The organism is Chitinophaga sp. RCC_12, from assembly GCF_041360695.1.
Lineage (GTDB): Bacteria > Bacteroidota > Bacteroidia > Chitinophagales > Chitinophagaceae > Chitinophaga.
In genome coordinates, this window is sequence record NZ_JBFUPS010000014.1 from 57,672 (window position 1) to 115,342 (window position 57,671).

Annotated in this window: 55 protein-coding genes (2 of these 55 cut by a window edge); 21 read left to right on the top strand and 34 right to left on the bottom strand. The window is 46.4% G+C overall.

The window, feature by feature from the left end; all coding sequences use genetic code 11:
* The 5 genes from AB6805_RS29845 to AB6805_RS29865 form a co-directional block, all read right to left on the bottom strand.
* On the bottom strand, positions 1–393 hold the beginning of the coding sequence (locus tag AB6805_RS29845) for a hypothetical protein (protein ID WP_370913098.1). It extends 1,230 nt beyond the left edge of the window; only the first 393 of its 1,623 coding nucleotides appear in the window; it begins with the start codon at positions 391–393; the stop codon falls past the left edge of the window.
* Positions 394–456: 63 nt separating this feature from the next.
* Positions 457–1,620 (bottom strand): efflux RND transporter periplasmic adaptor subunit, encoded by a 1,164-nt coding sequence (locus AB6805_RS29850; protein ID WP_370913099.1) that lies wholly within the window; start codon positions 1,618–1,620, stop codon positions 457–459.
* A 41-nt stretch (positions 1,621–1,661) separates the two neighbouring features.
* Entirely contained in the window at positions 1,662–2,894 is a 1,233-nt protein-coding gene (locus AB6805_RS29855) for a TolC family protein (RefSeq protein WP_370913100.1), read from the bottom strand.
* Positions 2,891–6,022 carry an efflux RND transporter permease subunit gene (locus tag AB6805_RS29860; protein WP_370913101.1) on the bottom strand — a complete coding sequence of 1,044 codons (3,132 nt, stop codon included), beginning with the start codon at positions 6,020–6,022 and terminating at the stop codon, positions 2,891–2,893. Before AB6805_RS29860 ends, AB6805_RS29855 begins: the two co-directional genes overlap by 4 nt.
* Before the next feature lie 93 nt (positions 6,023–6,115).
* Entirely contained in the window at positions 6,116–6,421 is a 306-nt protein-coding gene (locus AB6805_RS29865) for a DUF6660 family protein (protein ID WP_370913102.1), read from the bottom strand.
* Positions 6,422–6,524: 103 nt separating this feature from the next.
* Between AB6805_RS29865 and AB6805_RS29870 the strand changes: the two genes are divergently transcribed.
* The 4 genes from AB6805_RS29870 to AB6805_RS29885 all read left to right on the top strand — a co-directional run bounded on the left by AB6805_RS29870 (position 6,525) and on the right by AB6805_RS29885 (position 10,232).
* A complete protein-coding gene (locus AB6805_RS29870; RefSeq protein WP_370913103.1) occupies positions 6,525–7,220 on the top strand; it encodes a LytR/AlgR family response regulator transcription factor in 696 nt (231 codons plus the stop codon).
* A 127-nt stretch (positions 7,221–7,347) separates the two neighbouring features.
* Complete coding sequence (locus tag AB6805_RS29875; RefSeq protein ID WP_370913104.1) at positions 7,348–7,539, top strand: hypothetical protein; 192 nt, start codon at positions 7,348–7,350, stop codon at positions 7,537–7,539.
* A gap of 137 nt (positions 7,540–7,676) precedes the next feature.
* A complete protein-coding gene (locus tag AB6805_RS29880) occupies positions 7,677–9,875 on the top strand; it encodes an ATP-binding protein (protein ID WP_370913105.1) in 2,199 nt (732 codons plus the stop codon).
* A 156-nt stretch (positions 9,876–10,031) separates the two neighbouring features.
* On the top strand, positions 10,032–10,232 hold the full coding sequence (locus AB6805_RS29885; RefSeq protein ID WP_142687064.1) for a hypothetical protein: 201 nt from the start codon (positions 10,032–10,034) through the stop codon (positions 10,230–10,232).
* Positions 10,233–10,567: 335 nt separating this feature from the next.
* Here AB6805_RS29885 and AB6805_RS29890 read toward each other — a convergent pair whose 3' ends face one another.
* Positions 10,568–11,830 (bottom strand): hypothetical protein, encoded by a 1,263-nt coding sequence (locus AB6805_RS29890; RefSeq protein WP_370913106.1) that lies wholly within the window; start codon positions 11,828–11,830, stop codon positions 10,568–10,570.
* 159 nt (positions 11,831–11,989) lie between these two features.
* Entirely contained in the window at positions 11,990–14,596 is a 2,607-nt protein-coding gene (gene gyrA / locus AB6805_RS29895; RefSeq protein ID WP_370913107.1) for a DNA gyrase subunit A, read from the bottom strand.
* 423 nt (positions 14,597–15,019) lie between these two features.
* Here gyrA and AB6805_RS29900 point away from each other — a divergent pair, with 423 nt between their 5' ends.
* Positions 15,020–16,342 carry a saccharopine dehydrogenase C-terminal domain-containing protein gene (locus AB6805_RS29900; protein ID WP_370913108.1) on the top strand — a complete coding sequence of 441 codons (1,323 nt, stop codon included), beginning with the start codon at positions 15,020–15,022 and terminating at the stop codon, positions 16,340–16,342.
* Positions 16,343–16,429: 87 nt separating this feature from the next.
* Here AB6805_RS29900 and AB6805_RS29905 read toward each other — a convergent pair whose 3' ends face one another.
* The 7 genes from AB6805_RS29905 to pdhA form a co-directional block, all read right to left on the bottom strand.
* Entirely contained in the window at positions 16,430–17,107 is a 678-nt protein-coding gene (locus AB6805_RS29905) for an NAD-dependent deacylase (RefSeq protein ID WP_370913109.1), read from the bottom strand.
* Positions 17,108–17,117: 10 nt separating this feature from the next.
* Positions 17,118–17,984 carry a DUF4349 domain-containing protein gene (locus AB6805_RS29910; RefSeq protein ID WP_370913110.1) on the bottom strand — a complete coding sequence of 289 codons (867 nt, stop codon included), beginning with the start codon at positions 17,982–17,984 and terminating at the stop codon, positions 17,118–17,120.
* A gap of 107 nt (positions 17,985–18,091) precedes the next feature.
* Positions 18,092–18,505, bottom strand: a complete 414-nt coding sequence (locus AB6805_RS29915; RefSeq protein ID WP_370913111.1) for an EVE domain-containing protein — start codon at positions 18,503–18,505, stop codon at positions 18,092–18,094.
* Between the two features lie 34 nt (positions 18,506–18,539).
* Positions 18,540–19,259, bottom strand: coding sequence for a (Fe-S)-binding protein (locus AB6805_RS29920; RefSeq protein WP_370913112.1), 720 nt, complete (start codon positions 19,257–19,259; stop codon positions 18,540–18,542).
* Between the two features lie 25 nt (positions 19,260–19,284).
* Positions 19,285–19,785 (bottom strand): 6,7-dimethyl-8-ribityllumazine synthase, encoded by a 501-nt coding sequence (ribH, locus tag AB6805_RS29925; RefSeq protein WP_370913113.1) that lies wholly within the window; start codon positions 19,783–19,785, stop codon positions 19,285–19,287.
* Between the two features lie 65 nt (positions 19,786–19,850).
* Positions 19,851–20,549, bottom strand: a complete 699-nt coding sequence (locus AB6805_RS29930; protein WP_370913114.1) for a tol-pal system YbgF family protein — start codon at positions 20,547–20,549, stop codon at positions 19,851–19,853.
* 120 nt (positions 20,550–20,669) lie between these two features.
* A complete protein-coding gene (gene pdhA / locus AB6805_RS29935) occupies positions 20,670–21,662 on the bottom strand; it encodes a pyruvate dehydrogenase (acetyl-transferring) E1 component subunit alpha (RefSeq protein ID WP_370913115.1) in 993 nt (330 codons plus the stop codon).
* Between the two features lie 228 nt (positions 21,663–21,890).
* Between pdhA and AB6805_RS29940 the strand changes: the two genes are divergently transcribed.
* Complete coding sequence (locus AB6805_RS29940) at positions 21,891–22,970, top strand: DNA replication/repair protein RecF (protein WP_370913116.1); 1,080 nt, start codon at positions 21,891–21,893, stop codon at positions 22,968–22,970.
* Positions 22,971–23,051: 81 nt separating this feature from the next.
* Complete coding sequence (locus AB6805_RS29945; protein ID WP_370913117.1) at positions 23,052–23,339, top strand: DUF721 domain-containing protein; 288 nt, start codon at positions 23,052–23,054, stop codon at positions 23,337–23,339.
* A 3-nt stretch (positions 23,340–23,342) separates the two neighbouring features.
* Here the strand turns inward: AB6805_RS29945 and AB6805_RS29950 are convergent, their stop codons facing one another.
* From AB6805_RS29950 to AB6805_RS29975, 6 genes are all read right to left on the bottom strand, one after another.
* Positions 23,343–23,852, bottom strand: a complete 510-nt coding sequence (locus AB6805_RS29950; protein ID WP_370913118.1) for a DUF4252 domain-containing protein — start codon at positions 23,850–23,852, stop codon at positions 23,343–23,345.
* 18 nt (positions 23,853–23,870) lie between these two features.
* Entirely contained in the window at positions 23,871–24,392 is a 522-nt protein-coding gene (locus AB6805_RS29955) for a DUF4252 domain-containing protein (RefSeq protein WP_370913119.1), read from the bottom strand.
* A gap of 34 nt (positions 24,393–24,426) precedes the next feature.
* Positions 24,427–24,900, bottom strand: a complete 474-nt coding sequence (locus tag AB6805_RS29960) for a hypothetical protein (protein WP_370913120.1) — start codon at positions 24,898–24,900, stop codon at positions 24,427–24,429.
* On the bottom strand, positions 24,890–25,405 hold the full coding sequence (locus tag AB6805_RS29965) for an RNA polymerase sigma factor (protein WP_370913121.1): 516 nt from the start codon (positions 25,403–25,405) through the stop codon (positions 24,890–24,892). Before AB6805_RS29965 ends, AB6805_RS29960 begins: the two co-directional genes overlap by 11 nt.
* A gap of 253 nt (positions 25,406–25,658) precedes the next feature.
* On the bottom strand, positions 25,659–26,714 hold the full coding sequence (locus tag AB6805_RS29970; protein WP_370913122.1) for an ABC transporter permease: 1,056 nt from the start codon (positions 26,712–26,714) through the stop codon (positions 25,659–25,661).
* Between the two features lie 6 nt (positions 26,715–26,720).
* A complete protein-coding gene (locus AB6805_RS29975; protein WP_370913123.1) occupies positions 26,721–27,803 on the bottom strand; it encodes a BT_3928 family protein in 1,083 nt (360 codons plus the stop codon).
* 262 nt (positions 27,804–28,065) lie between these two features.
* Between AB6805_RS29975 and folP the strand changes: the two genes are divergently transcribed.
* Together folP and AB6805_RS29985 are read left to right on the top strand one after the other, a co-directional pair.
* Positions 28,066–28,932 (top strand): dihydropteroate synthase, encoded by an 867-nt coding sequence (gene folP / locus AB6805_RS29980; RefSeq protein WP_370913124.1) that lies wholly within the window; start codon positions 28,066–28,068, stop codon positions 28,930–28,932.
* Between the two features lie 24 nt (positions 28,933–28,956).
* Positions 28,957–29,769, top strand: a complete 813-nt coding sequence (locus AB6805_RS29985; protein WP_370913125.1) for a diadenylate cyclase — start codon at positions 28,957–28,959, stop codon at positions 29,767–29,769.
* 141 nt (positions 29,770–29,910) lie between these two features.
* Here AB6805_RS29985 and AB6805_RS29990 read toward each other — a convergent pair whose 3' ends face one another.
* Positions 29,911–30,786, bottom strand: a complete 876-nt coding sequence (locus tag AB6805_RS29990; RefSeq protein ID WP_370913126.1) for an FKBP-type peptidyl-prolyl cis-trans isomerase — start codon at positions 30,784–30,786, stop codon at positions 29,911–29,913.
* 38 nt (positions 30,787–30,824) lie between these two features.
* Positions 30,825–31,829, bottom strand: coding sequence for a bifunctional oligoribonuclease/PAP phosphatase NrnA (locus AB6805_RS29995; RefSeq protein WP_370913127.1), 1,005 nt, complete (start codon positions 31,827–31,829; stop codon positions 30,825–30,827).
* A gap of 165 nt (positions 31,830–31,994) precedes the next feature.
* Here AB6805_RS29995 and AB6805_RS30000 point away from each other — a divergent pair, with 165 nt between their 5' ends.
* Positions 31,995–32,411 (top strand): nucleoside-diphosphate kinase, encoded by a 417-nt coding sequence (locus tag AB6805_RS30000; RefSeq protein WP_079471943.1) that lies wholly within the window; start codon positions 31,995–31,997, stop codon positions 32,409–32,411.
* A gap of 433 nt (positions 32,412–32,844) precedes the next feature.
* Positions 32,845–33,744 carry a site-specific tyrosine recombinase XerD gene (gene xerD, locus AB6805_RS30005; protein ID WP_370913128.1) on the top strand — a complete coding sequence of 300 codons (900 nt, stop codon included), beginning with the start codon at positions 32,845–32,847 and terminating at the stop codon, positions 33,742–33,744.
* Positions 33,745–33,863: 119 nt separating this feature from the next.
* On the opposite strand, the gene AB6805_RS30010 is transcribed toward xerD, so the two are convergent.
* The gene (locus AB6805_RS30010) at positions 33,864–34,754 is read right to left on the bottom strand and encodes a hypothetical protein (RefSeq protein ID WP_370913129.1); all 891 of its coding nucleotides are present in this window, start codon (positions 34,752–34,754) and stop codon (positions 33,864–33,866) included.
* A 484-nt stretch (positions 34,755–35,238) separates the two neighbouring features.
* On the opposite strand from AB6805_RS30010, the gene AB6805_RS30015 reads away from it, so the two are divergent.
* The 5 genes from AB6805_RS30015 to AB6805_RS30035 all read left to right on the top strand — a co-directional run bounded on the left by AB6805_RS30015 (position 35,239) and on the right by AB6805_RS30035 (position 38,819).
* Positions 35,239–35,652, top strand: coding sequence for a hypothetical protein (locus AB6805_RS30015; RefSeq protein ID WP_370913130.1), 414 nt, complete (start codon positions 35,239–35,241; stop codon positions 35,650–35,652).
* A 218-nt stretch (positions 35,653–35,870) separates the two neighbouring features.
* Positions 35,871–36,377, top strand: a complete 507-nt coding sequence (locus AB6805_RS30020) for a hypothetical protein (RefSeq protein WP_370913131.1) — start codon at positions 35,871–35,873, stop codon at positions 36,375–36,377.
* Positions 36,364–37,173: a sensor histidine kinase gene (locus AB6805_RS30025; RefSeq protein ID WP_370913132.1), complete on the top strand. Its 810-nt coding sequence runs from the start codon at positions 36,364–36,366 to the stop codon at positions 37,171–37,173. The genes AB6805_RS30020 and AB6805_RS30025 overlap by 14 nt, the downstream gene beginning before the upstream one ends.
* A 118-nt stretch (positions 37,174–37,291) precedes the next feature.
* Positions 37,292–37,948: a response regulator gene (locus AB6805_RS30030; RefSeq protein ID WP_370913133.1), complete on the top strand. Its 657-nt coding sequence runs from the start codon at positions 37,292–37,294 to the stop codon at positions 37,946–37,948.
* A 19-nt stretch (positions 37,949–37,967) separates the two neighbouring features.
* Complete coding sequence (locus AB6805_RS30035) at positions 37,968–38,819, top strand: DUF2911 domain-containing protein (protein ID WP_370913134.1); 852 nt, start codon at positions 37,968–37,970, stop codon at positions 38,817–38,819.
* Positions 38,820–38,994: 175 nt separating this feature from the next.
* Here the strand turns inward: AB6805_RS30035 and AB6805_RS30040 are convergent, their stop codons facing one another.
* From AB6805_RS30040 to AB6805_RS30055, 4 genes are read right to left on the bottom strand one after another with little or no spacing between them, the layout of a single operon-like run.
* Positions 38,995–40,704, bottom strand: a complete 1,710-nt coding sequence (locus AB6805_RS30040) for a sodium:solute symporter (protein ID WP_370913135.1) — start codon at positions 40,702–40,704, stop codon at positions 38,995–38,997.
* On the bottom strand, positions 40,701–40,832 hold the full coding sequence (locus AB6805_RS30045; RefSeq protein ID WP_370913136.1) for a hypothetical protein: 132 nt from the start codon (positions 40,830–40,832) through the stop codon (positions 40,701–40,703). The genes AB6805_RS30040 and AB6805_RS30045 overlap by 4 nt, the downstream gene beginning before the upstream one ends.
* 3 nt (positions 40,833–40,835) lie before the next feature.
* Positions 40,836–41,012, bottom strand: a complete 177-nt coding sequence (locus AB6805_RS30050) for a hypothetical protein (protein WP_370913137.1) — start codon at positions 41,010–41,012, stop codon at positions 40,836–40,838.
* 12 nt (positions 41,013–41,024) lie between these two features.
* Positions 41,025–43,502, bottom strand: coding sequence for a PIG-L family deacetylase (locus tag AB6805_RS30055; protein WP_370913138.1), 2,478 nt, complete (start codon positions 43,500–43,502; stop codon positions 41,025–41,027).
* A 235-nt stretch (positions 43,503–43,737) separates the two neighbouring features.
* Between AB6805_RS30055 and AB6805_RS30060 the strand changes: the two genes are divergently transcribed.
* On the top strand, positions 43,738–46,107 hold the full coding sequence (locus AB6805_RS30060; protein ID WP_370913139.1) for an ABC transporter permease: 2,370 nt from the start codon (positions 43,738–43,740) through the stop codon (positions 46,105–46,107).
* A 103-nt stretch (positions 46,108–46,210) separates the two neighbouring features.
* On the opposite strand, the gene AB6805_RS30065 is transcribed toward AB6805_RS30060, so the two are convergent.
* The 6 genes from AB6805_RS30065 to AB6805_RS30090 all read right to left on the bottom strand — a co-directional run bounded on the left by AB6805_RS30065 (position 46,211) and on the right by AB6805_RS30090 (position 53,986).
* The gene (locus AB6805_RS30065) at positions 46,211–47,656 is read right to left on the bottom strand and encodes a RagB/SusD family nutrient uptake outer membrane protein (protein WP_370913140.1); all 1,446 of its coding nucleotides are present in this window, start codon (positions 47,654–47,656) and stop codon (positions 46,211–46,213) included.
* Between the two features lie 7 nt (positions 47,657–47,663).
* On the bottom strand, positions 47,664–50,870 hold the full coding sequence (locus AB6805_RS30070; protein WP_370913141.1) for a SusC/RagA family TonB-linked outer membrane protein: 3,207 nt from the start codon (positions 50,868–50,870) through the stop codon (positions 47,664–47,666).
* A gap of 257 nt (positions 50,871–51,127) precedes the next feature.
* Entirely contained in the window at positions 51,128–52,159 is a 1,032-nt protein-coding gene (locus AB6805_RS30075) for a FecR family protein (RefSeq protein WP_370913142.1), read from the bottom strand.
* Positions 52,160–52,267: 108 nt separating this feature from the next.
* Positions 52,268–52,834: an RNA polymerase sigma-70 factor gene (locus AB6805_RS30080; RefSeq protein ID WP_370913143.1), complete on the bottom strand. Its 567-nt coding sequence runs from the start codon at positions 52,832–52,834 to the stop codon at positions 52,268–52,270.
* Positions 52,835–52,968: 134 nt separating this feature from the next.
* Positions 52,969–53,298, bottom strand: a complete 330-nt coding sequence (locus AB6805_RS30085) for a DMT family protein (RefSeq protein ID WP_106531455.1) — start codon at positions 53,296–53,298, stop codon at positions 52,969–52,971.
* 472 nt (positions 53,299–53,770) lie between these two features.
* Positions 53,771–53,986, bottom strand: coding sequence for a helix-turn-helix transcriptional regulator (locus AB6805_RS30090; RefSeq protein ID WP_370913144.1), 216 nt, complete (start codon positions 53,984–53,986; stop codon positions 53,771–53,773).
* A gap of 146 nt (positions 53,987–54,132) precedes the next feature.
* On the opposite strand from AB6805_RS30090, the gene AB6805_RS30095 reads away from it, so the two are divergent.
* Positions 54,133–54,402 carry a hypothetical protein gene (locus AB6805_RS30095; protein WP_370913145.1) on the top strand — a complete coding sequence of 90 codons (270 nt, stop codon included), beginning with the start codon at positions 54,133–54,135 and terminating at the stop codon, positions 54,400–54,402.
* Positions 54,403–54,614: 212 nt separating this feature from the next.
* Here the strand turns inward: AB6805_RS30095 and AB6805_RS30100 are convergent, their stop codons facing one another.
* Positions 54,615–55,352, bottom strand: a complete 738-nt coding sequence (locus tag AB6805_RS30100; RefSeq protein WP_370913146.1) for a hypothetical protein — start codon at positions 55,350–55,352, stop codon at positions 54,615–54,617.
* A gap of 251 nt (positions 55,353–55,603) precedes the next feature.
* Here AB6805_RS30100 and AB6805_RS30105 point away from each other — a divergent pair, with 251 nt between their 5' ends.
* The 3 genes from AB6805_RS30105 to AB6805_RS30115 all read left to right on the top strand — a co-directional run.
* The gene (locus AB6805_RS30105) at positions 55,604–56,146 is read left to right on the top strand and encodes an RNA polymerase sigma-70 factor (protein WP_370913147.1); all 543 of its coding nucleotides are present in this window, start codon (positions 55,604–55,606) and stop codon (positions 56,144–56,146) included.
* Positions 56,147–56,218: 72 nt separating this feature from the next.
* Complete coding sequence (locus AB6805_RS30110; protein WP_370913148.1) at positions 56,219–57,205, top strand: FecR family protein; 987 nt, start codon at positions 56,219–56,221, stop codon at positions 57,203–57,205.
* Positions 57,206–57,226: 21 nt separating this feature from the next.
* Positions 57,227–57,671 carry the beginning of a SusC/RagA family TonB-linked outer membrane protein gene (locus AB6805_RS30115; RefSeq protein WP_370913149.1) on the top strand. Its footprint extends 2,942 nt past the window's final position, so 445 of the gene's 3,387 nt are visible here — the first part of the coding sequence; its start codon is at positions 57,227–57,229; its stop codon lies beyond the right edge, outside the window.

The window sequence follows — 57,671 nt, forward strand, 5'->3', positions numbered from 1 at the left end:
CCGCAGCAGTTTCCCCGTTTCACCATCCAGTATGAGACGGTACATCACGGGGTTGTATTTTATGAGTTGTTGTAAAAAAAGTACCGGCTGACCGTTTATTTCAAAGATGCCATCTATTTCAGTAGACTCCAGGTCTGCCGCATTCCATTGACTGGCATGTACGGTGTCCGCACTTTTCAGAGCCCGGGCGCTGTCGTAAATATTTACCAGCAGCCCGTCCTTTTTAGAGAAATGCAGGTACACCGTGTTACCGTTCCTTAACTGCAACAGTTTATCCCAGCCATCTCCCGGCTCGGCGAAGTCAGGTCCCAGTGCTACTACCGGTACCTGGGCTATGGCGAAACTGCTGATCAGTAAAGCCCCTAAAAGGACGGACCATCTCAAATAGTTCATTTTCTTATTAATTAATAATTTCAAATATATGAAATTATTTAAATTAATAAGATAGATCACTGCCTAATGCCCTTCGTGTTCTCCGCTGTTTTTCAACTTAGCCAGCAGATCATAGGCGCCTGTTATCACTACATCCCCGTCCGGCGCCTCTTCGTGGAAAGTTACTTCGGTATAACCCAGTTCACTGTTTCCCTTTTTAATCTCCAGCATATTGAAATGGAAGGAGCTGTCCGTTCCCGGTTTCTTTACGAACACGTACGCCTTGTTGTCGAAATTCACCACAGCAGCATCAGGCAGCGCCTTTACGGCGGCAGCGCCGGTTTCAATCATGGCTTGGAGATAAGTACCTGGCAACAACTGTGTATCTTCTTCCTCCAGGTGACAATGCACCCGTACCGTACGTTCGGGGCTGATTTCGCGGCCAATCAGGTGAACAGTGGCCGTACGCGGCTTACTTTCATTGGCCAGCGTGAAACGTACCAGCTGCCCGATCTTTAACCTGGGCACATCTTTTTCAAATACCGTCAGCTCCGCATGCAGATGTTCGGTATTCACAATGCGGAAGAGTATATCCGCCGGCGTCACAAACTGGCCCAGGTTCACGTTTACCTGTGTTACATAGCCACTGATAGGCGCATACACATTAACCGTACGCTGAATCGATCCTTTTTGCAAGGCAGGGAGGTTAATATTCAGCACGGACAGTTTTTGCCTGATTCCATTCTCTTTGGCTTGCAGGGTTTGCCAGCTGGCTTTGGCTTGCTGCAGCGTTTTCAGGGCGTTTACATTTTCTTTGGCTAACTCCTGCTGGCGGTCGTGTTCCTTTGTTGCATATTCCAGTTGGCTGCTTACTTCCAGGTAATCCTGTTGTAACTGGATGTAGTCGAGGTTTTCCAGTACCGCAATTACCTGCCCCTGCTTCACTGGCATTCCCTGTAATAAACTGGTTTGCTTTATAAATCCACCCATTGGTACCGAAATGCTTACCTGTTGCTGTGGCGGTACATCCAGCAGGCCATTTACTTTCACGGCGCCACTGATCTGCCGGTTCTCCGGTTTACCATAAGTAATACCTGCTGTTTTAAATTGTGCCGGAGTCAGCTCCACAACACCGGGTTCCTCTTCATGATCATGCGCATCTGCAGTAGCAGGCGTTTGTTTATTGCCGCAGGAAAGTAAAATGCTGGCGATAACGGTAAAGGCTATATGTTTTTTGAATAATTGCATAATGATATTTTTTTTGTTGATGACCGGCGGGATACTACAGCTTACTGCTGGCCGGCCAGATAAGCCATGTATAATTCTGCCTGTTTCACTTCATTGCGCGCCAGCAGGTATCCTTGCTGTGCAGTAAGCCCATGTTCCAGGTTAAGAAAATATTCAGCGTAGCCAATATCTCCGCTGCTGTAGGATTTTTCAGACTGCTTCAGCAGCAGCTCTGCATTTGGCAGTGAAGTGCTTTCATAAAACTCCAGGCTGTTCCTGTTTTTGATAAACTGCTGTACTGCCTGCTCATATTGGGATTGCAGTTGTATCAGGTTATTATCAAACTGTAAACTGGCCGCCTGCTGCTGCTTTTCCTCCGCCCGTACTTTTGCTTTGAGAGGCCCTATCCAAACGGGCAGCGCCAGTCCTACCTGGAACCCCTGGAAGCGGTTGCTGTTGGTAGCCAGTGGGGCGCCGGAAGCATTCAACGGAGTGCCGATAAACGACTGGTTAAAGTAACCCACCATGATATCCGGCAGTATCGCGGCTTTCAACAGCTTCTTTTGCTTTTCGGCAACGGTTACCTGCTGCCTCAGGTATTGCAGCTGCGGATTGGTCACTATGGCGGCGGAATCACTTACAAGGGAAAGTACGGCATCCGGCATAGCCGTTTCCGTTATTGTAACGGGCTTGTTGGTGCCCAATAATGCCTGCAACCTGGCGGTATAAATTTTAAGATCAGCCTCGTTCTGACGCAAGGCGTTCTTTACTTCGTTGAGCCGTCCTTCGGCAGCGATTTTCTCCAGCATCCGGCTTTCACCGGTACGGTACCGCAGGTCCGCGCTGCGGGCAAACCTGGTGAAGATACTATCCTGCCGGAGGATCAGGGCTTTCACCTCCTGGAGATACAGCAGCTGTATGTACACCTGTTTTACCTGATACACGAGTTCATTCTGCGTAACCGCTTTCTGCCAAACTGCTTTGTCCACCTGCGCATGATTCAGTTCCTTCCTGGCGCCGAATACGGTTGGGAAAGGAATGGTTTGCGTAACACTGTAGTTGTTATCATTGGAAACATAACTGTTTGTTTGCCCGTACTGCAGGTTCACATCTGTTTTCGGGATCTCCCCACTGGTGCCTGTCATTTTACGGTAGTAACCAATGGAAGCATCGGCAGATTTTAACCCTTTGTTTTGCTGCAAGGCCAGCTGTACAGCTGTTTCCAGCGTGAGTACCTGCGACTGTGCAGTAACTATTGCAGGCAACAGCAGGCCTGCTAATATCCAGATCTTCATAATGTATGTTTTGAAAAACCTTTCTCAAAATAGATGTATAAGCACGGTAACACCAGGAGGGTCAGCAAGGTAGAAGTAATCAACCCTCCTATTACCACGGTGGCCAGCGGGCGTTGCACTTCCGCTCCTGCGCTGGTGGCCAGGGCCATCGGCAAAAAGCCGAGAGATGCCACAAAGGCGGTCATCAGTACCGGCCGTAATCGTGTAGCCGTTCCATTTAGTACCACGCTGTTGAGGTCCTGCAAACCGGATTCCTTTAGCCGGTTGAACTCCCCTATCAGCACAATACCATTTAATACCGCCACACCAAAAAGCGCGATGAATCCTACGCCGGCGGAAATACTAAAAGGCAAACCACGCAACAGGAGCGCAAAAACGCCTCCTATGGCCGACATGGGGATAGCGGTAAATATGAGCAGCGATTGTTTTACAGAATGAAAAGTAAAATAGAGCAACCCAAAAATCAGCAACAATGCCACAGGTACGGCCACGGCTAAACGCCGGTTGGCTTCTTTCAGATTTTCAAACTGTCCCCCGTAACGGATAAAATAACCCGCGGGAAGCTTTACTTCTTTGCCAATGGCGGATTCAATATCGGCTACTACACTTGAAATATCGCGGCCCCGCACGTTAAAGCCTACGATGGTACGTCTTTTAGCATCTTCTCTCTGCACCTGGTTGGGTCCCGTCGTCATTTTTACTTCCGCCACTTCCTGCAATGGCACCTGGTTTCCGGATGGTGTGGTGATGTACAGGTTTTGCACATCCGCCAGCTGCTGCCGGCTTTGCTGGTCCAGCCGCAGTACCAGGTCGAAACGCTTCTCCCCCTCATATACCAGTCCGGCGCTCTGGCCGGCGAAAGCGGTGTTGATGGTTTGATTGATCGTGGCTATGTCAAGTCCATAGCGGGCTATTTTGTCCCTGTCGGCTGTTACCACTATCTGTGGCAGCCCGCCGGTTTGCTCTACGTACAGATCTTTGGCGCCGGGAGTGCGGCTTACAATACGGCCTATCTTGTCGGCCAGTGAAGCCAGCGTAGCGAGATCTTCTCCAAAGATCTTGATCCCTACATCCTGGCGCACACCTGAAATCAGTTCATTGAACCGTAACTGGATAGGCTGTGAAAAACCAAAACTCACTCCTGGTATCGCTTCCAGGGCTTCCTGCATTTTGTTGGCCAGTTCTTCCCGGCTGCGGGCGCTGGTCCATTCCTTTCTGGGCTTCAGTAAAATGGTGAGATCACATGCCTCCATCGGCATTGGGTCGGTAGGAATTTCAGCAGCGCCTATTTTGCCGATCACTTCTTTCACTTCAGGGAATTGTTTTATTAATATCCCAGAGGCCAGGCTAACCTTGTCGATGGTTTCCGACAAGGAACTACCGGTGAGCAGTCTTGTTTCCACGGCAAAATCCCCCTCTTCCAGGGTAGGAATAAATTCTCCTCCCATCTTACCAAATAAAAATAATGCGATCACGAAAAGTAGTATAGCCGCTCCCGTGACTACTGCCTTTGCGCGTAATGCACCGCGTATAACGGGATCGTATATACGCTGAAAGAAGCGCATAAGCCGGTCGGCTACTGTTACTTTATTATCGAAATTTTTACTCAGCATCAGTGCGGACATCATCGGCACATAGGTGAGCGACAGGATGAAAGCGCCGAGAATGGCAAAGGAAACGGTTTGCGCCATCGGCCGGAACATCTTGCCCTCAATGCCGGTTAAAGCGAGTATGGGCAGGTATACAATGAGAATAATGATTTCACCAAAAGCGGCCGTGCTGCGGATCTTACTGGCGGCATCAAATACTTCAGTATCCATTTCCTGCTGTGATAAACGTACCAGCTGACCGGTTTTATTCCTGCCGGCAAGGTGATGTAAGGTCGCCTCCACTATAATCACTGCACCATCTACAATCAGTCCGAAGTCGATAGCGCCGAGGCTCATCAGGTTGCCCGATACCCCGAACAGGTACATCAGGGAAATGGCAAACAACATCGACAAGGGGATCACGGAGGCTACAATCAGCCCTGCACGGAGGTTTCCGAGGAATAGTACCAGCACGAATATGACAATGAGCGCCCCTTCTACCAGGTTCTTTTGTACAGTGCCTACGGCCCTGCCTACAAATTCGCTGCGATCCAGGAACGGTTCTATTACCACGCCGGGCGGCAGCGTTTTCTGTATCTGCTCAATCCTTGCTTTCACTGTTTTCACTACCTCGCTGGAGTTTTTCCCCTTCAGCATCATCACAATGCCACCAACGGCCTCCCCATTTGCATTGCGGGTAAGCGCACCATAACGTACGGCATCTCCCAATTGCACGGTGGCGATATCCCTGATCAATATGGGCAATCCGTCGGGGGTATTCTTCACCACTATCTTTTCTATATCCGTCAAACTGCTGATCAGCCCTTCGCTGCGGATGAAATAAGCGTTGGGCTTCTTGTCGATATAAGCGCCGCCGGTGTTCTGATTGTTCCGTTCCATGGCGTTGAACACATCGGCGATGCTCAGGTGGTAGCTGCGAAGTTTGTCGGGGTTGAGCGTAACCTGGTATTGCTTCAGCAATCCACCAAAACTGTTTACTTCGGCCACGCCGGGTGTTCCCAGCAGTTGCCGCCTTACATACCAGTCCTGTATCGTACGCAGTTCTCGCGCATCAAACTTCTCCTCGTACCCTTTCCGGGGATGTAGTACATATTGGTAAACTTCCCCCAATCCACTGGAAATGGGCGACATTTCCGGGGTACCAATGCCCGGAGGGATACTGGTTCTCGCCTCGCCCAGCTTTTCACTGACCTGTTGACGGGCCCAGTAAATATCTACATTATCATGAAATACGATGGTTACAACCGACAGTCCAAACCTGGAAATAGAGCGTATTTCCGCCAGTTCCGGTATTACCGCCATCGTTTGTTCAACAGGAAAGGTAATAAGCCTTTCTACTTCCTGGGCTGCGAGGGAAGGCGACTGTGTGATCACCTGCACCTGGTTGTTGGTGATATCCGGTACGGCATCTACCGGTAAACGTAACAGGGAATACACGCCAAATGCCGCCAGGGCACACGTAAATATCCCTATCATTAACTTGTTCCTCACAGAGAAACGAATGATCTTATCCAGCATGATTGATTCAATAAGTAATAAAATGACGTACCATAGCCATATCTACGCCGGTAAAGGCATGGATATGCTCATAGCAAAAACATCTGTAACGGATTAAACCAGCTGTGGGGGCTGCCAGATATTATCTGATAAGGAAGGAAGCGGGTTAACGGGCAACACGGGGTAATCTATACTGATCCGTTGCGCCATAAAATAAACCGTGACGGCCACACCGGGAGTAGCCTGTATATTACAGCAACTGCATACGCACAATGGCGAGCAGTAGTCCGGTTGTGTTTCATGGTCGTGGGAAGTGGCGAGTTGTACAACTGCACTATGGTTTGCCGGCTGGTAGTCGTTGCAGGGAATGCACGACAGCAGCAGGATATAACAGCTTAGTATGTAAAGTAACCACTTCATCTTTACAAATGTAAAAATTAAACTCAAAACGCCGCCGGAAAAAACTGCATCGCAGTTGCGGCTGAGATGATTTTATATTACGATTTGTACTTAAATTAGCCGCATGAATTGCCTGATCGTAGACGATAATAAGCTGGCGCGTACCGCCATGAAGCAATTAGCCAGTCATGTGGAACAATTGCATGTGGCAGGTGAGTGCAGCAGTGCTATGGAAGCATATAATTTTTTACAGAAAGAAAAGATAGATCTGCTGTTGCTGGATATAGAAATGCCCGGTATGAGTGGACTGGAGCTTACCCGCAACCTGGGAAAGAAACGCCCGGTGATCATCTTTACCACGGTAAAAAAGGACTATGCAGTAGAAGCGTTTGAGCTGAATGTAGCCGACTACCTGATTAAGCCCGTACAGCCTGCCCGCTTTATCCAGGCCATTGAAAAGGCACGTGAAATCACCGACAGCGATCACCGCGAACTACAGGTATCCGATACCGAGTTTGTGTTTATACGTGATAATGGCATCCTGAAGAGAATAAAAACAGAAGATATTCTTTTCCTGGAAGCAATGGGCGACTATGTAAAGTTAAATACCCCGCAGAAATTCCACGCCATCCATACTACGCTGAAAGCACTGGAGGAAAAACTGCCGGCTGCTAAATTCATGCGTGTGCACCGCTCCTATATCGTGGCGCTCGACAAAATTGAGTCTATTGAAGATGGCACCATCATTATTAATAAAAACGCGATTCCTGTAGCAGATGCCTACCGTTCTGCATTGAATAATAAACTGAACCTCCTGTAACTCAACGACACTTTCCCCTTTTTGACCGACAGCTGCTGCCTGTTGGGCCATTAGTATTACTATCACTTTTCCGGCGGATGTACCTTTAGGTCGTCAAACAATTGATCACTAAATAAAATATACAGCCATGAAAAAGTTTGGTATTGTAATCGCCGCAGCTATGTTGTTTATGAGTGCATCATCTTTTGCACAGACCACTGCGCCTAAAAAAGAAACAAAAAAAGAATCGACTGCAAAGGCGCCTGCTCACAAAACACATGCGAAGCATCATCATACAGCAAAACCTGCTGCTGCTCCGGCTGCACCAAAAGCGAAATAGTCATAGTCCTTTGTCAACATAATTAGCCTCAGCGAATTATTACGCTGAGGCTAATTATCTGAAGGAAGGAGCAATAAAATTGCTACTTTTATTGAACCGGCTTTCCTATATCAGCGTTTTATATGTACTAAACTGTCATGCAGCCTAAAAGAATCAAATATTACCTCCTCGGCCTGTTCATTACCGGAATGATATTATTTGTTGTGCTGCAATTCAACTCCGCAAACAATATCCATAAGCTGATTAAAGGCAATGAGCAGCTGTTACAGGAGCTTAATGTAAAAAACGAACTCCAGAAGCTGCAAACCAATATGGCCAAAACCGACAGCAAGGTACGCGGCGCAGTGATTTCCCAGGACACCATTCATATTACCGGCATCGAAGCCGAAATAGCCATTATCAAGGCCGATCTCAAAGAGATCAATAAAATTATCAGAAACGACAGCACAGAAAAGTTACTCACCCAGCTCAACTACCTGGTAGATGAAAAGAATGCCTTTAACCTCATGGTACTGGATACTTTTTACAGTCAGGGTAAATGGGCGGCTGAAAAATTAATTAACAACCAGAAAGGAAGGCGGCTGGGCGAAGCCATCAACGGCATTCTGCGGCAACTGGACACCACCCGGCAATCGGAGGTGAACCGCACCACCCACCTGATAGACAGCAGCGGGCAAAAGGCGCAGCGCTGGGGTACCGTGCTGGTATTCTTTGCCTGTTTAATGAGCCTGCTGGCATTCCTATATATCACCAGCCGGATCCACCGGCAGGAACAACTTATTGAAGCGCTGGATGAATCCCAGCGACAGGAGAAAAAACTGGCCACCATAAAAGACCAGTTCCTGGCCAATATGAGCCATGAAATACGAACGCCCATGAATGCGGTGCTGGGCTTCACCAACCTGCTCAAAGCCCAGCCGCTCAACGATAAATCCAAAGAATATGTAGGCGCCATAGACAGCGCCGGCCAGAGTTTACTGGAAATCATCAACGACATCCTGGATATCTCCAAAATTGAATCTGGTATGATGCGCATAGAAGCCACCTCTTTTAGTCTGCGCAGCGTGCTCCATGGCGTAAATACCATGTTCAGACCCAAAGCCGAAGAAAAACAACTTCAGCTGGCTGTGACCATTGAGGAAGATGTACCGGATATTTTATATGGAGATGTAATGCGGCTGACACAGGTGTTGGTGAACCTCACCAGCAACGCGGTTAAATTTACCGGTGAGGGCGAAGTACGCATACATGTGGCGAAGGTATGGGCAGAAGAGAATGCAGTTCGTATATTATTTACCGTTAGTGATACCGGTATTGGCATCGACCCTTCCATGCAGCAGAGTATCTTCGACCGCTTTCACCAGGCGGAAGCCGCCACCACCCGAAAGTTTGGCGGAACAGGGTTAGGACTGGCCATCGTAAAACAACTGATAGAATTACAGAATGGCTTTATTTCAGTGGAGAGCAAACCCGGTGAAGGCGCTACATTTAAAGTAGAACTCCCTTATACATTGGGTGAATCATTATCAGAAGAAGGGCATCATTATTTTACAGAGAACGACCAACTGCCGCTTCATCCGGATGTACGGCTGCTGGTGGCAGAAGACAATAAGATGAACCAGAACCTGCTTCGTCATTTGCTGGGCAGCTGGCAGTTGCAGTATAAAATTGTAAACAATGGCAGGGAAGTGTTGCAGGCATTGGACCGGCAGCACTACGACCTGGTGCTGATGGATATACAAATGCCTGAAATGGATGGTTACACCGCCGTACAGGCCATCCGGCACGAGCTGCACTCCACTATTCCCGTAATAGCCATGACAGCCCACGCTATGACCGGAGAGCGCGAAAAATGCCTGCAGATGGGCATGAACGAGTATATCTCCAAGCCTATTATTGAAGAGGACCTCTACAGAATGATCCAGGTATACATTGGTAAGCTACCGCCCCGTGAACTGCCGGCTGTTTATCACTTATCGAATGAAAATGGCGTCCAGCATCTCATCAACCTGAATTATCTCCATGATCTTTCCAAGGGCAATACCGAGTTTGAAAAAACAATGCTGGAGCAATTCATTGCCCAACTGCCGGAAGAACTATCGTTGCTGAAACAGGCAGTGATAGCCGAGGACATTGCCGCTATACGCGCTACCGCGCATAACCTGAAAACAACCGTTTCCTTTATCGGTTTGCAGGATCACCTCTATCCTATCCTGGAACCACTGGAAAAACTACAGGAAAACAACTACCATCCCGGTACGGTTGCCAGCCAGTTCAATACCCTGAAACACCTGTGTATACAGGCTGTACAGGAGGCCATCCACATCCTGTTATAACTCCCTGCTGTATATTACCGTACATTTTCCCCTGTTCAACGACAGTAATTCCCTGTTCACCGAAACATCCCGTCAACACCGCCTTTGCTGATGTAATTTTACTACAGAAACTATAACAAAACATTCTTCATCTAATCATTTTAAAAAGACAATATCATGAAAAAAAGCCTGATCGCCGCTGTAGTAGTAATGAGCATTTCTGCTGCATCTTTCGCACAAGCACCAGCTGCTAAACCTGCAAAGAAAGCTGCTAAAACTGAAGCAAAAGCTGAAGCAAAACCAGCTGCTGACACTACTAAGAAAGCCGCTAAACACGAACATGCAAAGAAAGCTGCTCCTGCTGCTAAAAAAGCATAATGAGTACATACAGCGTTTGAGTTAATTGTCCCGCAAGTCTTTCCGGCTTGCGGGATTTTTGCGGAGGTTGTCTTTCTCGCTGATTACGCTGATTATACTGATTAGCTGGATTTTTACTTTTGGATTTTTTCTTTGATTTTTTAGATTTTCTTATAATAATAATTAAGGGAGATAAAAACGCAATACTCGCTTTTATCTCCCTTAATCCTTTATGAATCCAAAAGTAAAAATCCAGCTAATCAGTATAATCAGCGTAATCAGCGAGAAAGACAACCTCCGCAAAAAAAAAGAGTCCGCTGTCAGGCGGACTCTTTCCAATAATATCAATACGCGGTTTATTGTTTAGCACCTAAACCGTCCAGTTTCTTTTTCACTTCTTCTACTTTTGCAGTATTGTTTTTGATCGCATAGATCTTCTGCAGTGCATAGAGGCAGCTTTCGTAAGTTTGTTTGTCGCTTGCATCGAGGCTGCTGGCTTTAGCGGTGAAGCCTGCATCAGCTTTCTCGAAGAAAGGCAGTGCCTGACCCATCAGTCCTTCTACTTTTCCCTGTAATTCTTTTGCTTTAGGAGAAGTTTGTTGTTTGCTGTCCAGGCCATTCAGTTCTTTGTTGAAAACAACTGCGCGGTTAAAGTACAGAGCACCCAGCTGGAAGTTAGCGGTAGCATCGGCAGGATTCATTTCGATCGCTTTCTTATAGGCTGTTTCTGCTTTACCTATCAGTTCTTCGTAGTTAGCTGGTTTAGGAGCATCACCGCCTTTATCATCGCGGGGATTAGCCAGGTTATCTACACGGATAGCGTAATCCAGTACAGCTGCCTGGTCGGTTGGATTGTCGGCGATTTTCTTTTCCAGCATCGTCAGTAATTCGTTGGTTTTACCTGTTTTGCTGTAGAAAGCCATTTCCATATCGTTGAAGCGTTTATCTTTAGGGAATAAAGCTTTAGCCTGTTCGATTGTTTTCAGCCAGTTTGCCTGGTCGCCTTTTTCTTCATACAGCTGACCCAGGATTACATAGAGAGCAGGTTCGCCTTTGAACTGCAGATCGGCTGCTTTTTTCAGGTAGGTAAAAGCATCATCTTTTTTACCGGCCTGGTTGGCAGCGTAACCAACGTAGAAAGTGAGGGCAGTATCTGCAGGAATAGAGCCACCGAGGTTTTTGCTGTTGTAGAAGTCAGCTACTTCAAAAGCCTGTTTGAAGTTATACAGGGAGGAGTCCCATTTCTGCTCATTCAGGTTAGCATAACCGGCGTTGGCAATAGTAGCGTATACATTGAACAACGGCTGGTTCATTTCCAGCACGGCTTCTTTCATTTTAGGATCTATCTCCAATGCTTTTTTGAAGGCGGCAAAAGCTTCTGTTGCCAGTGCAGCGCTTTTCTGCTTGGTGCCCATAGCTTCCAGGATCTTACCATCTACCAGCCATGTTTTAGCGTCGTTCTTGGTCTTTTCATTCTGTAATGCTGCGTCAATATCCGCTTTGGCTTTTTCCAGATCTTGCTTCTTCAGGTTCTCATCCGCACTGCTAACTTTTGCCCGTTGTGCCATAACCGATACACCGGCCGTGCAAAAGAGAAGAGATACCAATAATTTTTTCATGCTTTTGTTTTTTTAGTTGCTGATTACAATAAGAGTATGGTGCTCCAATAAATAGTAATACAACCAGTAGTATAGTTACCACTAAAAGCTGGCTGTATTTTTTTTATCAGAAACCGGTAACAGACCGGGTTAAGGACCTGTTACCGGCTATAATTTTATTTATTCTTCTGTAGTGTCAGTAGCTTCACCGTCGGTTCCTTCCGGTGTATTGTCATTTTCACCTGCTTCAGGTGTTTCATCACTTGCTACAGCGGGCGTTTCGCTACCTTCTTCGCCTTCTTCCAGTAGTATAACTTCTTCTTCCTGTTCATCCAGTCGTGCTACAGCCGCAATTTCGTCGTTGTCATCCAGGCGGATCAGGCGTACACCCTGTGTGGCGCGGCCGGCTTCGCGGATATCTGCAACGGCCATGCGGATGGTGATACCGGACTTACAGGTGATCATCAGGTCATGTTTCTCCGTAACATCAAGAACAGCTATCAGGTTACCGGTTTTTTCTGTGATGTTAATGGTTTTCACACCTTTACCACCACGGTTGGTAATACGGTATTCCTCGATGTTGGTACGTTTACCGAATCCTTTCTCAGAAACCACCAGGATGGTTTTCTGTTCATCTTCCTTATTAACACAAACCATACCAACCACCTCGTCGTTGTCGCTGTCTACCTCAATACCTCTTACCCCGATGGCGCCACGACCGGTGTCGCGTACCGTAGCTTCTGGGAATCTGATAGCGCGGCCGCTCTGGATGGCCATCATGATCTGGCTGTCACCGGTAGTCAGTTTGGCTTCCAGCAGTTCATCGCCTTCATTGATGGTAATGGCATTCACACCGTTCTGACGCGGACGGGAGAACTCTTCCACCATCGTCTTCTTGATGATACCCTTCTTGGTACAAAGTACAATATAATGGTTATTGATAAAATCTTTATCACTCAGGTCTTTAATATCGATGATCGCGCGGATCTTATCATCAACCGGGAGCTGGATCATGTTCTGGATGGCACGGCCTTTACCGCTCTTTTCCCCGTCCGGAATTTCATAGACCTTCAGCCAGTAGCAGCGGCCTTTTTCCGTGAAAAACAGCATGGTATGGTGCGTAGAGGCCACGAACAGGTGCTCGATATAATCTTCATCACGGGTTTTACCGCCGATGGCGCCACGGCCTCCGCGTTTCTGCTGACGGTAATCGTAGGCAGAAGTACGCTTGATATATCCCAGGTGGGAAATGGTGATCACCACATCTTCTTCTGCGATGATATCTTCTATCCTCATTTCACTGGCGAGATACTGGATTTCTGTCTTACGTTCGTCACCAAATTTCTTCTTCACTTCTTCCAGTTCTTCGCGGATGATCTTCATACGTAAAGATTCATCAGCCAATACTTCTTTCAGGTAAGTGATCAGTTTCATGATGTCGTCGTATTCAGCGCGGATCTTATCGCGTTCCATACCGGTCAGACGTTGTAAACGCAGTTCCAGTATAGCTTTCGACTGTAATTCAGACAATCCGAATTCCGTCATCAGCCCTTCCCTCGCAATATCAGGTGTAGCGGCGGCGCGGATCAGTGCAATCACCTGGTCCAGGTGATCCAGTGCGATCAGGTAACCGGCGAGGATATGCGCTTTTTCTTCTGCTTTACGCAGGTCGAAGCGGGTTCTTCTCACCACTACTTCATGACGGAAGTCGATGAACTCCCCGATCATATCTTTCAGGTTCAGGATACGCGGACGGCCTTTTACCAGCGCCACGTTATTGATACCGTAAGATGTTTGCAGTTCGGAATATTTAAATAACTGGTTGATGATTACATTGGAGATCGCTTCTCTTTTCAGATCAATTACCAGGCGCATACCTTCACGGTCACTTTCGTCACGTACATCGGAGATGCCTTCAATAATCTTGTCATTTACCAGCTGTGCAATTTTCTGGTGCAGTACTGCCTTATTGATCTGGTAAGGCAGTTCGTAAATCACCAGCTTTTCACGGCCGTTTTTAGCGGTTTCGGAGGTAATTTTACCTCTTACCACTACTCTACCCCTGCCGGTTTCAAAACCCTGTTTAACGCCTTCAAAACCATAAATAACACCCCCTGTCGGGAAATCCGGTGCTTTAATGTGTTTGATCAGCTCTTCTATAGTGATCTCTCTGTTTTCAATGTAAGCGATAGCGCCATCCACTACTTCGCTGAGGTTGTGGGGCATAATGTTGGTGGCCATCCCTACCGCGATACCGGAAGCGCCATTCACCAGCAGGTTGGGAATGCGGGTAGGCAGTACCGTAGGTTCTTCGAGCGTGTCATCGAAGTTGTTGGTAAAGTCCACCGTTTCCTTTTCAATGTCTTCCAGCATGGCTTCTGCGATCTTCTGCAGGCGGATCTCCGTGTAACGCATAGCAGCCGGCATATCGCCATCTACCGAACCGAAGTTACCCTGTCCGTCCACCATGGGATAACGCATGCTCCAGGGTTGCGCCAGTCGTACAATGGTGTCGTAAATGGAAGCATCACCGTGCGGGTGATACTTACCCATTACCTCACCCACAATACGCGCTGATTTCTTGTAGGCCTTGTTACTGTGGTTGCCGAGTTCATTCATTCCGAATAAAACGCGCCGGTGCACAGGCTTCAGACCATCTCTCACATCGGGCAAGGCACGGCCCACGATCACGGACATAGAATAATCTATGTAGGCCGTTTTCATTTGCTCCTCGATATTTATCTGGACAATTCTCCCTTCCTGATGATTTTCCGTATGCTCTGTCATTTTGTGTGTTGATTTACAGTTTTTTCTGCGTAAAACAGATAAAGGCAAATATAGCCATTTCAGCCCTTATTCCGGCCTAAAAATCAAAGAATGTGAATAAAAAACGCCATAGGGATTAACGCTTATATTGCAATATCGATATATGATTGATTTACACAATGAATGACAACCATTTATATAGCATTTGTGTTATAGTAAAACAACCCTGATTTTGATTTAATTGCAATATGTTAAGACGCATTAATATATTAGAATATAAATATTGGCAAAGTATTTGTTTCTAAGAGGCTGATAATCAATTGTTCGAATCAACGGAAAACATATATATAATAAGAACAAATCCGAATTTGCTTAAAAATTCGAACATTAGTATAAAAAGTGCTGTTATTCCCCTGATTCTTAATCACTTTTCTAAAGAAGACTATGAAGAACATACTGTTGTTTGGAGCCGGTAAATCGGCCACCAGTTTGATCGACTATCTGTTGGCAAATGCACCGAGGCAAAAATGGCATATCACTGTAGCCGATCATGATCTTTCGCTCATCAAATCCAAAACAGGAAAATCATATTATGCTACCCCCGCTGCACTCGATATTAAAGACAGCGCGGCCAGACAACAACTCATCCGGGATACCGATCTTGTCATCTCCCTGTTACCCGCCACCCTGCACATTTTAGTGGCCAAAGATTGTCTTACTGAAAAAAAGAACCTCCTCACCGCTTCCTATATCGACGAAGAAGTACGGCAACTGCAACCCGAAATTGAAAAAGCAGGGTTGCTCTTCATGTATGAAATGGGACTGGACCCCGGTATCGATCACATGTCGGCCATGAAACTCATTCATTCCATCGAAAAGAAAGGCGGACAGATCTTCTCTTTTAAATCCTACTGCGGGGGCCTTATCTCCCCCGACAGCAACGATAATCCCTGGCAGTACAAGGTATCCTGGAATGCCCGGAACATTGTAATGGCAGGCGTTTCCGGCGCTACCTACAAAGAAAAAGGAAAGGTAAAGGAACTTAGCTACGAACAACTGTTTGATCATACCAAAACGATCCAGGTACCCGGCTTTGGTAAACTGGCCTTTTACCCCAACCGTGACTCACTGGGATATATGCAGGCGTATAAGCTGGAAGAACTGGCCACTTTTATGCGCGCCACCCTCCGGTATCCCGACTTCTGCGAAGGCTGGAACGCCCTGATGAAGCTGGGCCTGACAGACGACGGTCATAAGATTGCCACGGATAAACTTACGTATACTGAGTGGGCCACTACATCCGTTAAAGAAGGAACAGGTACCCCAGAAGAGAATATGGCCCAGTTCCTGGGCGTTAGCACCAAGTCCAAAGTGATCCGCCAGTTAAAATTCCTGGGATTATTAAATACAGAAGTCATAAATTTAGGGGAGCAAACCAACGCAGGCGTTCTCCAGTTCCTGGTGGAAAACAAACTTAAAATGGAGCCCGCCGATAAAGACATGATCGTAATGATGCACGAGATTGAGTTTGAACGCCGCAACATGGCCACCAGGATGCACAGTTACATGATTGTTCAGGGCGAAGACAGCATACATACCGCAATGGCTAAAACAGTGGGACTTCCGCTCGGCATCATGGCCAAAATGATTCTCCAGGATAAGGTAACATTAACAGGACTACAAATACCGGTAATGCCGGAAATATATAACCCCGTTCTAAAAGAATTAGAGGAGTATGATATCAGATTTGAAGAAAGCTTTGAATAAGCGCAAAGTTATTTTTTTCCTATGATGGACTCTAACCGGGCACAAGGACTTGTGATACCTCCCCTGAAGTGGGGAGGTTTTTTATTTTTACAGGATACTTAATAATTCCAGCACGCCTTCTGTAGCGGGCTTTTCAATCAGGTGCAGGTTATCCGCTTTTCCTACTTCGGGAATTTTCCGGTCGATGATATACACCGGCACGTCCGGTTTTACATACTGCAACAGGCTGGCGGCGGGATATACCTGCAGGGATGTTCCCACCACCACAAACACATCGGCCTCCCATACTTCCCGCGCAGCCTTTTCAATCATAGGCACCGCCTCGCCAAACCAAACGATGTGCGGGCGCAGCTGTCCGCCGTCTTCTGCGAGGTCGCCCATTTTAATATCCTCCCGGATATCATAGATCAGCGCTTCGTTATTCACGCTGCGCATCTTGAAAATTTCCCCGTGCAGGTGTAGTACCGTAGTAGAACCTCCTCTTTCATGGAGGTCGTCAATATTCTGGGTAATGATCCGCACATCATACTTTTCTTCCAGCTTTGCCAGGCCTGTGTGTGCAGCATTGGGAAGCGCCGCCTTCACATCCTGCCGGCGGCCATTGTAAAAGTCCTGTACCAGGGCGGGATTCTTCTCCCAGCCTTGCGGAGAAGCCACTTCATACACATCATAGCCCTCCCATAATCCATCCGTGTCTCTGAAAGTCCGGAGGCCACTTTCTGCGCTGATGCCGGCTCCGGTCAGCACCACCAATCTTGGTTTCATGTGAATTCGTTTATAGGTTTACGTTAGCCGGGGTTTTACGGGATTTCCATCTCCCTATTCCTCTTTTTATAAAAATAAAAATAAAAACAATACCAACAATCAAAGGCCATGCACTCAATATACCCAAAGCAAAAGATAAAAGCCCGTTCCAGCCATCTTTAAACGACAACCACGAGCGTTGCAGGAATCCCGGCGACTGCGGATCTGTATTGGCAAACGTCTGGTAATACTCCAGGCTGATATTGCTGTACGCCACATGATGGTCCATGTACTGCAACCGGCCCTTTGCGGATTCTATTTCTTCACGGATGCCTTTCAGCTGTGCCTCCACTTCCAGTATTTCTTTTACATTCTTCGCCTGCTGCAGGATCTGCACATAACGCTGTTCTACTGCCAGCCGTGCTTTCATGCGCGCGTCGAGGTCAACATATTCCTCCGTTACATCAGTGGAGGTAATACTTTTTTCATCTACCCGGGAGGCGCCGCCGGTGAGGCTTTCCACGCATTGTTCAAAAGCGGCCGCCGGCACTTTTATGGCTACCTCATTCCGCCATTGCATACTGGTATTTTCCTGTTTTTCACTGGCAATGTAGCCACCGTACTTTTTAACTGTATCGGCTATACGTTTTTTACAGGCTTCAAAGTCGGAAGTGGAAAATCGGAGCACCGCATTTTTTATTATTTTTTGAGAGATGGGTAAGGCAGGTGCCTGATCAGCTTCGCTTTCAGACAGGGGAAGCTCGTCGCTGGCTACTGCGGCGGCAGTCATGTTGGCTTCCGTTTGTTTGAATTCAGTTGCAACCGGCGCGCTATGGTTGCGGCAGGCCGGTAATAGGGCCACTGCTGCGCAAAGGGCTAATATGAAGGGATGTTTCATGAGCTGGAATTTTCTCTATGATGAACATCTTTCACGAATTCCATAAACGGCGAAGGTTATCTTCCATAAGAAAGATAACCTTCGCCGTTCATATCTCTGGTAAGTACCTACTTCTTCATACCACCCATTTCCATGATCGCCTCAAACTCTTCGGGCTTCACATCACACACGGATAAGCGGCCCTGGCGGATAAGCGACAGGTTGGCTAATCTTTTTTCAGTTTTCATTTGTGCCAGCGTCACGGCCTTTTTAAATGGCTTTAATGGTTTAAGATCTACCACCACCCAGTTTGGATCGGGTGTAGTGGGATCCTGGTAAGCTTCTTTGGCAACAGTGGCCAGGCCTACTATTTCCATCCCTTCATTGCTGTGATAGAACAGTACCTGGTCGCCTTTTTTCATGCCCCGGAGGTTGTTGCGCGCCTGGTAGTTGCGCACACCATCCCAAAAGGTGATCTTATCTTTTACAAACTGATCCCAGGAATATTTAAATGGCTCAGATTTCACCAACCAATAATTCATATAGCAATTAATTTTCGTAATCAGATAGTTGGAATTACCAGCCGCTGGCCAATACATCTGCAATGTGCATCACTTTGATGTTGGTACCGTGTTTACGGATATAACCATCCAGGTGCATGAGGCAGGAAAGGTCGGTGGAGATCAGGTAATCGGCTCCGCTGGCAACGGCGTTGTTTACTTTCTGTTCGCCCATTCCCATAGAAATGGGTTCAAACTTAACGGAGAAAGTACCGCCAAATCCGCAGCATACTTCGGCGTCGTTCATCTCTTTCAGCTCCAGTCCTTTTACTTTTTCCAGCAGTTTGCGGGGGCCTTCTTTGATATGGCATTCCCGCAGTGCGCCGCATGCATCGTGATAGGTGGCTACGCCGTTGAGGGTAGCTCCCAGGTCTGTTACATGCAATACGTCGGTAAGGAATTCGGTAAATTCGAAGAGGTTTTTCTTCAGCAGTTTCACATCATTATGTGCGGCTGAATTATCGAACAATTTGCCATAGTAGTTTCTTACAAAACCGGTACAGGAACCGCTGGGAGCAACGATGTAGTCGAAGGTTTTAAAGTCCTTTACAAACTTGGTAGCTACGGTACGGCATTCATCCTGGTACCCGGCATTGTAGGCCGGCTGACCACAACAGGTTTGTTCCGTGTTATACATTACATTACATCCCAGTTTCTCGAGTACCTTCACCATATTGAAGGCGGTTTCAGGAAACAGCTGATCTACAAAACACGGTATAAATAACTGTACATTCATCTCTATAGCTTTTAGCGATTAGCCCTTAGCTCTTAGCTAACTTTCTTTGCAATGCAATCATTTTCAGTGCAGTAATGGCAGCTTCTTCCCCTTTATGGCCATGGGCCCCGCCGAGTCTGTCCTGCGCCTGCTGTTCGTTATCTACCGTCAGAATTCCAAATATAACAGGAACGGGTAACTGAAGGTTCAGTTGAAGGACACCTTCTGTTACGGCTTTACACACATAATCGAAATGAGGTGTTTCGCCACGGATCACGCAACCGAAAGCAATAATAGCGCCAGGCTGCTTGCCGGTGCCTTTGGTGGTTTCCCAGTATTGCTTACAGGCGTAAGGTAGTTCGAAAGCGCCAGGTACAATTATTTTTTCTGATTTGGTGATGTTATACTGTTTGAGGGCCTTTTCGCAGCCGTTTACCAGTTCATTCACGATGGCATCATTCCATTCGGTATACACCATAACAACACTGGCATCCTCCAGGTTGAGAATGCCAGCGTCATTTAATAAGCTCTTATTGTGCTCGGACATATTCTATAGCTTTGGGCTGTTGGCAGTTAGCTGTCAGCTAAAAACTAACAGCTAACTGCTAATAGCTAGTTCTTTACATCTCCCAGTCTTGCCAGGTATTTATCCATTTCACGACCTTCGTTGGTGGTAGGAAAATTCTTTTTGATTTCCTGATAGATAGCGATTGCTTCCTGCGCCTTACCAGCTCTTTCCAGGGCCTGGCCCGCACGGAACAGGTATACGGGGGCAGTCAGTTCATTATCGTTATAGTGACCTGCTTTCTTGTAGGATTCAATACCTTCTTCAGCTTTATTCAGCTCCATGTAAGCGTCGCCGATCAAACCGTAGGCAGTGGGTTGCAGCAGCAGATCATTTGAACTAAAAGATTTCAGCATGTCGATACCTTTCTGGTATTCGCCCAAACGGATGTAGCAAACGCCCGCGCTGTATTTAGCGAGGTTGCCGGCTTTGGTGCTGCCGTATTTATCTGCTACCTGGATGAAACCGTAGTTATTACCGTCGCCGTTCAGTGCCAGTTTGAATGAATCTACCGCGAAGTAGTTTTGCGCATGAAAAATCATTTCCTGTGCTTTATTTTCATTAGGCTGTTTTACAAAACGGTTATAAGCGAAGAAACCGCCTACCACTACTACTACAGCCAATACGGCTATAGAAATAACATTTTTGTTTTTATAGAAGAAATCTTCCGCCTTGTGCATGGATTTCTCCAGGTCAAAATCTTTTGTAGGTTGAGGCACGGTGGCTTTATCTTTAGTTTCTGCCATTGTAAGGTGTAATTGTGATTGCTTGGTTATTAAATATAGGGTTTAGCTTTAGGCTTTAAGCCTTTAGCAGATGCAGCTTTGCTACATTTACTAAAGGCTTAAGGCAGATAGCTAAATACATTAGTCAACGATGAATGGATAATCTTCCTGAACGTAAACGTCTTTCAGCAATTCATCATCGGCTGGCCACGGAGATTCTTCTGCGAATGTTACACACTCTTCAACTTCCACTTTTACGCGTTCGTTGATTGCTTCAATTTCTGCTTCGGTAGCCCATTTATTTTTCTGAATAACTCTCAGTACTTCGTTGATCGGATCTTTCTCCTTGTATTCTTCGAGTTCTTCTTTTGTGCGGTATTTAGCGGGATCACTCATAGAGTGACCACGGTAACGGTATGTTTTGATTTCCAGGAGGGTTGGACCGCCGTTTTCACGACCGCGTTTCACCGCTCTTTCGATACCATCGTGTACTGCTTCGCAGCTCATACCATCGATAGAATCGGCCGGCATTTCGTAAGCATCCGCCAACTTATAGATATCCAATACGTTGGAGGTACGTTCTACAGAAGTACCCATGGCGTACATGTTATTTTCACAAATGAAAATCACAGGGAGCTTCCAGGTCATGGCCATGTTAAAGGTTTCATGGAGGATACCCTGACGGGCAGCGCCATCACCAAAGAAACACAACACGACGTTGTCTGTTCCTTTGTACTGCTCTGCAAGTGCCAGTCCGGCACCTGTACCTATCTGAGCTCCAACAATACCGTGGCCACCGAAGAAGCCATGTTCTTTGGAGAAAAAGTGCATGCTGCCTCCCTTTCCTTTCGAACAACCGGTTGCTTTACCATACAGTTCAGCCATACAAGCTTTAGCGGAAATTCCTTTTGCAATTGCCAGTGCATGATCGCGGTAGGCCGTGATGAATTTATCCTCCGGCTTGGTAGCTGTCATCGCACCAGCAGCAATTGCTTCCTGTCCTATGTACAAATGACAAAAGCCACGGATTTTTTGCATCCCGTACAATTGGCCTGTCTTTTCTTCAAAGCGGCGCAGCAAAAGCATCAATTCATACCAGTACAGATATGTCTCTTTGGTGAATTTCGTCTTCACGTCTGTTTTAGTTTGCACTCTTTCTAAATTTGTTCGCAAATATAACAGGAAAATCGTAAAATATAAATATCAATTCTAATTCCCATTAAATTATGCAATTTCATCAATTTCAAACAGTTTTGCATTTATTTGCACGGGAATCACAGGGAAGTTCCCATTAGAGCGGTTTTTTATCACTTATACAATTGATAATTTTCGCATATTATTATTTACGAATAATCTTTTTCTTTGCTTTATATAAATAAAATATTACTCGTCCAGTTCAAAAACTACAGCCAGGCGACCTTTTCCTTCGGGCACAGGATCGTGGGCATCACCGGCCGCAACGGTGCCGGCAAAACAAACCTGCTGGACGCCATCTACTACCTTTGCTTCACCCGCAGCTATTTTACCAGCAGCGAAAGTCAGAATACCCAGTACCTGACCAACGGCTTCCGGCTGGAGGGCTATCTTGAAAAAAATAACCAGGAAGAAAAAATCGTCTGTACCCTCAAAGATGGCCGGAAAGAGGTGAGTCTTAACGACGACCGGTACGACCGCTTTTCCCGGCACATCGGGCAGTTTCCAGCCGTCATGATCGCCCCGGACGACGCGGACATCATCCTGGGAGGCAGCGAGGAAAGGCGTAAATGGCTGGATAGTCTCCTCTCCCAGCTGTATCCCGAGTACCTCGACCACCTCATCATCTACCAGAAAATATTATTACAGCGGAACACGCTCCTGAAAAATATGGCCGCTACCGGGCAGAACCAGGACAGCCTGCTGGATGTATTCGATCTGCAGCTGGTAATGCATGGCGTACCGGTGTACGAAACCCGGAAAGCCTTTCTGCAAACCTTTATTCCGCAGGTACAGCGCCTGTACGATTATATTGCCGGCACCCACGAAGTGGTAAATATCCAGTACCAGTGCACCCTGCAGGAAGAAGATTACGCGGTGCAGCTGCACCAGTCCAGATACCGCGACATGCAGTTACAGCGCACTACTACAGGTATTCACCGCGACGACCTCCTTTTTTTGCTGAACGGCCACCTGATGAAAAACAGCGCTTCACAGGGGCAGCGCAAAAGCTTTTTGTTTGCCCTGAAGCTGGCGCAGTTTGAAGTGATCCGTCAGCATAAAAAATTTCCTCCGCTCCTGTTGCTGGATGATATATTCGAAAAGCTTGACCAGGAAAGGGTGAGCCGCCTCATTGCCCTGGTAGCCAGCGATAATTACGGCCAGGTGTTCATTACCGATACACACGCAGGGCGCCTGCAACAGGCATTTGCAGGCACCGGCGAAGCCATACAGCTGATAACAATATAGCTTTTAGCTTTCCTCCGTAAAGTTGATCACCAAAAGCTAAAAGCCCGTCACAGAGAACCAAAAAATCACTAGCTTCGCACCATGCGTCATGGAACCACCAGTATCGGAGATGCGCTCCGGGAATTTATGAATAAGAGCAGGATGAAACCCCGTCTCACGGAAGTACGCATCCAGGAAAACTGGGAGAAACTGATGGGTAAAACTATTGCCCGCTACACACAAAGCATCCAGCTGATCGATCATACACTGATCGTTACAACTACGGTGGCGCCGCTAAAACAGGAACTAACTTATTCGAAAGATAAGATCATCAAGCTGGTGAATGAAATGCTCGGGGAGAACATTGTAAAGGAAGTGATGATCCGGTAGGTATCAGTTGGAGGCAAACTGGTGAATCAGTTCGTTGATATCGCTCATTTTCAGGGTGGTTTGGAGGTTGACGATCAAAAAGTCATTTTCGTCCTGCACCAGCATCACCACATTACCCAGTTCATCGTCTTTCCCTTTGTTGAGTATATGGATCAGGCTTCCCTTTTCCCTCACTTCCATCAGCAAATCAAAATTTTCATTCCGCTGCAGGTTACTTTTCAGATCAGCGATATCGTCGTTGCTCACCGTGCCGCCTTTCACATTGGAAATGGTGTACATCTTTACTTTGCGCACATTTTTAAGCGCATGTTTCATTGTCTGGGCATCTGCATCTTCACTATCAAACGACAAGCATAGACTTCCAAGCCGCATAGCGAAATTGCCAAAGCTGATGGTATGTGTTTCCGCGCTTCCCCTGTACTTGTTACGGAACTCCCGCAGGCATTTATCCTGGGCCTTTACAGCAGTGGCAGACAACACGATACAACTGGCGGCAATGAGTAATGATTTCATGGGGGTGGTTTTTAAAAGTTATTTCTTCTTCACATTTTTTAGTTTATCCATTCCCTGGATATTCACGCCGTTGGCGATCTGTGATATTTCATTGAGGTCCATGGTGCCTACGAGGCTCATGGCCAGGAACTGATCGGAACTGCCTACGAGCATGACCAGTTCATTGATATTTCCTTTCGCATCTTCTTTGACGAGGAACTTCAGGTCGCTGTCTTTGTCGCGTACTGTCATCAGCTCTTCAAAGTCGCTGCCCAGGAAGGCCGCGGCCTCTTTGTATAACCGGGGACCATCTTTCGTGGTTTCCTTTGTAAGGATACGGAGTCCTTTCAGTTTCTGGATCACCTTCATCATGTTTTTGGCATCTGCATCGCCGGCATCTACTTTGGCGAACATGCTGAACATCTTGGGTGTGATAGTGATCACCGTGAAACTGCGATCGTTCTCGTACTTCTGGAAAAACCGTTCTATGACGCTTCCCTGCTGCGCGAAGAGGTGAAAACTGGCAAAGACTGCCAATAGTAATAACAAGAATCGTTTCATCTTTCTAAATTTATATCAGGTTTTAAAATGGCCGTTAGTCTTCCTTGCCTTCTACCACAGCAGTAGCTTCATTGAAATAAGACAGCTGCTGCATCTTTGAGGTGCCTTTGTGCAGGTTTTTAGCCAGCAGCTGTAAAGCCCTTTTGGTTTCGTCCAGCGCTTTCTGCGGATCGTTCAGTTCCTGCTGCTCCAGGGCTACCAATACCTGTTGTTCACGCTGCTGGTGCTGTTTGAGCGCATAACCGATGCCTACCGCCACCATGATCACGGCCGCATACTTCATCCAATGCCGCCAGGGCGACAGCTTCACCACTTTTACCGGCGGCGCTTCCCATACTTTTTCCGCCTCCCGGTGAAAATACCCGAACAAGGGCGCTGCTTCCTGCAATACTTCCGGCAGGGCTGAATGTGGCGTACTGAAAAAATCCCGCAACACCGCTTCCTCTTCGAGGGAAGTTTCTCCTTCCCAGTACTTTTCCACCAATACAGTGATTTCTTTATAATCCATATACCTGCAGGTTTTGTAGTTTCTCGCGTACCGTTTTACGGGCACGGTGCAAATTCACTTTAACGTCGTTCATGTCTATATCGAGTATGTCGGCGATTTCCTGGTAGGAATGCCCGTCGATATCCCTCAGTTGAAGGATGGTGCGGTACTTTTCCGGCAGGGCGTTGATAGCCACATGCACTTTTTCCATTACATCGTTCTGTTCTGTTACCGCATGGGGACTTTTCTGCTGCGTTGCCGGCAGCTCTCCTGCCCTGTCCAGTTCATCAGACATCCGGTATTTCCTGGCTTTGATTTTATCCAGGGCCAGGTTCCGGGTGATGCGCATGCACCAGGCCTCCATGTTTTGCAGTTCCGCCATCTTCTCCTGCATGTCCCAAACTTTCATTAGGGCATCCTGGGTGATATCCTGCGCGTCTTCCTCGTTGCCCAGCAGGCGGAACGCAAAGCGGTAAAGCTTTGGCCTGACTGGAACTACCTGGGTAAGGAATCGATCTAATGACATGCAGAATAGTGCGTTTTGAAAGAAGACGACTGTAAAAAGAAGATGTTACAAAGATGCCGATATTTTTTTGCGAATTTTGTCTTTCTCGCTGATTACGCTGATTATACTGATTTCGGGGATTTTGTTTTTTTGATTTTATAAAGGATTAAGGAGATAAGTGGAGATATCCGCTTTTATAATCTAAAAAATCCAAAAGACAAAATCCCCGAAATCAGTATAATCAGCGTAATCAGCGAGAAAGACAAAATCCGCGTTAGTCGAGTTTGATCCGCGGGTCGATGAGCGTATAGAGCAGGTCGGCCAGCAGGTTGACGATCACGAAGATGCCGGCCGTAAAGAGGATGGCTCCCATTACCACGGGGAAGTCGAATTTATCCAGCGCCTCCACGGTTACTTTGCCGATGCCTTTCCAGCCGAAGATGTATTCCACGAAGAAGGCGCCTGCCAGCAGTTCAGCGAACCAGCCGGTGATGGCGGTGATCACCGGGTTGAGGGCGTTGGGCAATGCGTGCCGCCAGATCACTGCGGAGCGGGAAAGGCCTTTGGCGTAGGCCGTGCGGATATAATCCTGGTGCAATACATCCAGCATGGCGCTGCGGGTGAGCTGCACGATGATGGCCAGCGGGCGGATACCAAGGGTAATGGCCGGCAGCACCAGGTTGCGCAGGTTAAGCACCCTGCCTTTGAACGGATCCACATCAAACAGGTTGCCGGACATGTGCAGGCCAGTATAATCGCTGAGTACAAAGCCAAAAAGATAAGCCAGCACGATGCCGGCAAAAAATGAAGGGGCGGAAATACCCGCCACACTGGCGAATACTGCACCAGTATCCATCCAGGTATTTTGCTTTACCGCCGATAATACGCCCAGGGCGATGCCGGTGATGGTGGCAAACACCATCGCAGCTATGGCCAGCAGCAACGTACCCGGCAATGCCTCCGTTAAAATATCCCACACCTGTTTTTTTCCCTGGTAAGAGCGGCGGAGATAGGGTGCTTTCAGCACCAGGAGTTTATTGTTTGATATATGCGCCACCGTTAGATAGCGGAGATTTTCATCCGCTTCCTGTTGGGTATGAACCCCAACCGGCAGCAGGTCGTTCAGGTAATAGAGGAACTGCGTCCCCACCGGCTGGTCGAGATGCAGTTCCCGGCGCACGTTTTCCAGGGAGGCCACGTCGGCCCGCTGCCCCAATGTAAGCCGCGCCGGATCGCCGGGCAGCACATTGAACAGGAAGAACACCAGCACCACTACGCCGAGCAGTACCAGCAATCCGTATCCGGTTTTACGAAGCAGAAAACGAAGCATATATTATTATGGTATATCGTTATAGTGCCATTTCCCTTTAATGGTACCTTTGTTCAGCAGGATCAGTGCAGGGTTACTTCTGCCGGCGGTTTTAATGGCTACGCCATCCATCTGCACAAATGGAAACTCCAGGCCATGTTGTTGTTTGAAGGCAGCAATTTCTTCTTTGGTGGAAGCGGTTACTCCATATATAACTACCTGCTGGTTTTTCCATTGCTGTTGCAGGGCTTTTATTTTTTCGTCCCATCCGCTGCCGGCCTTTTGAGTATTCAATACCAGGAAGAGATATACCGGTTTGGTTTCAGACAGGATGGCTTCCGTTTGGTTCACCCCATCGAGATCGGTGAGAATGAAATCCTTGATGGCCGGTTCTGCATTTCCTTTCTTCACCAGTTTATCTTTACGGTCCACAAACTTCCAGGTACTGTCTGACCACGGGTAGTTGTCGGCAGTAAATTCTTTCTTCTGCCCATCCTTTTCATAAATGAAGATCATCTCATACACGTCTGGCGTAGCGCCCGGCGGCAGTTTCATCTTCTCCGGAATATTATTACCTACTTTATACGGCAGGCAATCGAAGAGCGGAAGGTGTTTTAAAGTATACCGCTGGATACCAAAGGCGAATAAGGCCGAGAGCAACAGTACCGCGCCGGCTCCTTTAAAGAGTGGCTGTATGGTGTTCCGGTAAAAGAAGATCACGAGGATCATCACCAGCAGGATCACATCTTTCCAGAAGGTTTCCTCAGCGGTGAGTTTGATACAGTCGCCGAAACAGCCGCATTCACGGATGGTACCGCTGAACAGTGCATAGCCTGTAAGGAAGGTAAAGAATATTATGAGCAGCAACAGCAGTACAGAAAAGACCCGCATGCGGTAGCCGATGAGCACTGCTACGCCGGCAATAATTTCGAAGGCATTCATGATAATAGAAAATGCCAGGGAATAGGGAGAAAGGAAGGTAAGGTGCAATACCTCGAAAAACTCCTCCATTTTATAGCTGAGTCCTAACGGATCATTGGCTTTAATCAGACCTGAGAAAATGAATAACACCCCAACGATTATACGTAACAGGTTAAGGATAATCTTCATAAAATAGTTTAATGGTTAAGTGATCCGTGAAGATAAGAACAATCAGGGTTTACCTTCCCGGGAAATTGATGAGCGTATCTGAAAGTGAGTTGACGGCGCGCCAAATCTATTTCTGAAATTGAACTTCTAAATTCCTAAATTCGGCAATGATTGATTTTCCTTCTTAGATTTGCAGGCAAAATAAAGAATTTCGGGTAAAAGGCCGGAACTATGTGAAAATTCAGGAGCAAGAGCCTGCATGCTAACTTCTTAACGCATTCAAATGAAACCAGACCATGTCCCCGTAACAACAATGTCTTCACCGGTAATAAATTGCAGGGGGCAATTGTTATCCCTGGCTACCCCTGCTGTAATGGGTATTATTAATGTTACCACCGATTCTTTTTATGAAGGCAACCGCATGCATGAGCTGCACCAGGTGATGGAGAAAGCGAAGCAACACCTGGAGGAAGGGGCTGCCATACTGGATCTGGGCGCACAGAGTACCCGCCCCGGTGCGGAGATGGTGGGACCGGAAGAAGAGATTCACCGGCTACTTCCGGCGATACATGCCATTCTGAATAAATATCCTTCCGCAATTATATCTGTAGATACCTGGTACGCTGCGGTGGCGGAGAAAGCGGTACATGCCGGCGCGGCTATTATCAATGATGTAAGCGCCGGGGATATGGATGCGGAGATGATTCCGGTTGTTGGTCAGCTGCAGGTGCCTTATATTGCGATGCACATGCAAGGCAAGCCTGCCACCATGCAAAAAAATCCGCAGTACAACGATGTGGTTTCCGAAGTGCTCGATTACCTGAAGGAAAAGCTGGCGACCTGCCGTGCCGCAGGTATAAAGGACTTTATTGCTGACCCGGGATTTGGTTTTGGAAAGACAATTGATCATAACTATGCCCTCCTGAAACACCTGCGCCTGTTTCATGATATACTTGGGGTACCTGTGCTGACGGGCATTTCCCGTAAGTCGATGATCTATAAACTGCTGAACATAACCCCGGCCGATGCCTTGAACGGCACTACCGTATTAAACACCATTGCCTTGCAACAGGGCACGCATATATTAAGGGTACACGATGTAAAAGCCGCTGTGGAAGCGGTAAGGATTACGGAGAAAATGAATGGATAATTTAATCTTGCTATTTTTACAACTATGAAGGAAGTAATAGAATTTTATGGAGTTGAGTTTCGATGGCTGGATCTGCTGGACCTGCTGATTGTAATTTTTTTGATCATTCAGTTGTATCGTTTATTAAAGGGAAGTCTTGCTTTTAATATTTTCGTAGGCCTGTTAATGGTATATGCTGCGTATTTCCTGGTGAGGGCGTTAAAGATGCCTATTCTCACCATTATCCTGCAAAACTTTATCAATGTTGGTATCATTGCGATCATCATCATTTTCCAACCGGAGATCAGGAAGTTCCTGCTGGTGCTGGGCAAGAAAACGCCGCTGAGCAAGGACAGTTTTTTAACCAAATTGTTCCTGCCTGATAAGTTTAAGAGTTATAAGGAAGAAGAAAACATCATTAATGAAATTATTGTGGCGGTAAGCCGGATGCAGAGCACCTTTACCGGGGCTTTGATGGTAATTGCCACCACCTACCGTTTGAAATTTGATTCCGCATCCAGTATTCCTATTGATGGAAACGTGAGTGCGAAACTCATTGAAAGCATTTTTGAGAAACACAGTCCCCTGCATGATGGGGCGCTGATCATTGTGGGCAATAAGATCCTGGCGGCCAAAGTGATCCTGCCGGTATCTGAGAATCCTAACCTTCCTACCCGTATAGGGCTGCGTCACCGGTCGGCGGTGGGCATTACGGAGCATAGCGATAACCTGGCGATCATTGTTTCTGAAGAAAGAGGGACGGTATCTTATGCGATCGACGGGGTACTCACCCAGGATGTGTCGCTGGAAGACCTGAAAGTAAAGCTATACGAAGTATTGATAGATGGATATGCCTGATCAGTTCACGCTTTAAACATGCTTCATCTACGCCTTATCTACGCTTCATCTACGGCGATGAGGTGGACCTGAAGAAACCGCATAAAAGGAAAGCCCCCTGCCAAACGGCAGGGGGCTTTCCTTTTATGCGGTTATAGTCAATTACTTACCAGGAGTAGCGAATTGAGAAGGAGCCGGAGCGCCTGCTTTAATATCTACTAACTCTACGTTAAATACGAGAACAGAGTTTCCAGGAATTACCGGAGGACTTCCCTGTAAGCCATAAGCTAATACAGAAGGAATTACCAGGGTAGCTTTGGAACCTTTTTTCAGGCCGCTTAAACCAGCATCCCAGCCTTTGATCACGAAACCGCGACCGATAGGGAACTTAATGGGTTCTAAAGGCATGCCCGGGCGCATAGTTGAATCCTGGCTGGAATCAAATACTTTACCGGTAGTGAGCTTACCAGTGTAGTGTACATAAACGGTATCACCTGGGTTAGGTGTACTGCCTGTACCTTCCTGGGTTACTGCTACGTAAACGCCTTCAGCGTTTTTAGTGGCGTTGATCTTGTTCTTATCCAGGTATTCTTTAATAACTTTTTCGTCTTTTTCTTTCTGGGCAGCAGCAGAATATTTGTTTTCTACTGCGAAAGTGATTTTCAGTTTATCACCTTTTTTACCAAATGGAGGACGCTCCTGGGCTGGTAATGAATCCCATGGAATGATAAAGGTAGCGCTATCACCTTCGTGGAGGAGGGCAATACCTTCCATCAGATCGTACTTATTCTGTGGTTTTGCCACCAGCACCGGAATTGCAGCACCTACCATTTTGCGGGAATCGCCCAGCAGGGAGTCATTGATACGCTGGGTAACATTCACCAGGGCAGTATCGCCTAATTTCAGTTGTGCTCCGCTGCCGGATTTGTGAACGATATACTCAATACCGCCCGGTGTTTTTTTAACACCTGTACCGCAACTGGCTAAAAGAAAGCCTAAAGCCGCAGTTGCAACTAAAAACTGATTGTTTTTTTTCATTTGATTGTATTAGTAGGTTGAAATACTTTATTTACAGTTTATTGTAACAGGTCTTCGTTCTCTTCCACGGCTTTGATAAAGCGGTCCACTGTTTTTTCCAGCGGATCGGTGCTGCGGCCTCCGGAAGCGTTGAAATGCCCTCCCCCGTCGAAATATTTGCGGGCGAAGGTATTTACGTCGAAGTCGCCTTTTGAGCGGAACGACAGCTTCACTTCTGAGTTGCGGTCAATGATCAAAGCGGCCATCTTGATACCCTGTATAGATAACAGGAAGTTCACGAGTCCTTCGGTGTCTCCTGTCTGGAGGTCGAACCGTTTAAGATCGGAATACGGGATGGCCAGCATGGCGGTATTATATTCATAGAACACTTCCATGCGGTTCAGCAGACTATGTCCGAGGAAGCGCAGGCGGTTTTCCAGGAAGTTATCATAGATCGCTTGGTGGATCACCTCATGTTTCAGTCCCCTTTCCATCAGGTCGGCTACCATACGGTGTACGGCTGCAGAGGTAGATGCAAAGCGGAAAGAACCTGTATCTGTTACAGTGCCGGCATAAATGCACTGTGCAATTTCGAGGTTAATATACTGCTCATCTCCCAATTTATATATAGTTTCATAAACTAATTGGGCGGTGGAGCTGGCTTTGGTATCGCTTATACCATACTCAAAGCTGGGCTGTGGCTCCAGGTGGTGGTCTATCAGAATTTTGATACAGTCCAGTTTTTCCAGGTGTGGCGCCAGGTTTTTGGTGCGGTAAAGTGCGTTGAAATCCAGGCAAAACAGGAGATCGATGCCTTCCAGCGCCTGAATGGCCCGGTCCATAGAGGATTCGTAGTCAATCACGTCGTCGGCTCCTGGCATCCATTTCAGGAAATCCGGAAAATTGGTAGGTGAGATTACAGTTACCTGATGCCCTTTCTGTACTAAGTAGTGATACATTGCTAAGGAAGATCCCATGGCATCCGCGTCTGGCTTCTGGTGCATTGTAATCACCACTTTCTTAGGGCTCTCCAGCAAAGGCTTAATTTCCTCGATCGGCTTCATTAAAAAACTGTAATGTTAAGAGTTGATTTCCAATCACAACAAGTGGTTGAAACAGAAAACGAAGTGCGAAGATCTTTATTTGAGCCAGAATTTCAAAATTTTTTACCACTAAAGAAAATGTAATTACTTTTGCGGCCTAATCTGTAATTCGGAATTAAACATTATATGAGCAACAGAACATTTACTATGATCAAGCCTGATGCAGTAGCAAACGGGCACATTGGCGGCATTTTAAACATGATCAACGCTGCAGGTTTCCGCATCGTAGCCATGAAAATGACGCAGTTATCTACTGCTAAAGCAGGTGAGTTTTATGCAGTACATGCGGAAAGACCTTTTTACGGTGAACTGGTAGAATTCATGAGCAGCGGCCATATCGTAGCAGCTATCCTGGAGAAAGACAACGCCGTAGAAGATTTTCGCAAACTGATCGGTGCTACCAATCCTGCCAACGCAGAGGAAGGTACCATCCGTAAAAAATACGCAGAGTCTATCGGCCGCAATGCGGTTCATGGTTCCGACTCTGATGAGAACGCTGCTATAGAAGGTAACTTCTTCTTCAGCGGTCTGGAGAAATTCTAGTCCTGACGGGCAAAATCATTACAAAAAGGTCAGCTTCATAAAAGCTGGCCTTTTTTATTTGTCTTCAATATTTAAATTAATGACAACCGATTCATTTATATAAGTTTACACACTTTATAAGAAGTAAGACTTTAAATGAAAAGCAAAAGCTGACAAAAAGGCGCAATCACATGATTCTTAATGAAAATATGAGCCCCGAAAATCAACAAAAATGAACGTTTTAAAGAGGAAAACGGACCCATTTTACATCGTTATATACATTTCATTATCAAATAATTACAACAAATTACCATCATCTTACTTTAAGTAGAACCACTCCCCTCTTTTTTGTCCCAAAAACACCTGTTTTTCCTGGTATTATTTTACCCTTAAAAGGATATTTTCCGGATAGCCGTTACCGTAGTTTTATAAAAAGCTTTTAACTTGCCGGCATATGTGGGAATCATTCCGGAAACTGTTTAAAGGGTATTTAAGATTAGAGCGGTCCATGTCTGACCACTCCGTGGAAGCATACGTAAGGGACGTGGAAAAACTGGAGCAGTACCTCCTCGCTCACGGAAAAGAAAAGCTCCGGCCCCAGGATGTAACATTTGAGGATCTGCAGGATTGTGTGCAATGGATCGCCAAACTGGGAATGACTGCCAGCTCCCAGGCCAGGACAATTTCTGGCCTCAAAGCCTTTTACAAGTTCCTCCTGCTGGAAGACATGGCCCACGAGGATCCCACCCAACTGCTGGAAGCTCCGAAGATTTTACGCAAGCTGCCCGATGTACTCACCTTTGAAGAGATTGAAAAGATCATTGCGCAGATTCCCCTGGATACCGCGGAAGGTCACCGTAATAAAGCCATCCTTGAAACCATGTACAGCTGCGGCCTGCGGGTAAGCGAGGTCATTAACCTCCAGATCAGCCAGCTTCACATGGACGTAGGATTTATCCGGGTAATCGGGAAAGGCGACAAAGAGCGGATGGTCCCCATCGGCAAAGATGCCATGCGCCAGATAGATATTTACCGGAGAAATGTCCGCATAGAGCTGCCCGTTAAGCACGGGCAGGAAGACACCCTTTTCCTCAACCGCCGTGGCGGCGCACTGAGCAGGGTGATGATCTTCCTTATTATAAAGGAGTTGACCCAAAAAGCCGGTATTCATAAAAATGTGTCGCCCCATACTTTCCGGCACTCCTTCGCCACCCACCTGGTGGAAGGCGGCGCCGACCTCCGCGCCGTACAGGAAATGCTTGGTCATGAGAGCATTACTACCACCGAGATCTACACTCACCTGGACCGGGAATATTTAAGAGATACCCTCCTGCGTTTTCATCCCCGGTTTTGATACTGGTAAACGAAAAACAGCTACCGGGGAAAGGTAGCTGTTTCATTTCTGCTGTTAGAAGGTCACAAACAATCGGGTAGTTTTTGCCATGATAAGGAAGGTGTATTCAAACAATCTTATTACAATAAGCTATGGGTTAGCAAGCGGTATTTATCGTGCTTATTTTTCTTTGGGTTAGTAAGGGTGATCACATCACTGAACCAGTTGCCAATCTGGTCTGAGGCGCGTTTCACCCGGGACGGGCGGTAAATTATATTTACATTGCTGCAGGGACCCAGGTCCTGCCGGTGGGGCATCCGGGCCATCTTCTCATCTTCCGCCCACAGCAATTCGTTATTCCTGTAAACTTTAAAGTACACATCGGGCCCCAGGTTCCTGCGTCCGGGTATAATGGAGTGCAGGATGCCATTTGCAAGATGCTGCCTTGAAAAGTGCAGGGTGTAGCGTCCAGCTTCGTTGGTGTGCGCCTGCCCGATCAGTTTGCCGGTGAGCGCATTATACGCTTCCACTTTCAGATGGGGCTGTCCTGACGCTGCCATGTGGGGTTTTACTACGCCGGTAATTACCCAGGCGCCTGCGTTGGCGTATATATTATGCCAGGTGGCGGCGGGGATAACATAAGCATATGCGCCTACATAGCCGCCGCTGTTACGTTTCCAGTGCAACACCAGTTTGCTCAGGTGGAAGTTGCGGGACTGCTTTGTACCGTTCTTTCCCGGCAGCTGATCCAGGCACAGATCCAGTTCCAATGCTTCGGTGAACAGGTGTACTTCATTCCAGGAGAGGTTGAAGTTGCCTTTTTCATCCAGGGTGGTTTCCGCCAGCAACCGGTCGGCCTTCATCAGTACTTCCCGTGCCGACAATGGTTTCATGTCGTTAAAAATTCCGTGGGGCTGATCTGCCGCCTGCAATACAGCAGGAAGGTAAACCCGGATCCGCGCGTTTGCCAGTGGCTCTACGCAATCGTTACAAATAAGTGCAGAGATGTTTCCGATTAATAGGTAACTCATAATTTTATTTTTTTTAAAGAAAAAAAAAGGGGTTAACGAGCATCACCTGATGAATTGATTCTGCATATTACTAACCGAAAAAAACAAACATGGTAGAAAGGCCAATTACTATGAACTTTTCTGAGGACAATAGATTTAAAGCCGGTTGACAATACAAAGATTAAGAACTTTAAAGGAGTAGTCAAGCGTTTAACAACTGAAAAAAAGCTTTACGTATAACTACGCAAATTGAACATGGGAACTACGCTATTCACCTTTTTGTTGTTTTCCGGCAGGTAAAAAGTGATGCGTATAAATACGCATTCTGAAGTGAAGCCTACGGAATCCATTCCCTCTACTTAAGATGATAAAACCGCTCAAATGCAATAGCACCTTCAATTCCACCTGCGTAAAAACACAGTTTCGGGTTACATCACCGGTTGGTGGCCGGATTGTATATGCGATTATTTGTAATAATTTTACTGCAAACTAAAACTTACCCACAATGAATGATTTTCCAAAAAGGCCGATCCCTTCGGATACCGGCGCTTTCATTTCACTTGAAGAAATGACCACCCTTACAAAGAATCACGATGAGGATCATGTAAATCAGAAATCCTTTGGTACCCATGTTAAGGCGATGTGTTTTGGTAAAGACAAAATTATTGAATTGCTGGACCAACCCGGAGCAACAGCTCTGAGAATCTATTATGGTATTAAGGTAGATACTGACGGAGATGGAATAAAGGAAAAGAAAATGATCCTGGTAGCCGTTGATGAAGAAGGTAATGACATCCTTCCAACAGAAACCACCAATGCAGGCCCCGGTGGCGTAGTATCCAAAGGCGCTATGGCGAAAATCCTTGATTCAGGATTACCCTGCCCCGAATATTGTACAAAACCCGGAGGAAAAGGATAAGTGATAAATAATATCATCAACAAAGCCATCTCGTGAATGTAACTTTATTTTTTACTATTTTTTACAGCATGGTGGGGATCGAAGCACTGGTCTTGATCCCCTTCCTTTTAAATTATAAGTCCCTGGACTTTTCGTCCAGGTGCATATTTTTTTACATTTTGAGCTGTATTTTTTTTGCAGGAGGTTCTGTTCTGGTAGAACGGTATATCGGGAACAACATGTGGTTCTTCAGCCTCATGCACTTTATCCAGTTTGTGATCCTCTCTGTATTTTTTTACCGGAGCATTCCTAACCCCACTATGAAAAACATAGTGAAGTATATGCCTTTCCTGCTACTGGCAATATTTATATTTGACCTGTTTTTCATAGAGGGGGTACGCGCCTTTAATTCCATTTCGTCGGGCGTTAAGCAACTGGTAGTACTTACCTATGGTCTATATCTCTTTTTACAGCTGCTGAGGGACAGGAATCTCATAGAAAAATCAATATACATTGATTCTTTACCGATATTCTGGTATAATTCAGGGATCTTTATCTTTGCCTGTACCGAATTTCTATTTTGCATCAGCTATAACCACCTACAGGCGCTTTTCACCACCGGTGTTGCCAGAATGGGTATGACCATCGCAATACTGAGTATCAATTATATTGTTGGAATGATATCAATGATTCTTCTTTATATTGGGTTCTCTAAGATCAAAAAACTAAGACATGCGAATTATTGATGTTATTGTAATTGGTACTACAGTAATGTTAATGCTGGGAGTCATTGTGATATTGCTGGTAATGCTCCAACAAAAAATGGTTATCCAACATAAACTTGATATACGTGACAAAGACCTGCAGCTCCAACGGGAACGCCTCATCGCAGTACTCCAGGGCCAGGAACAGGAACGTAAAAGGATTGCGGAAGACCTGCACGACGAGGTGGGCGCACAACTATCTGTGCTGAAACTCAACCTCGGCGGCCTTCAGCCCCTGCTGAAAACCGGCAACGGTGAAACGGAACGGCTTAAGGAAACCAAAGACTTTACCGATACCATTATACAACAACTGCGGTTCATCTCCCAAAGCCTGCACCCCCAGGCATTGGAAAACCTGGGACTGGCACATGCACTGGACTCCTTCTGCAACCTGATGAACAAAAACAAACAGGTAAAAATAGCATTTAAAACAGCCGGCAACGGGCAAACGGTAGACCGCGAAAAGGCTTTAAACGTTTACCGTGTGGTGCAGGAACTGATCAATAATATCCTGAAACATGCGCAGGCAACGGATGTACTCATCACCTATCAAACCACTCCTTCGCTTCTTACCGTTACCGTGGAAGACAATGGTAATGGCGCTTTGCTAACCTCCCTGTCCGCTTCCCGTGCCAAAACAGGCAGCCTGGGACTTAAAAATATTGAAAGCCGCCTCAATATTATCGGTGGAAATATTAACTTCACTCCCGGAACACCACAAGGTACCATTGCTACGATAAGTGTAGAGAATTATCAGACACCTGCACAGAATAGTTGATACTTATGTTGTTTTATTGCTAAATTGCCATCCGGTTGTGTTGAACCCGCTTGTAACGACATGACTCATAGTAATTTATTCTGAATAAAATAATAGCAAATCTTCTAACTGTCCACCTATGGCACACATAAAAGTGGCCATTGCTGATGATCACAAGATCTTCCGCAGTGGAGTCATAAACACACTGATTCCTTATGAAAATATCAGCTTCGTTTTTGAAGCCGACGATGGCCTGCATCTGCTGCAGAACATGGAAACACAACAGCCGGATGTTATCCTGATGGATCTGAAAATGCCCAATATGGACGGCATCGAAGCCACCATTAAGGTAAAGGAAAAGTATCCTGACGTAAAGGTCATTATACTCACCATGTACGAGGACGACAACTTCATTGTCCACCTGGTGGAAAACGGCGCCAACGCCTACCTGTTAAAAAATGCGGAACCGGAAGAGATCTATGAAGCCATCTGTACTACCTTTGAAAAAGGATTTTATTTTAATGATAACGTAAACCTGGCACTGCTTAAAAAGGTATTACACAAAAACAAACAACAATTTAAGCCAACACTAAAAAATGAAATCCAGCTCAATGACCGGGAGCAGGAAGTACTGAAGCTAATCTGCAATGAACTGACTACCCAGGAAATTTCCGAACAGATTTTCCTAAGCCCCCGTACTGTAGAGGGGATCCGTCAAAAATTACTGGAAAAAATCAACGTTAAAAACAGCGTTGGTCTGGTACTGTATGCATTCCGTAACGGATTAATAGAATAGTTTTAAATACCCACCAAATATGAGTACTATCAGAACCTTTGCCGCTACAGCGGGCGCTATGCTGCTGTTGTATGCCGGCACTACCCTGGCCCAGGGCATTAAAATGCCTGCGCCAAGTCCTACGCAAACCATTAAACAGGACTTTGCTTTATCCAATATAGAGCTGAGCTACTCCCGTCCGCTGAAAAACGGCCGCGTTATCATGGGCGACCTGGTCCCTTATGGTAAAGTATGGAGAACCGGCGCCAACAGTGCTACCACCGTTACTTTCGGTGAAGACGTAATTTTCGGCGGCGTACCCGTGAAAGCTGGTAAATACGGTTTGCTTTCTATTCCAGGCGCTCAGTCATGGACCGTTATCCTGACCAGCAGCCTCGATGTAACCAGCCCTGCTGCCTACAAACCAGAAAACGATGTGGCCCGTGTAAACGTAAAACCGGTAGCTACCCCTTTCAGCCAGGAAAGCTTTACCATCGGATTCGAAAACGTACGCTCCAACTCCGTGGTACTGGCCCTCAGCTGGGATAAAACCAAAGTACCCGTAGTGATCAAAGCGGATATCGACGATAAAATCACCGCCCAGATCAACGATGCCATGCAGAACGCCGAAAAGAAACCTTACTTCCAGGCAGCTGTATATTACTATGAAAGTGGTAAAGACATCAACAAGGCGGTAGAATGGATCAACGAGGCAGCTACACAAAGCCCCGACGCCTTCTGGATATGGTACCAGAAAGCCCGCATCAACGCGAAAGCTAAAAACGTGAAAGTGGCGAAAGAAGCAGCGCAGAAGTCAATAGAACTGGCTACTACCGCTAAAAACGACGACTATGTAACGTTGAACAAGAAGCTATTGGCTACGTTAAAATAGCGCGCGGAGGTTGTCTTTCTCGCTGATTACGCTGATTTTACTGATTATCGGGATTTGATCACTTTTGATTTTAAAAGATTTGGGGAGATATAAGCGGATATTTTCGCTTTTATCTCCCCAATCTTTTATAATCATTTATAAAATCAAAAAAGTAAAATCCAGGTAATCAGTATAATCAGCGTAATCCTGAGTCAGACAACCTTCGCGTATTTACAAAATACTGGAAGATCCACCCCAGCAATACCACGAGCAAGCAGCCGATCGCATTTAACCAGAGGAAAGACACCGTGCCGGTCCAGTAAATTACCAATACCACTATTTCCCCGATGATGGCGGCCCAGAAAGTAGCTGTGCCTCCTACCCGCTTCAGGTAAAAAGCTACCATGAAAATACCGAGGATCACCCCGTAAAACCAGGAGCCCAGCACGTTCACCACTTCTATCAAACTACCCAGGCTGCCGGCAAACTGCGCTACCACGATACAGAATACACCCCAGATCAATGTCCACAGCTTGGATATTTTCAGGTAATGATCTTCTGAAGCATGCTCGTTGTACAGTCGTTTGTACACGTCTATCACCGTGGTGGACGCCAGCGAATTCAGCGCCGCAGCAATACTGCCCCAGGCTGCCAGGAAGATGATGGCAATCAGCAATCCCACCAGTCCTTTCGGTAAACTGTTCACTACAAAATGAAGGAATATATAGTTGGTATCGTTGGTGTCTGCGGTAGGGTCAGACGCTTTAATGAGCGATAATGCCTGGGTTCTTACCACCTGCGACTGGTCATCGGTTTGCTGCAAGGCTTTTTTTGCGGAGGCAATCTGTGTATGGTTATCTGTTTCGAGCGCAGCGGCCAGTTGCTTTACCTGCTGCTGTTTTAAGGTTCCCAGCTCATTGTACTGGTCTTCCAGTTTCAGCATGGCCGGGCCCTGTTCGGTTTTATGCACCCTTGCCAGCTGTGCTTCATTGAAGAAAATCGGCGCACGGAAATACAGGTAAAAAACAAATACCAGGGCGCCTATCAGCAGGATCAGGAATTGCATGGGCACTTTTACAAGTCCATTCATCAGCAGGCCCATACGGCTTTCTTTGATCGATTTTGCAGTAAGGTAGCGGCCTACCTGCGACTGGTCCGTACCAAAGTACGACAGCGCCAGGAAGAATCCTCCTATCACCCCGCTCCAGATGTTGTATTTATCCTTCCAGTCAAATTTCGTAACAATCACATTCAGCTTGTCCATTTTTCCCGACACCTGCAACGCCTGCTTAAAACCAATATCGGCCGGCAACAGGTGAACGACCATCCAGCCCGCGAGGAACATACCTCCGAAAATGATGGCCAGCTGGAATGTTTGTGTGTAGGCCACGGCGCGGGTACCGCCTGCCACTGTATAAATGATGAGCAATCCACCCATGATCATATTTGTCCAGTACAGGTTCCAGCCCAGTAAAGAAGACAAAATAATAGAAGGTGCACAGATACTGATACCGGTAGATAAACCGCGTTGGATCAGGAACAGGGAGGACGCGAGGGTACGTGTCTTCAGGTCGAACCGTTGTTCCAGGAATTCATAAGCCGTATATACTTTCAGTTTATGGAAGATGGGTACAAACGTGATACAAAGCACTACCATCGCCAGGGGCAAACCGAAGTAATATTGCACAAAGCGCATGCCGTCCGTATATGCCTGGCCGGGCGCTGATATAAAGGTGATAGCGCTGGCCTGGGTACCAATGATCGACAGCAAAATGATATACCAGGGCATGGATTGGTTATCCAGGAAATAACTTTCCATGTTTCGCTGGCCACGGCTTTTCCAGACACCATAGCATATGATTACAGTGAGGGTACCGATCAGTACCATCCAATCTAAAGGACTCATGAAAACGTTTTGGTGAATAAGTAGAAGAACACTACCAGTAACAGCAACCAGGCTGTTACCAATACATACCACCACGTCCATGACGGGAACAATGGCGGCTTTTCTTCCTGCAGGTTATCTGCTGCCATAATTTAATCGTTTGAGTTGCTTTTAGTCCACATGCTGCTGGTCAACAGTCCCAACGCAATACCGATGATCAATCCCACCTGCACGCGCTTGATGGTAAATCCGATCAGCAAACCGAGGATAATACAAAAGCCAGCGGCGATCTTTAGCCTGGGACGATTTTCTTGATGCTTCTTACTCATTGTCTTTCATCCCTATTTTACAGAAATCAGGTTTACAAATAAACGATAGGCGCCGGGTACGCCAGCAGGCAGCTGCCTGAAAAATGATAAGCCGGTGTACACATAGGCTCCTTTACCATAATGAGCAACGAGGGTTGATCCATCGAGCGGTCCTTCCCCTTTGTCGTTCATGCTGAAAGGCTTATCATAAGCTTTGTCTGCATTAGCGGTGTAATACAAACCTCTTTCCTGTACCCATCCGTTAAAATCGGCGGCAGTAATTTCATTTGGATAATGCAGCACCGGGTCTTTCGGGTTGTTGAATGTCACAGCGGCATTTTCATCTGTTACCCGGTCGCGCGACAATCCAAACGGATACGGTCCCAGGTTGCTTGTTACCAGTGGACCATTCACGTTGTACTGGATCACCAGTTTGCCGCCGTTGTTTACGTATTCCATCAGCTTCGGCTGCCAGTATTTCATACGTGCGTTTACGTTATAAGCGCGCACACCGGTGATAATGGCATCGTATTGCTGCAGGTTACCACCCATAATATCTTTTTCACCGAGTTCGGTTACATCGTATCCTACCTGGCGGAGCGATGCAGCCACCATGTCGCCTGCACCGGGAATATAGCCGAGGCGGTTGCCGTTATGTTTCAGGTTAACCGATACCAGCCTGGCCTGCGCCGGTGGGAACAGGGTGATCAGCGGAATATGATCATAGCGGATCTGCTGTAAGCTTTGCGTATATTCTTTACCGTTACAGGTCATTACAACCGTGAGGGTATCTGCATGATTTTCTGCTACGCCTTTAACGGGTTTGATATCAAACCGGAGTTCCACCTCATCCCCTTTCTGTTTTAAGCTAAAGGACTGGCTGTTGCCATCGGTGAAGCCGGCGGGCAATTGCAGGCGTACGGTTCCCTGTACGTTATCGGCCATGGCGCGGAGCTTCACGGGTACCGACTGCGCTTTGGTATCTGTAAAAATATATACCTGGTTGCTGAGGTCGGCTACTACCGGCGGTGCTATCACCAGCGGCTGATACAGCTCTCCCTTTACAGGGTCGGTATATTTATATTGTAAAGGGCGTGCAATGGTAAATGGTTGTCCGCCGATGGTCAGGTGGATCTGCGCCTGTAGTGCAGGAATGTTTTCAGGATTGCCCACCAGCAGCGGGTCATTGATGATGTAAGTACCTACCGGGTGCGCGTCTGACAGCCAATAAGGCTGCGACTCCGGCGTGCTGGCGGGTACCTGCAGTGTTTTGGAGACGCTGGTGAATTTATTAAAGGCCAGTGGTTGCTGATCGCCTGCATTGGTATTGCCGGGCAGATCAATCTTATCCAGCGTTATTTTTACCGGCCCCCTGTTGATCAGTTGCACCGTGGCTTCCATATTGGTTCCGGGCACTACGGTAGGCGAAGTGCTGTAGGCTTCTGCCCACAAGCCTGCGCATGCGTAGATCACTTGCTCGGTTTCTTTCAGCTTCAGATCACGCCAGTACCCTTCCGGTAACGAGCGGATGGCGCTGCGTATTTCCAGCAGGGCGGGCACGGAGGCCGCAGGATCTTCCATATTGTAAGCGGCGAGGGCGGCGTCTACCAGGGCGCCTACTTTGTTGCCCCCGGGAATCCTTGTCCAGCTGGTATTGATATCATCGAGTAAACTGTTTTTGGGTGTGTTGCCTTTGATCGTCAGGAAATATTCCTGTGAGCTGCCCCGGGATGCCGGAACGCCAAATCCCTGGCTTTTGTGCTGGGAGCGGCTTTCAGCAGCAATTTCACCAAAGCCTTTTCCAAGCAATGGGTTATAGGCGCCTACATCTATTTTAAACTGATCGTCGGAGGTAGTGTTGATGTTGCCGAAGCTAAAGGTATTCCAAAGGATCCGTTTGGCCTGCCAGGTTTTTACCCGTGTCAGCTGTTCGGGAAAGCGTTTGGGATCGGCAGCAGCGCTGTAAGCTTCTTCCGCCAGCATAGCCGAAGCGGTATGATGTCCGTGTCCTGCGCGACTGTCGGCCGGGAAGCGGCAAATGATCACATCCGGTTGAAATTTGCGGATCATATATACTACATCTCCCAGGATCTGTTCCCTGTTCCAGATGGTAAATGTTTCCTGTGGATTTTTGGAGAAGCCGAAGTCCTGTGCACGGGTAAAAAATTGTTCTGCACCATCGATGCGGCGTGCTGCCAGCAGTTCCTGTGTACGGATCAGGCCCAGTAACTCGGACTGTTCATTACCGACCAGGTTTTGCCCGCCATCACCACGGGTGAGCGACAGGTAGCCGGTGCGATACAGTTTTTCCTTTGCCAGGTAACCGAGCAAACGGGTATTTTCGTCGTCAGGATGGGCGGCAATGTACAATACGCTTCCAAGCGTATCTAACTTTTTCAATTGCAGTTTTATGTCGGCTGCGTTCCATACAGGTGAAGGCTGTGCCAATGCGGGTAAACCCAATGCTGCCAATAAAATTATAACCAGTGCGGTAGATCGTCTTATAAACATTTGTTGGTACGTGAATTTACAGATGGCCAAAAGTAATAATTAATTAGTGGGACGGGAAGATAAATATGATGAACGTTTCAGAACACAGGATCGCAGTATCTTCAATACATATACGAACAGTAGCTGTATCAAAACCGAACAATTTAAATATATTCTAAATATACATTATTTTGGTTTACAATAGTCCCGGTCGATGGCATCTCCTTTGGGCAACACGAACCACATATTCTCTGCTATGATAAAAAACTACCTGAAGGTTGCGTGGCGTAATCTGATCAAAGACCGCCGGTTTGCTTATCTCAATTTAATTGGTTTATCTACGGGGCTTGCATGTGCGCTCCTGATCTATGTTTGGGTACAGGATGAATTGCGTATCGACAAGTTTCATAAAAACGACGCCACGCTTTTCCAGGTATTGGAAAACCGGGTACAGGCCAGCGGTATCTGGACGGCGAAATCCTCTCCTGTACCAATGCCTGAAGCGCTGAAAAAGGACATGCCCGAAGTGGAGTATGCTGCTTATGTATCTCCCGTGAGGCAATCTACACTTTCTGTAAAAGATGATGTTGGCATAAAGACCAAGGGGAAATATGCGGACAAGGATTTTTTCAATATGTTCTCTTTTGATCTGATGGAGGGAAATCCAAACCAGGTACTGGCAGATCCAACAGCTATTGTGCTATCTGATGTTATCGCTACAAAATTGTTTGGCACTACCGAAAATGTGATCGGCAAAACGGTCGACTTCCAGCATGAGCAAAAATTTGTTGTTTCTGGTGTGTTTAAAGCACCTGATCAACATTCGTCGGAACAGTTTGATTTTGTTTTACCTGTTCGCATGCTGAAGATGATAAAGGAAAACGCTAATGAATGGGGCAATACAGGGTACTATACGTTTATAACGCTAAAACCAGGCACCAACATCGACAAGTTCAATGCTAAAATCGCCAACTACATTAAGCTTAAAACGAACAATGAGATTACCTACCGTACGCCATTCATTCAGCGCTATTCGGAGAACTATCTGTATGGCCGCTTTGAGAACGGTATCCAGGTGGGAGGCCGGATAGATTATGTACGGCTGTTTTCCATTATCGCCATTTTTATTCTGGTGATTGCCTGCATCAATTTTATGAACCTCTCTACTGCAAAGGCAGCCGGAAGGGCAAAGGAAGTAGGCATCAAAAAAGCGATGGGCGCCGGCCGGGGTGTACTTATGCTGCAATACCTCGGGGAATCTATGGTAATGGCTTTTGCATCGCTGCTGCTGGCAATTTTATTCGTGTTCCTGTTGCTGCCGGTTTTCAATAATATTACAGGGAAACATCTCTCGTTGTTCCATTTTGATACCGCACTGATATTATCAGGACTTGGCATTACTTTCTTTACCGGTTTAGTGGCTGGCAGCTACCCTGCGTTTCATCTTTCAGGGTTTAAGCCTGCTGCCGTGCTGAAAGGAAAGATCAATGGTTCTGTGGGGGAACTGCTGATCAGGAAAGGATTGGTGGTGTTTCAATTTTCCCTCTCCATTGTACTGATCGTTGCGGTGTTGGTGGTGTACCGGCAGATCAGCTTTATCCAGACAAAGAACCTGGGTTACGACAGGGACCATGTAATTACGTTCGCGAAAGAGGGAAAGCTGTCACGGAACGAGGTAAGTGAACGTTTCCTTGCTGAGGTGAAAGATATACCGGGAGTAAAAATTGCTTCGGGTATGGGGCATGGATTGACCGGCCATAGCAGCGGTACTTCCGATGTGGTATGGGAAGGAAAGGATCTGAAAGATGCAACCGAATTTGAAGTGGTGGATGTAAATTATGACCTGCTGAAAACGCTGGACATTAAGATAAAAGAAGGCAGGGATTTTTCACGCGACTTCGGCGCTGATAGCTCCATGATCATTTTCAATGAAGCCGCCATAAAATTCATGGGGATGAAAGACCCTGTTGGAAAATCGGTTAAACTGTGGGGTAAGGATATGCGGATTGGAGGAGTTGTGAAGGATTTTCATTTTGAATCGCTGCACGAAGAGGTAAAGCCCTTGTTTTTTGTGTTGTCTCCGGAAGATGCCAACCGGTTTATGATTAAAGTAGAAACAGGCCGGGAGAAAGCAGTGATTGCCAGATTACAGGAAATGTACCTGCAAATGAACCCGGGGTTCTCTTTTGATTATAAGTTCCTGGATGAAAGATACCAGACCTTATATGCCGCAGAAAACCAGATCTCCCGGTTGTCCAGGTACTTTGCCGGTCTTGCTATTCTCATTTCCTGTCTTGGTTTATTCGGACTGGCGGCCTTTACAGCGCAGCGGAGAAATAAAGAAATCGGCATCCGTAAAGTACTGGGCGCCACTGTGGGTACTATTGTGATGATGTTGTCGAAGGATTTCCTGCGATTGGTATTGATCGCTATGCTGATTGCTTTCCCGGTGGCCTGGTGGGCTACCACGCAGTGGCTGAAAGGGTTTGCCTATAGTATCCGTATAGACGCGGGGATATTTGTAGTAGCGGGTATTTCCATTATCCTGCTCACTTTCCTGACCATCAGTTTTCAATCGGTGAAGGCGGCTTTGGCTAACCCGGTAAAGAGTTTAAAGTCAGAATAAAAAGAAAAGTCCCGGTGAGAACCACCGGGACTTTATTTCTTCATAAGCAAAAATCCAACCAGCTCGTAAGCAAAAACCAATTATTAACAAAGGCGGTTTAGATTTAATTGTAACCTTCGTTCTGCTGGTTGCGTATGTTGGGGTTAGCATCCAGTTCTCTTTGTGGTATGGGCAATATTACTTTCGTACTAGGCCACAATACCGGTATCGTTTTGTCACTCGCCAGGTATTTGGTGAATGAACGTTTTGTTCTGATTAAGTCAAACAGCCGGTGTCCTTCAAACGCCAGTTCCTTTCTTCTTTCCAACAGGATTGCGTCCAGGAGTGCAGGTCCGGTAACGGTTACCGGCGGTGCATTATGATCGGCGCGTTGAGCCACCAGTTGCAGGTCAGCCTGTGCTTCCGCGGTGCTTCCAAGGTGTGCAGCTGCTTCTGCACGGATCAGGTATAATTCTGCCAGCCGCATCACTTTAATACTTTCTGTGAATGTGCTCACATCTTTGTATTTGGTGATGATGTTTGCCGGGTCTTCGCCACCGTTGCCGGCGCGTTTACCTTTCAGCAGAAAGTCCCTTCTCACATCTGTTGCCTGGTAGATATTGTAGATGTTATTCGTTGCGAGTACATCACCGTATCCATCCTGGCTGAACATATAACTCAGGCCATCTGTGTTCCGGTTATCTACCGGGGTATTGATGATTTCAAAAACGGTTTCATTGTTATTGGTGATCTTAAAATCGCTCACCAGTTCTCCGTTCGGCAGCAGTGCGTATTTGTTGGAACGGATCACTGCATCAGCATAAGTTGCAGCACCCTGCCAGTCTTCTTTATACAACAATATCCTCGATAACAGCGCCCTGGCGGAATACACATTAATACGTCCGGAAGAGAAAGCCGTGCTTTTGCTTTCTTCAAACCTGCTGATCGCCGTGGTAAGGTCGCGGATGATCTGCGCATACGTATCTTTCATACTGCTGCGTGAAGGCGACTGCACGGAATCCACGTTGGTGATGGTCACAATGGGAATGCCCATGTGTGTGGCGCCGGGCGTATAGTTATAAGGCTGCGCAAACATGCGCGATATATCAAAGAACACCTGTGCACGCAATGCGTAAGCTTCCGCTACAATTTGTTTTGCCTCTGCGCTGTCTGCCGCCGATGGTAACAGGGAGATGTTGGGTCCCTTCATAATTACCATATTGGCATTGGCTACTACGGCGTATAACTGGTTCCATGAATCGGTGGTATACTGGTCGTTGGCAGTAACGATGTACTGGTCCTGGTTACGATACCGGTTGCTGTTGATGACACTGATAAATCCATTGTCGGACCGGAGATCCGGCAGCAGCGGCATGGTACGTCCATAATAATTTTCATTCTGCATCAGCGAATACACGCCGTTGATGGCTGCCCGCAGTCCGGGCAAATCGGTAATAGCGCGACCGGTTTCTGTTGACTGATCCGGCTTCTGGTCAAGGAAATCCTTGCTGCAGGCGCCGAGTAAGCCAGCCAGTAGCAGGAGTACGCCGTATGTATATTTCTTTTGCATGAATACCTTAAAAATTTACATCCAACCCTATCAGGAAGGTTTTAAATACCGGCGGACGCTGATCATAATCTCCTGTTACCGGTACTTCCGGGTCCATTGTGAGATACTTATCTTTTACATACGTCCATAAATTATTGCCGCGTACATATATTTTCACTTCGTTGATATTGGCTTTCTTCAACCAGTTTTGCGGCAGGTTGTAAGCGAGCATCACGTCCCTCAGCCGGATAAAGCTGCCGTCGTACAGGAACCGGGATGAGCTCTGGTTGCTTAAACCGGATTGTGTGCCACCGAATACTACCTTGGGTACATTGGTGATATCGCCGGGTTTCTGCCAGCGGTTTTCATAGATGAGGCGCGACATTTTTGCGCCACCGCCAAATCCACCACTGCCGTCCGATTCTGTGAATGTTCCCCAGTTGTCGTATACTTTGTTTCCCCAGTTATAAAAGAACTGGAAGCTGAAATCAAATCCTTTGTAGCTGAAATAATTGGTAAGACCGCCATAAAATTTTGGCAGGGCGCTTCCCTGGTTAAACCGTTGTGCTTCGCCATAAGATTTGGTGGTAGCGGTTTTAGACGCATCTTTATACCACAGTGCTTCACCTGTTTGCGGATCCGCACCTGCGAATCCTGCGAGGAAAAACTGGTAGAAATCTGTTCCCACTTCTCTTTTGTACGGGATGCCGGTAATTGGATTATCCAGCCGGGTAATTTTATTATTCAGCGTTGAGATGTTGGCATCTGTACGCCATGAGAATTCATTTTCATTTTTTGCGATGATGTTGCGGGAAGAAAGGGATATTTCCCAGCCGCTGTTTTTCATCTCTCCATTATTTCTGAAAACAGTAGTAATACCATTTGCAGAAGATACCGGTACGTTAAGCAGCAACCGTGAAGTGGTTCTGTTATAGTATTCCACCGAACCGGACAACCTGTTTTTAAGCAGGGCAAAATCCAGTCCTATATTAAATGGCCTGTTCTGTTCCCATGTAAGGAAAGGATTGGGGTATTGCGTGAGCACATACCCCGGTTTCCCATCATAATCATTTGCCGGACTATACAGCGACAATGAAGCATAATTATCAATAGCCTGGTTTCCGTTGCTGCCGTAGCTGGCTCTTATCTTTAATTCGTTAATGACGTTTACATTCCGGAGGAATGGTTCCCGGTAGATATTCCACGCGGTTCCAATGGACCAGAATGTGGCGCTTCTTTTCTGACGGCCGAACCTGGAAGAGGCGTCTCTCCGGATGGAGGCGGTCAGATAATATTTCTGCTGGTAATCGTAGCTGTTATTCAGAAACAATCCTGTTAATGAATTTGCGTTGGATACAGAAGATACACTTTCCGGTTTGGAAGCATCGGCCAGCAGCTGCAGGTCGGGCAGCAGGTTGGAGGCTGCTGAGGAGTTGCCGCTGTTGGTTGTTTTCTGCGCTTCATATCCTACAAAAGTGTTGATTCCGTGATAACCCCATCTCCTGTTGAACCGCAGGATATTTGTAGATACCCAGTTGTTCCACAGGTTGTTGTTGACCGATACCCAGCCATTGGTATTTCTTCCGTCGCCGAATCCCGGTGCAAAGAATGAATTGCTGCGGGCGTAGTTCAGGTCGAGGCTGATCTTCGTTTCAAAGGAAAGAAAATCAGTGAATGCGTATTTGGCGCCGGCGCCACCGAGCAGGCCATAGATGGTACCTGTGCGGGTATCGCCATTCAGTACTGCCACCGGGTTAAAGGTGTTGTTGTAGCTGAAGTCGTAGCTGCCATCGGCGTTATAAATTTTCAGCCAGGGCTGCAGGCGGACGAGTGAGCGTACCGGGTTGGCCATCAGTCCTACATCTCCTACTGCGTTTGCGCGCTGGTAGGAGAACGACAGGTTAACATCGAACGATAGTCGGTTGGTGGCCTGGTTGCTCAGGTTGAGCTTACCCGTCATACGTTTATAGTCCACTCCTTTCAGGGCTGATTTGGAATCATATAAGCCACCGGAAACATAAAATTTTGTTTTATTACTTCCGCCTGCGGCAGATAGATTGGCTTGTGTATAGCCTCCATGGCGGGTTAGCACATCGATCCAGTTGGTATTAACGGTTGTATCCACGCCACGTGCGCGGAGTTCCCGTTGAAAACCGGCTTCCCCTGTGCCATCTGCTTTGTGCGTCCATCCTTCGCGGAGGAGTTCCATCATCTCGTTGGTATTGAGCGGATAGTTGGCCTGCGGAATGGTGAGCTGGTTGCTGCCTCTTTGTATGGTTGCGCTGATCTTTGTTCTGCCCTGGCTGCCGGTTTTCGTCGTAATCAGTATTACGCCGTTGGCAGCGCGGGAGCCATAGATCGACGCAGAAGCTGCATCTTTCAAAACAGAAATAGAAGCGATATCTGCGCTGTTAATTCCTGCCAGGGAATTAACATTATAATCGGTGAGGTTGTCTGTTACCACAGGCGTGCCGTCTACCACGTAAAGTGGCGAGCTGCCTGCGGTAATAGAGCCTATACCACGTATGTGAATACTGGGTATGGATCCGGGCTGGCCGGAACCATTGGTAGATTGTAAGCCGGGTACATTGCCTTGTAAGCTTTCCTGGAAGCTGCTACGGGGCGCTTTATCATACAATGAAGCACTTACCATAGTAGCTGAACCTGTCAAAGAACTTTTTGTTTGCACGCTATAAGCTACTACCACTACTTCGTTCAATCCTTTGGAATCGTCTTTCAGCATGATGTTGAGATGAGCCGTGTTGTTTACCGTCACCCGCTGTTCTTCATAACCAATGAAAGAACAGATCAACGTTGCTGAGGAAGGCGCTTCCATGTGGAATGCTCCGTTCTCATCTGTAGTAGTTCCCTTATTAAGACCTGCAATACGCAAACTCACACCTGGCAGCGGATGTCCGAAAACATCTGTTACCGTTCCGTTGATACTGACATTCCTGATCTCTTTGTTTTCCGGTGCAATAGCCACCAGGGTGGCTGAAAGCTGTTTAAACGTGAGGCCGGTGTTTTTCAGTATCTTCTTTAAGATATCTTCTGTCGAAGCATTAGTTTCATTCACCGACACTTTTTTACCTGCGGGAATAAGATCGTTGCGATAAACAAAACGGTAACCGCTTTTCTTTTCGATCATCTTCAGCAGCCGTGTCAATGGCAATGAATCTGCTTTGATGGAAATGCGCCGGTCCTGTTGACCGAAGACATTCCCAGTTATTTGCAAACAGGTAATAAGAATAATAAAGGACACCAGTTTCATTATCAGTACAACTTTTCCCTATGTTTTTAGACGCAAAAGGATTACATAATGTATGATTTTTTTCCATACATTTAGGTTGTAAAAGGTCATAAAACTACGACAGGACTACATTGCCAAGTGAAGCTAACTGCCGTTTGATCTCAACAAAAGGGGTAAATGTTTGCAGCATTTGCCCTTTTTTTTATATGAGAGGTATCGATTCTCTGTTGACTTCCACCCCTTTACTGGGTAATAAATACTTCATTGCTTACTATTCTGCAATGAAATGATGTTGTAACCTTCAGCGCTTCCAGTACTTCTGAAAACGATTCATTTTTAAAAGTGGCGGTGAAATGGTATTGTTTTAATTTGTTACCGTTGAGATGGATTTTGATCCCATACCAGCGTTCCATTTTCAGCGCAATATCTTCGAAGTTATCATTGTCGAATACGAGGTAGTTGTCGCACCAGGCGGTTTCCGCCACCATGCTGTCCTGCGTGTTACTATGAATATTTTCCACCTTGTAGCCTGCTACCAGGTTGGGTTGGGTCAGTTTATCTGCCGGTGCATGTTGTAAGATGATCTTTTGGTTAGGCGTTAGTTTCACATTCCTTTCCATGCCGTCATTCAAGATTACTTCTACGGCGCCGGTGATCAGCGTAGCTTCTGTGGTTTGATCCCCTGTATATGCTTTTACATTAAAAGAGGTGCCCAGTACTTTGATATCCATCCTGGAAGTGTGAATAGAAAAGGGTTTGGCTGCATTCTTCGCTACATCAAAAAACGCTTCTCCTTCTAAAGTAACCTCCCGGTTGTCGAGGTTGTTCATATCAGGATTATAGGTTAAACGGCTGCCTCCATTGAGCCATACTTCTGTTCCGTCCGGCAGCTGTGCCCTGGAGCGGGAACCATCGCGGGTATAAATGGCCGCCATAGCTGCTTTACCGGCTTTTTGCGGATATTTTATTGATAAGAGATAGATACAATAGCCTCCCAGCACCACTACCAGTACAGAAAGCACGGCCACCCATTTGCGGAAATTCCTTTTGACTCTTTTAACGGGTAATTCCTCCTGCGGAAACTCCTCTTCCATTCTTACGAGGTGTTTTTCCAATGCAAGCTCAATCCTGGTTTCCCATTCCTTATTGCCGGCCGGTTGGGGCCAGTTGCTTAATACCGATAATTTATATCTCAGATCCGGATCTTTCTGCAATGATGCTTCCAGTTCACGCAACTCCTCCATCGTGGCCTCGCCCGATACTTTCCTTCCCATCAAAAGCCATATTCTTTCCTGTTCCATGTGTATGATACAAAAGCATGATTATATAGAAGGACAAGTAAATTGCAAGAATCTACTACTCCATCTAAAAAAAAATTTAAATTATTTTGTTTTGATAAAGGAGAGGTTAATTACCTCGCTGATTTTTTTGAGCGCCTGGGCCATGTGAACATCGATGGTGTTCACGGAAATATCGAGGATCTGGGCTACCTCTTTATATTTAAGGCCATCTTCACGGATCAGTTTAAAGATCATCTTCCTTTTGGGTGGGAGTGCGTTTACGGCGGCTTCTATCCTTTTCACCATTTCCCCGGAAATGAAGATCTGTTCCGGCGTGGCATAACTAACGCTGATGTCCACAGCCACTTCATCGAGACTGAAATGTTGCGTGCGGGCTTCCTTATTTAAGTAGTTGAGGGCAATATTTTTGGTAGATACATAGAGGTATACCCGGAGGTTATCCACCTGTAGCAGGCGTTCCCGCTGCTTCCAGACATTCATAAACACATCTGACGCAATTTCTTCCGCAGACTCCCAGGATTTCACAATAGAAAAGGCAAACTGACTCAATGGTTTATAAAACAACCTGAACAATGCTTTATAAGCCTGTTCATCCCCAAGAGATGCCACCCGTTCCACCAGTAGCTGTATATTAGCTTCTTCCCTCAATGATTTGGTTTTTGGTTGAAAGTTGATCCCTAAAGATAATACAGATTTTTTCTTAATTTGATCTTGTCTAACATCTTTTTTTATATAATATGAATTGATCCTAAAGCATATAAGTCCGCTGCTTTAATATCGCACTACTTTTTAAACATAAAATACACGGCGCCGATGAGAAAGAAAAACGAAACCAGGTAGTTCCATCTCAGGGGCTCCTTGAGGAAAGTGACTGCAAAGATGCTGAAAACGGTGAGGGTAATGACTTCCTGGATGGTTTTAAGCTGGAAGCCGCTGAATCCCTCCTGTGCGCCGTAGCGGTTGGCTGGCACCATAAAACAATACTCAAAGAAGGCAATACCCCAGCTGATAAGGATTACTTTCCAGAGGGCAACATCCTGGTGTTTGAGGTGGCCGTACCAGGCAAAAGTCATGAAGGTATTGGAGATGGTGAGCAAAATAATAGTGCGCATGCGTGATTCAAAGTTTGTCCAAATCTATAATTTTGTAAAATAATATCCCGATTATTTGTTCACCTGTATTGGTATCTCAGGGCGGGACCTGTAAAGCTTAAACAGGATTATCTGACAAAAGTGTAAAGCTATTTCAGGACGAGACATAGTGTATTGGGAGTGTATGAGGAGTGTATCACGAGTGTATGGGGAGTGTATCATGAGTGTATGGGGACTGTAAGGGGACTATATGGGTACTATAGGGTGACTATATGGGAAGTATATGGGGAATACGACACATAGACGAGTCCTAAGTATCTGAGAAGTATCGGAGAAGTATCGGAGAAGTATCGGAGAAGTATTGGAGAAGTATACAAGAAGTAACAGCAGTACTGGTTACGGTGAGTTTTCAGGCGATCCGGGCAGCGCTGGCGAATCCTGTCAGGAGCCTGAAAATGGACTGAATTTGTGCTGGAGGTCAGGTCTGTTAAAATCAGGAATGCTTCTTTGTACTAACCAATAGCTCCCGTACGTCCACATCTAACGCAGCGGCGATTTCAAACAAAGATTCGACTGTAGGCTGCATTGTATTGGTACACCATTTTGAAACGGTGGTAATGCTCACACCCAGTTCCTTTGCTAACCAGTTGTTACTCCTCCCCGTTTCAACAATCATTATTTTGATCCGGTTAAATGTCTTTTCAGGCATCAATCTACTATTTGTATGCTAAAGATAACAAAATGTAGTTCTTTTGAAGTGCATATATTAATTACAAAGAAATAAATATAATTTTTCAGATCATATTTATTAATTTATAATTAATAAATATTACTTTTAAATAAACATTACATTATATGCAATCTTCTTCAGCCATCTTTGTTTTTAACCAAAACCCGTTTCGCCTTTCCGAAGAAGAATACGATTCTCCGGAAATGGTGTTGAAAAACTACTTCGAGCTATTTGGCCCGGGCGAAACCAACGATATCCTTGCTTCTGTACAAACTGAAGCCCTTACCAATCCTGGCAGTCCCTATATCGTGAGTGAGCGAATGAAGGTGCTGTCCTGCTTTACAGAGCTATACCGGCTAATAGAGGCCGCGTTTGTCATCTCCCAGAAAAAATAAAAGACCACCTGCAGCTAACCCAACAATACTATCCCCAAAACAAATCCCAAAATCCAAAAGTAAAAATCAGTCAAATCAGCGTAATCCTGAGAAAGACAAAATCCGCGCATAAAAAAAAGAGGGACCGTAAGAGGCCCCCCTGCATCAAACCAAAATGGGTTTTCCATCATGGACTGATTTTGTGTTGTTGGTTGCTATTTCATTATTAAAGACTATTGTTCTAATTTGATTTCGCCCAGGTCGGTAGCTTTACCGTCTTCTACTTTTACATCTTTAACTACGGCATTTTTGTAAGGGCTTTTACCGAGAATAGTAATAGTGTAAGATCCGGCTTTAGCAGCGGGGATAGTGAATGCACCCTGTGAAATAGCGCCTTTCAGCTTATCTGTACCATTGTCTGCTTCTACTTCTGTAGCACTGTCAGCCGGAGTAATTTTACCAGTGATAGAACCACCTTCTACTACTAATACTTTCAGGGAATCTTTACCCTGTAAAGAATCTACTTTCTGTAAAGAGTCGATTCCGGTTAAAGAATCTACCTGTAAAGAGTCCATTCCGCTCAGGGAATCAACCTGCAATGAATCCATTCTGCTCAGGGAATCTACCTGTAAAGAATCCATTCCGCTCAGGGAATCCACCTGTAAGGAGTCCATTCTCTGCAATGAGTCTATTCCGCTCAGGGAATCAACTTTCTGGAGAGAATCGATTCCCATCAGAGAATCTACTGTCATTAAGGAATCAAATCCTTTTAAAGAGTCCAGGCGCTGTAATGAATCAACACTGAAAACTTTTACTGAATCGAGGCTAACAAGGGAATCTGTTGCAATTGAATCCACCATTGCGGCAGTGCTGTCTACAGATTTTACTGCTTTTACATCAGCACTTTTGAAAGCAGACATTCCGATTACCATTGTTGCTAAAGCGAGCGTTCCTACAATTGATTTTTTCATGGCATCAATTTTTTGTATGGTTAATATTTATGATGATTATCCCCGGTCCGGATGAATGTGCATGGTTTTTGTTATATGCCCTCATCGTTGGCTACCGTATATAAACAATACATCCGACAATTCACTTACCATTAGTCAAAGAAATGTTAAAGTGAAAAAAAGAATTATGAATCAGTATACTGGCTGCTTTCGTAATTAGTAATTTTAAAAATTATCTTCGCACTACGGAAACAAGACAAAAGATCAAAAGCATGTTGCAATTGAGTAACGACGAAATAGTAAAAGGCATCCGGAGCAGAAACAAAGATGTATTCGAAGCTGTTTTTAAACAGTTCGCCCCTTCTATGTATAATATAGCGGTCCGGTATGTAAAAGATGAAGATGACGCGAACGATATGGTACAGGATGTTTTCCTCAACTTGTGGAAAGGTGCGGAAAACCTGGATGAGAGGGCCCCGGTTAATCATTATCTCGCAAGAGCGACCGTTAACACCTGTTTAAACCGCATAAAAAAAGAACAACGGAAAGAAGTATACGCCAAGGAACAAATGCAAACTGCCAGTCCTTCGGAAAATAATCATTCCCTGCTGGAACATAAGGAGCTGGAAGCCAAATACCGCTCTGCACTGGAGAAATTACCGGAACAATGCCGCCGTGTTTTTGAAATGAGCCGCCTGAAAGGCTTGTCGCCAGCCGAAATCGCTGAACAACTGAATATCTCTATCAATACAGTATACGCCCATTTGACCACAGCTTTAAAACGATTGCGGGTAGACCTTATTAATAAGTCGTAGGATACACCTGAAATTTTTTTTATTATCGCTTAATGGTATAACGTTCCCTGGTTGTATTACTAATAAGAAGCCATGAATAATCAAACAGACATAGATATAGTGATCCGTTACCTGGAAGATCCGGACAATGAGCAGCACAAAATGCAGCTCAACGAATGGATTCAACAGGATGCTGGTAACCTGGACATCTTCCTGGATATGAAAGGCATGTGGCACGGCGATCCGCTTCCTGCTGCCTCTGCTTTCGATACCCAGGGACAATGGCAGGCACTGGATACCATGCTGGATAAGGTTCCCGCAGTCACTGCCGCGCTTCCTGCACAAGAGAAAAACACCCGTGTGATCAGGATGAACCGCAGGTACTGGTGGGCTGCCGCTGCTGTGCTGCTGATAGCCGGCACATGGACCTGGCTCGGCCCCGGCGGATATAAAACCTATGCCACCGCACAGCAACAGGATAGTTTGCGCCTGCCGGACGGCTCTATGATGTACCTCAACGCACATACACAGGTACGCTATGCCCGTGGATTTGGAAAAGATAACAGACAGGTTAAAATAGATAAAGGAGAAGCCTTTTTTGATGTTACCAAAAACGATGCCCTCCCCTTCATTGTAAATGCCCCCGAAGTAGAAGTACAGGTACTCGGTACTGCCTTCAACGTGAAAGCCGCCAACAGTGGCGTTAAAGTATTCGTGCAGTCAGGGAAGGTAAGCGCCGCCTACAAAGGCAAAGAGAAAAAGGTGATCCTTACCCCTGGTGTGGAAGCCTCTCTGAAGCATAATGGCAGCGAAATAGATACCCGTATCCATAAAAAGAACAACAATATTCTGGCCTGGAAAACCCGGACCTTGACTTTTGACGATACCCCGCTCACAGAAGTGGCGGACGCCCTCGAAGACTTTTATAATGTAGAGATCAAAATCAGCAATCAACAACTGGCTGATAAGAAACTGCTGGCTACCTTCCCCAACATGTCGCTGGATGAGGTACTGGACATTATGAGAAAAACCCTTCAAATTAACATTTCGCATAAAAACGACCTGGTAGACATCTACTAATGCGCGCCTGACCTTTTATTTATGCAGCAATTATTGCTACAGGCGCGTATCTCCAATTCCAGGTTTGGACGCGTGCCTGATTTTATTTTCGTTGTTATCCTGGTATTGGCCAATGCTGTAGCTATGGCCCAAAATCCTAATGCCCCTCCAAGAAAAGTTTCCCTTCAATTTACCAATGCCAGCCTTAAAACCGTGATCCGGGAAATAGAAAAACAAACAAAGTATACCTTTGCTATTTCTTCCGGAGAACTGGAAACCCGCCAGGGCGTTAGCTTACACGTACACAACAGCCCTCTACTGGAAGTATTGCCGAAGATCTTCCCTCCTGCCAAATATAAAGTAGAGATAAAAGACGGCCAGATTATCGTTATCCCGCTCAACGCCACTGCAGCAGATCTCACACCTCCTCCCAGCACCAGCTCCAATCCTGATAAATGGACCCTTACCGGCGCCGTTTCCGACGGTA

Bases quoted from the DNA above. Each gene is read 5' to 3' on its own strand.
- AB6805_RS29890 (WP_370913106.1), bottom strand. From the start codon at position 11,830: ATGAAAAAATTATTGGTATCTCTTCTCTTTTGCACGGCCGGTGTATCG.
- AB6805_RS30000 (WP_079471943.1), top strand. From the start codon at position 31,995: ATGAGCAACAGAACATTTACTATGATCAAGCCTGATGCAGTAGCAAAC.
- AB6805_RS29850 (WP_370913099.1), bottom strand. From the start codon at position 1,620: ATGCAATTATTCAAAAAACATATAGCCTTTACCGTTATCGCCAGCATT.
- xerD (WP_370913128.1), top strand. From the start codon at position 32,845: ATGTGGGAATCATTCCGGAAACTGTTTAAAGGGTATTTAAGATTAGAG.
- AB6805_RS29955 (WP_370913119.1), bottom strand. From the start codon at position 24,392: ATGAAACGATTCTTGTTATTACTATTGGCAGTCTTTGCCAGTTTTCAC.
- AB6805_RS30075 (WP_370913142.1), bottom strand. From the start codon at position 52,159: ATGGGAAGGAAAGTATCGGGCGAGGCCACGATGGAGGAGTTGCGTGAA.
- AB6805_RS30030 (WP_370913133.1), top strand. From the start codon at position 37,292: ATGGCACACATAAAAGTGGCCATTGCTGATGATCACAAGATCTTCCGC.
- AB6805_RS29870 (WP_370913103.1), top strand. From the start codon at position 6,525: ATGAATTGCCTGATCGTAGACGATAATAAGCTGGCGCGTACCGCCATG.
- AB6805_RS29860 (WP_370913101.1), bottom strand. From the start codon at position 6,022: ATGCTGGATAAGATCATTCGTTTCTCTGTGAGGAACAAGTTAATGATA.
- AB6805_RS29930 (WP_370913114.1), bottom strand. From the start codon at position 20,549: ATGGCAGAAACTAAAGATAAAGCCACCGTGCCTCAACCTACAAAAGAT.
- AB6805_RS30010 (WP_370913129.1), bottom strand. From the start codon at position 34,754: ATGAGTTACCTATTAATCGGAAACATCTCTGCACTTATTTGTAACGAT.
- AB6805_RS29915 (WP_370913111.1), bottom strand. From the start codon at position 18,505: ATGAATTATTGGTTGGTGAAATCTGAGCCATTTAAATATTCCTGGGAT.
- AB6805_RS29865 (WP_370913102.1), bottom strand. From the start codon at position 6,421: ATGAAGTGGTTACTTTACATACTAAGCTGTTATATCCTGCTGCTGTCG.
- AB6805_RS30040 (WP_370913135.1), bottom strand. From the start codon at position 40,704: ATGAGTCCTTTAGATTGGATGGTACTGATCGGTACCCTCACTGTAATC.
- AB6805_RS29945 (WP_370913117.1), top strand. From the start codon at position 23,052: ATGCGTCATGGAACCACCAGTATCGGAGATGCGCTCCGGGAATTTATG.
- AB6805_RS29960 (WP_370913120.1), bottom strand. From the start codon at position 24,900: ATGGATTATAAAGAAATCACTGTATTGGTGGAAAAGTACTGGGAAGGA.
- AB6805_RS29965 (WP_370913121.1), bottom strand. From the start codon at position 25,405: ATGTCATTAGATCGATTCCTTACCCAGGTAGTTCCAGTCAGGCCAAAG.
- AB6805_RS29885 (WP_142687064.1), top strand. From the start codon at position 10,032: ATGAAAAAAAGCCTGATCGCCGCTGTAGTAGTAATGAGCATTTCTGCT.
- AB6805_RS29990 (WP_370913126.1), bottom strand. From the start codon at position 30,786: ATGAAAAAAAACAATCAGTTTTTAGTTGCAACTGCGGCTTTAGGCTTT.
- AB6805_RS29995 (WP_370913127.1), bottom strand. From the start codon at position 31,829: ATGAAGCCGATCGAGGAAATTAAGCCTTTGCTGGAGAGCCCTAAGAAA.
- AB6805_RS30090 (WP_370913144.1), bottom strand. From the start codon at position 53,986: ATGCCTGAAAAGACATTTAACCGGATCAAAATAATGATTGTTGAAACG.
- AB6805_RS29905 (WP_370913109.1), bottom strand. From the start codon at position 17,107: ATGAAACCAAGATTGGTGGTGCTGACCGGAGCCGGCATCAGCGCAGAA.
- AB6805_RS30095 (WP_370913145.1), top strand. From the start codon at position 54,133: ATGCAATCTTCTTCAGCCATCTTTGTTTTTAACCAAAACCCGTTTCGC.
- AB6805_RS30100 (WP_370913146.1), bottom strand. From the start codon at position 55,352: ATGAAAAAATCAATTGTAGGAACGCTCGCTTTAGCAACAATGGTAATC.
- gyrA (WP_370913107.1), bottom strand. From the start codon at position 14,596: ATGACAGAGCATACGGAAAATCATCAGGAAGGGAGAATTGTCCAGATA.
- AB6805_RS30060 (WP_370913139.1), top strand. From the start codon at position 43,738: ATGATAAAAAACTACCTGAAGGTTGCGTGGCGTAATCTGATCAAAGAC.
- AB6805_RS29920 (WP_370913112.1), bottom strand. From the start codon at position 19,259: ATGAATGTACAGTTATTTATACCGTGTTTTGTAGATCAGCTGTTTCCT.
- AB6805_RS29975 (WP_370913123.1), bottom strand. From the start codon at position 27,803: ATGAAGATTATCCTTAACCTGTTACGTATAATCGTTGGGGTGTTATTC.
- folP (WP_370913124.1), top strand. From the start codon at position 28,066: ATGAAACCAGACCATGTCCCCGTAACAACAATGTCTTCACCGGTAATA.
- AB6805_RS30025 (WP_370913132.1), top strand. From the start codon at position 36,364: ATGCGAATTATTGATGTTATTGTAATTGGTACTACAGTAATGTTAATG.
- AB6805_RS30105 (WP_370913147.1), top strand. From the start codon at position 55,604: ATGTTGCAATTGAGTAACGACGAAATAGTAAAAGGCATCCGGAGCAGA.
- AB6805_RS29910 (WP_370913110.1), bottom strand. From the start codon at position 17,984: ATGAAACATCCCTTCATATTAGCCCTTTGCGCAGCAGTGGCCCTATTA.
- AB6805_RS30065 (WP_370913140.1), bottom strand. From the start codon at position 47,656: ATGCAAAAGAAATATACATACGGCGTACTCCTGCTACTGGCTGGCTTA.
- AB6805_RS30055 (WP_370913138.1), bottom strand. From the start codon at position 43,502: ATGTTTATAAGACGATCTACCGCACTGGTTATAATTTTATTGGCAGCA.
- AB6805_RS30045 (WP_370913136.1), bottom strand. From the start codon at position 40,832: ATGGCAGCAGATAACCTGCAGGAAGAAAAGCCGCCATTGTTCCCGTCA.
- AB6805_RS30085 (WP_106531455.1), bottom strand. From the start codon at position 53,298: ATGCGCACTATTATTTTGCTCACCATCTCCAATACCTTCATGACTTTT.
- AB6805_RS30050 (WP_370913137.1), bottom strand. From the start codon at position 41,012: ATGAGTAAGAAGCATCAAGAAAATCGTCCCAGGCTAAAGATCGCCGCT.
- AB6805_RS29900 (WP_370913108.1), top strand. From the start codon at position 15,020: ATGAAGAACATACTGTTGTTTGGAGCCGGTAAATCGGCCACCAGTTTG.
- AB6805_RS29950 (WP_370913118.1), bottom strand. From the start codon at position 23,852: ATGAAATCATTACTCATTGCCGCCAGTTGTATCGTGTTGTCTGCCACT.
- AB6805_RS30110 (WP_370913148.1), top strand. From the start codon at position 56,219: ATGAATAATCAAACAGACATAGATATAGTGATCCGTTACCTGGAAGAT.
- AB6805_RS30015 (WP_370913130.1), top strand. From the start codon at position 35,239: ATGAATGATTTTCCAAAAAGGCCGATCCCTTCGGATACCGGCGCTTTC.
- AB6805_RS30035 (WP_370913134.1), top strand. From the start codon at position 37,968: ATGAGTACTATCAGAACCTTTGCCGCTACAGCGGGCGCTATGCTGCTG.
- AB6805_RS30020 (WP_370913131.1), top strand. From the start codon at position 35,871: ATGTGGTTCTTCAGCCTCATGCACTTTATCCAGTTTGTGATCCTCTCT.
- ribH (WP_370913113.1), bottom strand. From the start codon at position 19,785: ATGTCCGAGCACAATAAGAGCTTATTAAATGACGCTGGCATTCTCAAC.
- AB6805_RS29875 (WP_370913104.1), top strand. From the start codon at position 7,348: ATGAAAAAGTTTGGTATTGTAATCGCCGCAGCTATGTTGTTTATGAGT.
- AB6805_RS29985 (WP_370913125.1), top strand. From the start codon at position 28,957: ATGAAGGAAGTAATAGAATTTTATGGAGTTGAGTTTCGATGGCTGGAT.
- AB6805_RS29880 (WP_370913105.1), top strand. From the start codon at position 7,677: ATGCAGCCTAAAAGAATCAAATATTACCTCCTCGGCCTGTTCATTACC.
- AB6805_RS29855 (WP_370913100.1), bottom strand. From the start codon at position 2,894: ATGAAGATCTGGATATTAGCAGGCCTGCTGTTGCCTGCAATAGTTACT.
- AB6805_RS29970 (WP_370913122.1), bottom strand. From the start codon at position 26,714: ATGCTTCGTTTTCTGCTTCGTAAAACCGGATACGGATTGCTGGTACTG.